This is a genomic window from Cryptosporangium sp. NPDC048952, from assembly GCF_043197895.1.
GTDB lineage: Bacteria > Actinomycetota > Actinomycetes > Mycobacteriales > Cryptosporangiaceae > Cryptosporangium.
Map to the genome: position 1 here is coordinate 900,109 of NZ_JBICTY010000001.1, position 57,671 is coordinate 957,779.

43 protein-coding genes and 1 tRNA gene (1 of these 44 running past the window's edge) are annotated in these 57,671 nt (G+C 71.0%); 25 read left to right on the forward strand and 19 right to left on the reverse strand.

What is annotated here, in order from left to right:
• Window positions 1-169: 169 nt before the first annotated feature.
• Window positions 170-775, reverse strand: a complete 606-nt coding sequence (locus tag ACGFY5_RS04245; RefSeq protein WP_392717150.1) for a TetR/AcrR family transcriptional regulator — start codon at window positions 773-775, stop codon at window positions 170-172.
• Window positions 776-851: 76 nt separating this feature from the next.
• Between ACGFY5_RS04245 and ACGFY5_RS04250 the strand changes: the two genes are divergently transcribed.
• The 10 genes from ACGFY5_RS04250 to ACGFY5_RS04295 all read left to right on the forward strand — a co-directional run bounded on the left by ACGFY5_RS04250 (window position 852) and on the right by ACGFY5_RS04295 (window position 14,729).
• On the forward strand, window positions 852-1,895 hold the full coding sequence (locus tag ACGFY5_RS04250; RefSeq protein WP_392717152.1) for an aldo/keto reductase: 1,044 nt from the start codon (window positions 852-854) through the stop codon (window positions 1,893-1,895).
• 40 nt (window positions 1,896-1,935) lie between these two features.
• Complete coding sequence (locus ACGFY5_RS04255; protein WP_392717154.1) at window positions 1,936-2,115, forward strand: hypothetical protein; 180 nt, start codon at window positions 1,936-1,938, stop codon at window positions 2,113-2,115.
• Window positions 2,115-2,522, forward strand: coding sequence for a type II toxin-antitoxin system VapC family toxin (locus tag ACGFY5_RS04260; protein WP_392717156.1), 408 nt, complete (start codon window positions 2,115-2,117; stop codon window positions 2,520-2,522). Before ACGFY5_RS04255 ends, ACGFY5_RS04260 begins: the two co-directional genes overlap by 1 nt.
• Before the next feature lie 239 nt (window positions 2,523-2,761).
• A complete protein-coding gene (locus ACGFY5_RS04265; protein ID WP_392717158.1) occupies window positions 2,762-3,874 on the forward strand; it encodes a ubiquitin-like domain-containing protein in 1,113 nt (370 codons plus the stop codon).
• A gap of 10 nt (window positions 3,875-3,884) precedes the next feature.
• Window positions 3,885-4,814 carry a 16S rRNA (adenine(1518)-N(6)/adenine(1519)-N(6))-dimethyltransferase RsmA gene (gene rsmA, locus ACGFY5_RS04270; RefSeq protein ID WP_392717160.1) on the forward strand — a complete coding sequence of 310 codons (930 nt, stop codon included), beginning with the start codon at window positions 3,885-3,887 and terminating at the stop codon, window positions 4,812-4,814.
• A gap of 74 nt (window positions 4,815-4,888) precedes the next feature.
• Complete coding sequence (locus ACGFY5_RS04275) at window positions 4,889-7,102, forward strand: hypothetical protein (RefSeq protein WP_392717162.1); 2,214 nt, start codon at window positions 4,889-4,891, stop codon at window positions 7,100-7,102.
• A gap of 225 nt (window positions 7,103-7,327) precedes the next feature.
• On the forward strand, window positions 7,328-10,306 hold the full coding sequence (locus ACGFY5_RS04280) for a hypothetical protein (RefSeq protein ID WP_392717164.1): 2,979 nt from the start codon (window positions 7,328-7,330) through the stop codon (window positions 10,304-10,306).
• A 1,137-nt stretch (window positions 10,307-11,443) separates the two neighbouring features.
• On the forward strand, window positions 11,444-12,355 hold the full coding sequence (locus ACGFY5_RS04285) for a 4-(cytidine 5'-diphospho)-2-C-methyl-D-erythritol kinase (RefSeq protein ID WP_392717166.1): 912 nt from the start codon (window positions 11,444-11,446) through the stop codon (window positions 12,353-12,355).
• On the forward strand, window positions 12,355-14,136 hold the full coding sequence (locus ACGFY5_RS04290; protein WP_392717168.1) for an ABC-F family ATP-binding cassette domain-containing protein: 1,782 nt from the start codon (window positions 12,355-12,357) through the stop codon (window positions 14,134-14,136). Before ACGFY5_RS04285 ends, ACGFY5_RS04290 begins: the two co-directional genes overlap by 1 nt.
• Window positions 14,137-14,246: 110 nt before the next feature.
• Window positions 14,247-14,729, forward strand: coding sequence for a hypothetical protein (locus ACGFY5_RS04295; protein ID WP_392717170.1), 483 nt, complete (start codon window positions 14,247-14,249; stop codon window positions 14,727-14,729).
• Between the two features lie 47 nt (window positions 14,730-14,776).
• Here ACGFY5_RS04295 and ACGFY5_RS04300 read toward each other — a convergent pair whose 3' ends face one another.
• Window positions 14,777-15,376 (reverse strand): TetR family transcriptional regulator, encoded by a 600-nt coding sequence (locus tag ACGFY5_RS04300; RefSeq protein ID WP_392718645.1) that lies wholly within the window; start codon window positions 15,374-15,376, stop codon window positions 14,777-14,779.
• Window positions 15,377-15,518: 142 nt separating this feature from the next.
• A complete protein-coding gene (locus ACGFY5_RS04305) occupies window positions 15,519-16,514 on the reverse strand; it encodes an acyl-CoA desaturase (RefSeq protein WP_392717172.1) in 996 nt (331 codons plus the stop codon).
• 143 nt (window positions 16,515-16,657) lie between these two features.
• Here ACGFY5_RS04305 and ACGFY5_RS04310 point away from each other — a divergent pair.
• The 9 genes from ACGFY5_RS04310 (at window position 16,658) to ACGFY5_RS04350 (ending at window position 23,397) form a co-directional block, all read left to right on the forward strand.
• Window positions 16,658-16,729, forward strand: a tRNA-Gln gene (locus ACGFY5_RS04310).
• Window positions 16,730-16,816: 87 nt separating this feature from the next.
• Window positions 16,817-18,271, forward strand: a complete 1,455-nt coding sequence (gene glmU, locus ACGFY5_RS04315) for a bifunctional UDP-N-acetylglucosamine diphosphorylase/glucosamine-1-phosphate N-acetyltransferase GlmU (RefSeq protein WP_392717174.1) — start codon at window positions 16,817-16,819, stop codon at window positions 18,269-18,271.
• A 78-nt stretch (window positions 18,272-18,349) separates the two neighbouring features.
• A complete protein-coding gene (locus tag ACGFY5_RS04320) occupies window positions 18,350-19,327 on the forward strand; it encodes a ribose-phosphate diphosphokinase (RefSeq protein WP_392717176.1) in 978 nt (325 codons plus the stop codon).
• Window positions 19,328-19,533: 206 nt separating this feature from the next.
• Entirely contained in the window at window positions 19,534-20,157 is a 624-nt protein-coding gene (locus ACGFY5_RS04325; RefSeq protein ID WP_392717178.1) for a 50S ribosomal protein L25/general stress protein Ctc, read from the forward strand.
• 72 nt (window positions 20,158-20,229) lie between these two features.
• Window positions 20,230-20,805 (forward strand): aminoacyl-tRNA hydrolase, encoded by a 576-nt coding sequence (gene pth, locus ACGFY5_RS04330; protein WP_392717180.1) that lies wholly within the window; start codon window positions 20,230-20,232, stop codon window positions 20,803-20,805.
• Window positions 20,806-20,831: 26 nt separating this feature from the next.
• The gene (locus ACGFY5_RS04335) at window positions 20,832-21,212 is read left to right on the forward strand and encodes a hypothetical protein (RefSeq protein ID WP_392717182.1); all 381 of its coding nucleotides are present in this window, start codon (window positions 20,832-20,834) and stop codon (window positions 21,210-21,212) included.
• A complete protein-coding gene (locus ACGFY5_RS04340) occupies window positions 21,209-22,045 on the forward strand; it encodes an RNA polymerase sigma factor (RefSeq protein WP_392717184.1) in 837 nt (278 codons plus the stop codon). The genes ACGFY5_RS04335 and ACGFY5_RS04340 overlap by 4 nt, the downstream gene beginning before the upstream one ends.
• Before the next feature lie 93 nt (window positions 22,046-22,138).
• The gene (locus ACGFY5_RS04345; protein WP_392717186.1) at window positions 22,139-22,540 is read left to right on the forward strand and encodes a hypothetical protein; all 402 of its coding nucleotides are present in this window, start codon (window positions 22,139-22,141) and stop codon (window positions 22,538-22,540) included.
• Between the two features lie 113 nt (window positions 22,541-22,653).
• Window positions 22,654-23,397 (forward strand): 3'(2'),5'-bisphosphate nucleotidase CysQ, encoded by a 744-nt coding sequence (locus ACGFY5_RS04350; protein WP_392718647.1) that lies wholly within the window; start codon window positions 22,654-22,656, stop codon window positions 23,395-23,397.
• Between the two features lie 64 nt (window positions 23,398-23,461).
• Here ACGFY5_RS04350 and ACGFY5_RS04355 read toward each other — a convergent pair whose 3' ends face one another.
• The 5 genes from ACGFY5_RS04355 to ACGFY5_RS04375 are packed head-to-tail and all read right to left on the reverse strand — an operon-like array spanning window position 23,462 to window position 31,670.
• Window positions 23,462-25,225 carry a hypothetical protein gene (locus tag ACGFY5_RS04355; protein ID WP_392717188.1) on the reverse strand — a complete coding sequence of 588 codons (1,764 nt, stop codon included), beginning with the start codon at window positions 25,223-25,225 and terminating at the stop codon, window positions 23,462-23,464.
• A 7-nt stretch (window positions 25,226-25,232) separates the two neighbouring features.
• Window positions 25,233-26,156 (reverse strand): sulfotransferase domain-containing protein, encoded by a 924-nt coding sequence (locus ACGFY5_RS04360; protein ID WP_392717190.1) that lies wholly within the window; start codon window positions 26,154-26,156, stop codon window positions 25,233-25,235.
• On the reverse strand, window positions 26,153-27,868 hold the full coding sequence (locus ACGFY5_RS04365; protein WP_392717192.1) for a polysaccharide biosynthesis C-terminal domain-containing protein: 1,716 nt from the start codon (window positions 27,866-27,868) through the stop codon (window positions 26,153-26,155). Before ACGFY5_RS04365 ends, ACGFY5_RS04360 begins: the two co-directional genes overlap by 4 nt.
• Window positions 27,865-29,283 carry an O-antigen ligase family protein gene (locus tag ACGFY5_RS04370; protein WP_392717194.1) on the reverse strand — a complete coding sequence of 473 codons (1,419 nt, stop codon included), beginning with the start codon at window positions 29,281-29,283 and terminating at the stop codon, window positions 27,865-27,867. Before ACGFY5_RS04370 ends, ACGFY5_RS04365 begins: the two co-directional genes overlap by 4 nt.
• A complete protein-coding gene (locus ACGFY5_RS04375; protein WP_392717196.1) occupies window positions 29,280-31,670 on the reverse strand; it encodes a glycosyltransferase in 2,391 nt (796 codons plus the stop codon). Before ACGFY5_RS04375 ends, ACGFY5_RS04370 begins: the two co-directional genes overlap by 4 nt.
• A gap of 183 nt (window positions 31,671-31,853) precedes the next feature.
• On the opposite strand from ACGFY5_RS04375, the gene ACGFY5_RS04380 reads away from it, so the two are divergent.
• Window positions 31,854-32,981, forward strand: coding sequence for a glycosyltransferase (locus ACGFY5_RS04380; RefSeq protein WP_392717198.1), 1,128 nt, complete (start codon window positions 31,854-31,856; stop codon window positions 32,979-32,981).
• A gap of 5 nt (window positions 32,982-32,986) precedes the next feature.
• On the opposite strand, the gene ACGFY5_RS04385 is transcribed toward ACGFY5_RS04380, so the two are convergent.
• Complete coding sequence (locus tag ACGFY5_RS04385) at window positions 32,987-33,883, reverse strand: phosphotransferase (protein WP_392717200.1); 897 nt, start codon at window positions 33,881-33,883, stop codon at window positions 32,987-32,989.
• Between the two features lie 42 nt (window positions 33,884-33,925).
• Here ACGFY5_RS04385 and ACGFY5_RS04390 point away from each other — a divergent pair, with 42 nt between their 5' ends.
• Entirely contained in the window at window positions 33,926-34,690 is a 765-nt protein-coding gene (locus ACGFY5_RS04390; RefSeq protein ID WP_392717202.1) for a hypothetical protein, read from the forward strand.
• A 3-nt stretch (window positions 34,691-34,693) separates the two neighbouring features.
• Here ACGFY5_RS04390 and ACGFY5_RS04395 read toward each other — a convergent pair whose 3' ends face one another.
• Window positions 34,694-36,205 carry a sugar transferase gene (locus ACGFY5_RS04395; protein WP_392717204.1) on the reverse strand — a complete coding sequence of 504 codons (1,512 nt, stop codon included), beginning with the start codon at window positions 36,203-36,205 and terminating at the stop codon, window positions 34,694-34,696.
• A 203-nt stretch (window positions 36,206-36,408) separates the two neighbouring features.
• On the opposite strand from ACGFY5_RS04395, the gene ACGFY5_RS04400 reads away from it, so the two are divergent.
• Window positions 36,409-37,527, forward strand: a complete 1,119-nt coding sequence (locus ACGFY5_RS04400) for a hypothetical protein (RefSeq protein ID WP_392717206.1) — start codon at window positions 36,409-36,411, stop codon at window positions 37,525-37,527.
• Window positions 37,524-38,096 carry a hypothetical protein gene (locus ACGFY5_RS04405; RefSeq protein WP_392717208.1) on the forward strand — a complete coding sequence of 191 codons (573 nt, stop codon included), beginning with the start codon at window positions 37,524-37,526 and terminating at the stop codon, window positions 38,094-38,096. The genes ACGFY5_RS04400 and ACGFY5_RS04405 overlap by 4 nt, the downstream gene beginning before the upstream one ends.
• Here the strand turns inward: ACGFY5_RS04405 and ACGFY5_RS04410 are convergent.
• Window positions 38,034-38,864 carry an aldo/keto reductase gene (locus ACGFY5_RS04410; RefSeq protein ID WP_392717210.1) on the reverse strand — a complete coding sequence of 277 codons (831 nt, stop codon included), beginning with the start codon at window positions 38,862-38,864 and terminating at the stop codon, window positions 38,034-38,036. The two genes, ACGFY5_RS04405 and ACGFY5_RS04410, sit on opposite strands and share 63 nt — an antisense overlap.
• A gap of 162 nt (window positions 38,865-39,026) precedes the next feature.
• Complete coding sequence (ppc, locus tag ACGFY5_RS04415; RefSeq protein ID WP_392717212.1) at window positions 39,027-41,813, reverse strand: phosphoenolpyruvate carboxylase; 2,787 nt, start codon at window positions 41,811-41,813, stop codon at window positions 39,027-39,029.
• A 246-nt stretch (window positions 41,814-42,059) separates the two neighbouring features.
• Here ppc and mfd point away from each other — a divergent pair, with 246 nt between their 5' ends.
• On the forward strand, window positions 42,060-45,692 hold the full coding sequence (mfd, locus tag ACGFY5_RS04420) for a transcription-repair coupling factor (RefSeq protein ID WP_392717214.1): 3,633 nt from the start codon (window positions 42,060-42,062) through the stop codon (window positions 45,690-45,692).
• 121 nt (window positions 45,693-45,813) lie between these two features.
• On the opposite strand, the gene ACGFY5_RS04425 is transcribed toward mfd, so the two are convergent.
• The 6 genes from ACGFY5_RS04425 to ACGFY5_RS04450 form a co-directional block, all read right to left on the reverse strand.
• Window positions 45,814-47,802: an FHA domain-containing protein gene (locus tag ACGFY5_RS04425; protein WP_392717216.1), complete on the reverse strand. Its 1,989-nt coding sequence runs from the start codon at window positions 47,800-47,802 to the stop codon at window positions 45,814-45,816.
• Complete coding sequence (locus tag ACGFY5_RS04430; protein ID WP_392717217.1) at window positions 47,799-48,203, reverse strand: hypothetical protein; 405 nt, start codon at window positions 48,201-48,203, stop codon at window positions 47,799-47,801. The genes ACGFY5_RS04425 and ACGFY5_RS04430 overlap by 4 nt, the downstream gene beginning before the upstream one ends.
• A gap of 71 nt (window positions 48,204-48,274) precedes the next feature.
• A complete protein-coding gene (locus ACGFY5_RS04435; RefSeq protein ID WP_392717219.1) occupies window positions 48,275-49,978 on the reverse strand; it encodes a hypothetical protein in 1,704 nt (567 codons plus the stop codon).
• A 123-nt stretch (window positions 49,979-50,101) separates the two neighbouring features.
• Window positions 50,102-50,974 carry a hypothetical protein gene (locus ACGFY5_RS04440; RefSeq protein WP_392717221.1) on the reverse strand — a complete coding sequence of 291 codons (873 nt, stop codon included), beginning with the start codon at window positions 50,972-50,974 and terminating at the stop codon, window positions 50,102-50,104.
• Window positions 50,975-51,042: 68 nt separating this feature from the next.
• Window positions 51,043-52,914, reverse strand: coding sequence for a hypothetical protein (locus ACGFY5_RS04445; protein WP_392717223.1), 1,872 nt, complete (start codon window positions 52,912-52,914; stop codon window positions 51,043-51,045).
• 18 nt (window positions 52,915-52,932) lie between these two features.
• Window positions 52,933-54,924 carry a cation:proton antiporter gene (locus ACGFY5_RS04450; RefSeq protein WP_392717225.1) on the reverse strand — a complete coding sequence of 664 codons (1,992 nt, stop codon included), beginning with the start codon at window positions 54,922-54,924 and terminating at the stop codon, window positions 52,933-52,935.
• Window positions 54,925-55,048: 124 nt separating this feature from the next.
• On the opposite strand from ACGFY5_RS04450, the gene ACGFY5_RS04455 reads away from it, so the two are divergent.
• Window positions 55,049-55,849 (forward strand): serine/threonine-protein kinase, encoded by an 801-nt coding sequence (locus ACGFY5_RS04455; RefSeq protein ID WP_392717227.1) that lies wholly within the window; start codon window positions 55,049-55,051, stop codon window positions 55,847-55,849.
• On the opposite strand, the gene ACGFY5_RS04460 is transcribed toward ACGFY5_RS04455, so the two are convergent.
• Window positions 55,835-57,671 carry the 3' portion of a protein kinase gene (locus ACGFY5_RS04460; RefSeq protein ID WP_392717229.1) on the reverse strand. It continues 605 nt past the right edge of the window, so 1,837 of the gene's 2,442 nt are visible here — the last part of the coding sequence; its start codon lies beyond the right edge, outside the window — the gene reads right to left on this strand; the stop codon is at window positions 55,835-55,837. The two genes, ACGFY5_RS04455 and ACGFY5_RS04460, sit on opposite strands and share 15 nt — an antisense overlap.

A 57,671-nucleotide genomic window follows, 5' to 3' on the forward strand; every position in this document is an offset into this window, starting at 1 on the left:
CCCGCGCCCCGCGCGCTGCGCCCCGCGCCCCGCGCGCTGCGCCCCGCGCCCCGCGCCCCGCGCCCCGCGCGCTGCGCCCCGCGCGCTGCGCCCCGCGCGCTGCGCCCCGCGCGCTGCGCCCCGCGCGCTGCGCCCCGCGCGCTGCGCCCCGCGCGCTGCGCGCTGCGCGTCAACGCTGCGGGATTTTAGGGGCGACGGCGTAGGCGCCGGCGCGGGCGGCGGCTATGGCGGCTGCGGCGGCGGTGTCGGCGGTTTCCAAGGTGGGGGGATCGCCGGTGAGGAGGCGGTAGTAGAGGGGGGCTGAGACGGCGCGGATCACCTCATCGGGGGCGGTGTCGGCGGGTAGGTCGCCGCGGGTGATGGCGTCGGCGACGCAGGGGGCCCACTCGGCGACGCGGACCGCGTAGAAGCGGTTCAGGGCCGCTGCCGTCTCGGAATCGGTGAGGGCGGCCGCAAGAAACGCCCGGAACAGCGGCCCCTGGCGCGGGTCGGTCAGCGTGCGCTGGACGAGCCGGGCGTTCGCCCGCAGGTCGTCGGCGAGTGAGCCGGTGTCCGTGCGCGGCAGCGACTGCTCGGCCATGTCCGCCAACAGGTCGGCGACCAACGCCGGCACCGTCTTCCACCGCCGGTACACGGTGGTCTTCCCGACGACCGCGCGCCGCGCGACGTCCGCCAGGTCGAGCCCGGCGAACCCCTTCTCGATCAGCGCGTCCTCCGCCGCGCGCAGCACGTCGGCACGCACCCGAGCCGTGCGTCCTCCCGGCCTCTCAGCCATTAACGGCACCCCAGTCCCATTAGCGTGGTAACTTCCTAACCGCTAACGGAACTCTAGTGCCATTTAGGGGTTGGTCATGGACTATCGACGACTCGGTGCGTCCGGACTCGACGTCCCCGCGCTGAGCTTCGGCGCCGGAACGTTCGGCGGCCGCGGCCCACTGTTCGGCGCGTGGGGCAGCACCGACGTCCAGGAGGCCCGACGCCTGGTCGACATCTGCCTCGACGCGGGCGTCACGATGTTCGACACCGCCGACGTCTACTCCGACGGCGCCTCGGAGGAGGTGCTCGGCGCGGCGATCAAGGGCCGCCGCGACGCGGTACTCCTCTCGACGAAAACCGGCCTGCCGACCGGCGGCGGACCGAACGAGGCCGGCACCTCACGTCGACGGCTGATCGAAGCCTGTGAGGCCGCACTCCGACGCCTCGGCACGGACGTCATCGACGTTTTCCACCTGCACGCTTTCGACGCGCGCACCCCGATCGAGGAGGTGCTCGCGACGCTCGACGAACTGGTCCGTGCGGGCAAGATCCGCTACGTCGGAGTGTCCAACTTCGCCGGTTGGGAGCTGATGAAGTCGCTCGCGGTCGCCGACCGGCACGGCTGGCCGCGGTACGTCGTCCACCAGGTCTATTACTCGCTGGTGGGTCGCGACTACGAGTGGGAACTGATGCCGTTGGCCGCCGATCAGGGAGTCGGCGCGACGGTGTGGAGCCCGCTCGGGTGGGGCCGGCTGACGGGGCGGATCCGGCGGGGCGCACCGGTGCCGTCCGGGAGTCGGTTGCACGACACCGCGTCGTTCGGCCCGCCGGTCGCCGACGAGGACGTCTACCGCGTCGTCGACGTGCTGGACGAGGTCGCGGCCGAGACCGGCCGGAGCGTGCCCCAGATCGCCCTCAACTGGCTGCTGGGCCGCCCGACGGTGTCGTCGGTGATCATCGGGGCGCGCACCGAGGAGCAGCTCCGCGACAACCTCGGCGCGGTGGGGTGGGTCTTGACGCCCGAGCAGGTGGGACGCCTCGATGCGGCCAGCTCTCGGACGGCGCCCTACCCGTACTTCCCCTACCACCGCCAGGAGGGCTTTGCCCGGCTGAACCCACCCTTGGTCGCCTGTGGATAGCCGTTTGCCCACCCAGTAGAACAAGCGTCACCCTTCGCTCATGAAACTTCGCAACTGGTGGCGATGGCACTGGCGTGCTCGCACCAACCGCTATGGCATCCCGGTGTCCCGTAAGCGTCGGCGCGCCGCGTTGGAGCAATTCATCGGCTCGTACCCGGGTTTGTCAGCGGAGACCGATCTGGAAAAGCTGCGCGGCCCGTGGATCGAAGACGGCCGCTGATGCTCCGTTTACTCTTCGACGCCAGCGTGGTTCCCGCCGCGCTCAACTCGACCGACGCGCTGCATCTACCTGCCGTGAGCGCAACGCGGGGCGGAAGGGATGCCGGTCACGAGTTCATCGTGCTGATGAGTGTGCTGGCCGAGGTGCTCGTCCGCCCGGCGCGGCGAAACGTCCGCGAACTCCGGCACGGGCGTGAGCTGACCATCGCGACATTCGGTCCTCCAGAGCCGATCGACGAGAAAATTGCGGTCGCGGCGGCTACTCGCCGTGCTCGGCATTCGGCCTTGCGGTTGCCGGATGCGCTGGTGTTGGCGACCGCGGAAGTGCTCCAGGCCGACCGCGTGCTGACCGGAGACAAGCGATGGTGCGCACTCGACGATCGAGTGCATCTGATCGCTGTGGCCTGATCCGGATGTGAAATCGGCGTGAGGAAGACCACGGAAACGTTGCGGCAGCGAGCTACAAATCGGACGTGAGGAGTCCTGGATGTCGTGAATGCGAGGTGTCCACCGGGTAGCAGCGTGGTGAAACGCCACGTATGTTGGCCCATCGGGTCGCCCGGCGTAGGCCGAGCGCCCCAAACAGCCGGGATGGACCGCACGATCGCACGACCGTCCTGCCCGGGTCCTGAGAGGTCTGGAGTCGGGTGCAGTACGGCTCGCCACGCGCGAAAAAAGTAGCTACAGGAATCAAGATCGCCTCTGTCGCGGCGTTACTGGCCGGAGGAGGTGCCTGGGTAGCCACCGATCGCGCAGTCACCCTCCGTGTTGACGGAGAAGAGCGGACGGTGCACACCCACGCGGACGACGTCCGCGGAGTGCTCGCCTCCGCCGACGTGAAGGTCGGTGAGCGGGACGAAGTCATTCCGGCCGTCGACGCCGAGGTCCGCAAGGGCGACACGATCGAGGTCGACCGGGCGCGGAAGTTGCGCGTCACCGTCGACGGCACCACCCGGGAAGTGTGGGTCACCGCACCGACCGTGGACGACGCCCTCAACGAACTGAGTATGGGGCGCCGGGACGTCAAGCTGTCGGCATCTCGCCATTCGCGCCTTCCCCTCGATGGCGCGAGGCTCGACGTCGATACGAAGAAGCAGGTGTCGGTGAAGGCGGACGGTCGGACGACCACCGCAACCACCTACGCGGGGACCGTTCAAGAACTGCTCGCAGAGCAGGGTGTGGAGGTCGACGCGGACGACCGGGTGACGCCGACGGCGGTGACGCAGTTGGTGGCTGAGCAGCACGTCACCGTGCAGCGGATCGCGACGAAGACGGCGACCGAGAACCTCACGATCAAGGCGCCGGTGCAGACGCGTAAGGACTCGAGCCTGACGGTCGGCACGACGCGGGTGCTCTCGCAGGGGCGCTCCGGGCGGGCGCAGCAGGTCGTTCGGTACACCTACACCGACGGCAAGGTCACCACGAAGCAGGTGTTGTCGAAGACCGTGGTCACCGCCGCGAAGACGACAGTGGTGGCGAAAGGGACGAAGAAGGTCGTGTCCTCGTACGTACCGGGCGGTACCGGGCTGAACTGGGCCGCGCTGGCGAAGTGCGAGTCCGGAGGGCGGCCGGGTGCGGTGTCCCCGAACGGCACCTATCACGGGCTGTACCAGTTCAGCGTGGGCACGTGGCAGCGGATGGGCGGCTCCGGGCTGCCGTCGCAGGCCTCGGCGTCGGAGCAGACGATGCGCGCGCAGATGCTGTACAAGGCTGCGGGTGCGGGGCAGTGGCCGGTCTGCGGGTCGCGGCTCTTCTCCTAGAGTTACCCGTGTGTCTAGTGACGACGGGCTGCTCGGCCCGGCCGAGATCCGTGCGCTGGCTGCGCGCCTAGGGGTTCGTCCCACGAAGACGTTGGGGCAGAACTTCCTGCACGACCCGAACACGATTCGACGCATCGTCCGGACCGCTGAAGTCGGTCCGGACGATGTCGTGTTGGAGGTGGGCCCGGGGCTGGGGTCGCTGACGTTGGGGCTGCTCGGGTCCGCCGGGTCGGTGGTGGCGGTGGAGATCGATCCGGTACTCGCTTCTGCTTTGCCTTCTACGGTGGCTTCTCAGTTGTCCGCGCGGGCGTCCCGGCTTTCCGTGGTGCAGGCCGACGCGATGAGGGTGGATGCGGCGACGCTCGCTGCCGCGTTGCCGGCGGCGGTGCGCGACCCGGCTGCGGGCGGCGTGGCGGCGCTCGGTGGCGGGCCGACCGCGCTCGTGGCGAATTTGCCGTACAACGTGGCGGTGCCGGTCGTGTTGCACCTGCTGGAGACGGTGCCGACGCTGCGGACCGCCCTGGTGATGGTGCAGGCGGAGGTCGCGGATCGACTGGCGGCGCCGCCCGGGTCGCGCACGTACGGGGTCCCGAGCGCCAAGGCCGCCTGGTACTGCGCGGTATCCAGGGCGGGGTCGGTGCCGCGATCGGTGTTCTGGCCGGTTCCCAATGTGGATTCGGGGCTCGTGAAACTGGTGCGGCGGGATCCGCCCGCTGGTTCACGGAAGGACACTTTCGCGGTGATCGACGCGGCGTTCGCGCAGCGGCGCAAGACGCTGCGGGCTGCGCTGGCGGGATGGGCGGGGAGTGCGGTTCTCGCCGAGGAGGCGCTGCGCGCGGCCGGTGTCGATCCGACGGCGCGGGGGGAGACGCTCGACGTGGGCACGTTTGCGCGGGTGGCGAGCTTCCGGGCGGAGTCTCGGGCGGGGTCCTCCGGCTAATAGGGCGAATGGGATTTAGAAAAGCATACAGTGATAATCTCCCCGGCAGTGCTCGACAGCTTTTGGGGGGAAGCATGTACGTACACGGCCGTCTCAGACCGCTCGCGTTCGTCGCCGGAGTCGCCACCGTGGTGGCGCTGGTCGGCGTACCGGCGCCGGCGTTCGCGGCAACGCCCACCATCACCGCCCAGCCCGTCGTCGAAGCGGGGCCGACCGGCAGTGACATCGAGTTGAGCGTGAACGCCACGTCCACGGACAATGGCACGCTCAACTACCAGTGGTTCTACGAGCTGATCAAGGGCACCGGCATCTGGGTCAAGGCCCTGCCGTCCGCCGAGATCCTCAACATCGGCTACACCGGTGGAGATACCAGCACGCTGAAGCTCAAGACCGTCACCCCGGTGCTCAACGCCATCGGGCTGAAAGTCGAGGTGTCCAGCTCGCTCGGGGGCGGCGCGGCGACGTCCGACGAGGTCGGCGTCGCGGTGGGGGATCCGCCGACCATCGTCGGCGTGGGGCAGGTCGAGCCGCGCGTGGTCGCGGGCGGCACCGCCCATCTCACCGGCGGCACGGTGGCCGGCCTGGCGCCGATTTCGTACAGCTGGCAGGTGCTTCGTCCGGCGCTGTTGGGATCGAGGTGGACCTCGCTGACCAACGGCGCGGGTGTGTCCGGCGCGCGTACGGCGACGCTCACGCTGGCGAACTTGACCGCGGACATCGCGAAGAACTCCTACCGGCTGGTCGCGTCGAACGCGGTCGGCGTCGACATCTCCGATGCGATCAAGGTCGACGTCGGGGTGAAGCCGACAGTGACCACGCCGGCGGACCAGAGCGCTGTGAACGGAAGCGCGACGCTGACGTCGAACATTGCCGGAAATCCGGTTCCCACTGTGAAGTGGCAGCGGCGTTCGGGAGTTCTGTGGACCGACGTGATCTCGTCCGCCACGAGCCTGAACAACGGGGTCGCGACCGCCAAGCTGACGGGTCTGACCACGGCCGACACCGGTGCGCAGTACCGGGTCGTGGCGTCGAACAACTTCGGCGAGTCGGCCGAATCGGCGGCGACTACGGTCACGGTGGTCGGTTCCAAGCCGACGATCACCGACCCGCTGGACAAGATTTCGCTGCTCGGTGGCGTCAACCTGTCGGTGAACGTGACCGGCGACCCGGCGCCCGTGGTGACGTGGCAGCGCAAGCTGCCGACCGCTGGGGCGGTGTGGGAGGACCTGACCGGGGTCGGCACGACGGTGTCGAACGGGGTCGGTGGTTTGACCTCCACGCTGCCTGTCTCCGCGCTGACTCCGGCGCTGAGCGGGGCGCGGTTCCGGGCTGTGGCGCGCAACGCGGTCGACACGGTGGTCTCGGATTCTTCGCAGCTGGTGGCCGGCGTGCTGCCGACCGTGACGAATCCGTTGGACGTCACTGTCGCCTCCGGCGCGGGGACGCTCGCCGTGAACGTGACGGGTGACCCGGTGCCGACCGTGACCTGGCAGCGGCGGAGTCCGGCTGCCGGGGCGCAGTGGGAGGACCTGGTGGGTCAGGGCACTGTTTCCGGGGGTGTGGCCACACTGCCGCTTTCCGGTGTGACCTCGGCGCTGAACGGCTCCCGGTACCGGGCGGTCGTGAAGAACGCGGTCGGGCAGGTCGTGTCGGACTCGGCGCAGCTGATCTCCGGCACGGTGGCGGATGTGTCGAACCCTTCGGCGCAGACCGCTCTGCTGGGCGCGGCCACGTTCACCGCGAACGTCTCGGGCGACCCGCTGCCGACCGCTCGGTGGCAGGTGTTGGAGCCCACTTCGGGTGCGCGATGGGCGAACGTGTCCACCGGTTCGGGCGCTCTGGCGGCACAGGTGGGTGGGTTGGCCACCCTGACCCTCACCGGGCTGACCAAGAACCAGAACGGCAACCGGTACCGGGTGGTGGCGACGAACGGGGTCGACACACCGGCGGTGTCCGACTCGGCGACGTTGACGGTGGCCGGAACGCCGCTGTCGATCACGAACCCCGTGTCGGCGGTGACGTCGGCGCTGAACGGGACGGTGACTTTGTCGGTGAACGCGTCGGGGGAGCCGGCGCCGTCGGTGCAGTGGCAGTCGCTGGCGCCGACCGTCGGATCGACGTGGACGAACCTGACGAACGGGTCGGGGGTGTCGGGGGCGACGTCCAACGCGCTGACGTTGTCGGCGCTGACGTCGCTGCGTAACGGGTACCGCTACCGGGCGGTGGCGACGAACGGCAGCGAGTCGGCGACGTCGTCGTCTTCGCTGCTCACGGTGAATCTTCTGTAGTTCACCACTGTGGACTCGGCCGCCAGGCTCGACTTTCGTCGGGCTTGGCGGCCGAAAGCGTTAACGGCGTTGATTTACGCGATATCTGCTCGCTCTATCCAGATCTGTAGACCTATTTGCGTGGCGTGAGAATCCGATAAGTCACATTTGTCCGGATAGTGCTAGCGTGCGGTGAGAACTCCCGATCACCGTCGGGAGGGGGTTACACACATTGGGGGAAACAGCATGGGGGAACACGCACGCCGTGCCACCCGTCGCACGAAGCCGCTCGTAGCGGCCGCGGCGGGCGTGGGCACGGTCGCGGCGATGCTCGGTGGTCCGCTGCCCGCTTCCGCTGCGGCGCCCGCGTTCGTCCTTGACCCGTCCTACGGTGGTCTGAACGGTGCGCCCAAGGGCGTTGCAATGGCCGGCCTGGGCAACGCGGTCGGCGTCGATGCCAAGGTCACCGGTGGCAACCGCTACGTTCTGTCGCAGGTGAAGTCCGGGGTGACGCCGCCGGTGGCGTACGTGACCCGATTCGATTCCGCGGGCCGCCCCGACAACACCTGGGGCAGCAGCGGAAAACTGTCGCTGACGACTCTTCCAAACGGTTCCACGGTGAGCAAGCTCCTCACCGACGGCACCAACCTGTACGTAGTCGCGCAGAAAGACCTGAACGTCTACGTGGCGGCTTACGTCGTCGCCTCTGGCTTGGCGGCGACGTACGGCACCGCCGGGCTCGGCACGCTCGCTACCGGTCTGCCGAGCGGTTCGACGTTCTCGATCGTCGACGCCAAGCTGCAGGGATCGGCCATCGTGATCGGCCTGAACGGGCAGGCCACCGGCGCTTCGTCGACCGGTGCCTGGATCATGCGGGTCACCAGCGGTGGCATCCTCGACGCGACGTTCAACGGCACCAGTGCCGGTGGTGTCTGGCCGGTAGCGCTCTCGGGTGTCAACGCGACCTCAATCGGCGGCATCGGTCTGCGCTCCAGCACGGACACCACTAACGCGAGTCACATCCTGGTGGCGGCGACTCTGCCCCCCGAGGCGAATACCACCAACGACACACAGTCTGCGGTCATCGACATCCCGAACACGGGCGCCGCACTCACGGGCACGTCGGGCGGGTACATCGAGGCGTACGCCGACAACGCAGGTTGGTCGTACGAGCAGATCGGCGACATCCAGCAAGTCGGTAGCACGACGACGCCGACCTACCTGGTCTCCGGCCGGACTGCCACGAGCTACTTCATCGCCCGGCTGAAGAACGACAACTCGGGGCTCGACAACACCACGTTCGGTATCAACGGTGTGTCGTCGCCGGTCACAGCGTCCTGCGTCAGCGGTCTCCCGCAGATCACACAGGACACCAACGGTTTGGTGTACCTGGCCGCCGACCGGACCTGCAACAACAACATGCCGGAGATCGTCCGCCTGACCGCGGGTGGTCAGCCGGACACCGCGTTCAACCAGGGTTCGGCGGTCTGGTCGCCGAACATCCCGGTGAACGCCAAGCCGCTGATGGTCACCGCCGCCTCCACCCAGCTGAACTTCGGTTCGATGTCGACGAACGGCATGGACGCGGCCAGCGCCCAGGCCGTCCCGTCGACGGCGCCGAACGCGGCGACGCCGACCTCGCTGTCCGGCGGTCCGACGTTTACGTCGGGCCAGATGGTCACGCTGTACGCAGCGCCGAGCGGCATCCCGTCGCCGTACCTGCAGTGGCAGTGGGCCGGTGCCGGTCCGAACCCGACCTGGACGAACATCCCGGACGCCACCGGTCCGTACTACACGTTCCGGGCGAGCCTGGCGCAGTCCGGCTACCAGTACCGCGTGGTTGCCAGCAACGAGTACGGCGTGACCGCGGCTCCGACTGCGGCCTACCAGATCACGGTCTTCGCGGGTGCTCCGCAGATCACCAGCCAGCCGCAGAACAAGACGGTCTCCGCAGGGAGCCCGGTCTCGTTCACGGTCGGCTACGCGGCCGAGCCGGATGCCACGATCCAGTGGGAGGCTAGCGCCAACAACGGTGGCTCCTGGCAGCCCATCGCCGGCGCGACCAGCGCGACGCTGACCCTTCAGCACCCGCCGCTGGAATACAACGGCTTCCAGTACCACGCCGTGGTGACCAACCCGAACGGCAAGGTCACGAGCAACCCGGCGACGCTGCTGGTGACCCCGCCGGTCATCAACATCGCGAAGCAGCCGACCGACCAGAGCGCTGACGAGCACGACGACGTCACGTTCTCCGTCACGGCCAGCGGCAACGGTGCCCTGCTCTACCAGTGGCAGTGGAGCAAGACCGGCGCGGACAACTCGTTCACCAACGTCCCCGGAGCGACGACACCGTCGTGGACGTGGAAGGACGTGAAGAAGGCCGACGACGGCACCGTTGTCCAGGTCAAGATTTCGGACTTGGCCAACAACGTCGAGTACTCGCAGAAGGCGAAGCTGACCGTCAAGGGCGGCGTTGCCGAGCCGGGTCACGACGGTTCCGTCTGGGGCGACTACAACGGCGACGGCAAGACCGACATCGCCAGCTACAAGGACGGCCAGTTCTACTGGAACGGTGGCAAGCCGGAGAACTTCGGTAAGCCGGGTGACAAGCTCATCGTCGGCAACTTCGACGACGATGCTGCTGCCGACAAGGCCGTCGTCAGTGGCAACACCTGGAAGACCGACGGGAACCCGGACGTTGGGTTCGGCAAGTCGACCGACATGCCGGTGTCCGGTGACTTCGACGGTGACGGCATGACGGACATCGCCGTGTGGCGTCCGTCGAACGGCACCTGGTACGTCAAGGACGGCGACACCCAGCAGTGGGGCCAGACCGGCGACATCCCGGTTCCGGGTGACTACGACGGCGACGGCTCGGACGAGTTCGCGGTGTTCCGTCCGTCGAACGGCACCTGGTACATCTACGGCGCCGGCAAGGTCGTCTACGGCATGAAGGGCGACCTCCCGGTCCGTGGCGACTGGAACGGTGACGGCAAGACCGACCCCGCCGTGTTCCGTCCGTCGAACTCCACCTGGTACACGCTGGGTGTCGGTACGGCGGTCTGGGGTGCCAAGGGTGACGTTCCGCTGGCCGGCGACTTCGACGGCGACGGCAAGTCGGACCGCGCGGTGTACCGCCCGTCCAACACCACCTGGTACTTCGCCGGCAAGCCGTCGGTGAAGTTCGGTGGCGCGGGCTGGTGGCCGGTGACCGGCGTCAAGTGACGCTGATCTAGCACCACGACAGTAGGCGGGGCCCACTCCTTCGGGGGTGGGCCCCGTCTTGTCGGGAAGCTGCTCAGATCCGGCCCCACGCCCGAGCGTCTTCCTGTCAAAACGCTCGGCGAGAAGGTCGGCGAAAGCCTCGTCGTCGGCCAGGTCAGCGGCGGTCGCGTAGAACACCTTCCACTCCCCGCCCGCGAGCTTGTTCATGCGACGCCGATCGCGCCGAAGTCGCCCACCTTCTGCATGAGACATGCCGTCGTACTCGAGGGCGACCTTGTGTTCCGGCCAGGCGAGGTCGAACCGCGCCACGAACTGCCCACCCCGATACATCTCGTACTGCGTTACCGGCGGGGGAAACCCCTCCAAGATCACCCGGACGCGGAGCCGCGACTCCTGCGGAGACTCCGCACCACCGTCCGCCAGTCGGAGCGCCCTGGCGGGCCGGCTCCTGGGATGCGCCTCCGCAAGCGCAGCGAGATCGTCGGCTCGGACGTGCCGGTGTCGAAGCAGCACGTCGATACCTGCCACCGAGTCGACCATGTCTTGCTCACGGGCGATCTCCCAGGCCGTCCGTAGCGGAACAGTGGTCAGGAAGCGGCCGGGGCGGATCTCCTCCGGCCGGAGAGCCGCCCGTCGGATGCGGATTCCCTTCACGGGGGCACCGCCTCGGGTGCCGGGCGGCGCGATGACCAGCACCGGATCGTGTGGTTCGCCGAGCGGGAGCCCGCGGACACATGCGGCGGAGCGTCCGCTCAACACGCAGCCGTCCGGCAGCAGGAACAGCGCGCCCTCGCAGCGCAGCCGATGGTCGAGCGGGCGCTGGGCATCGGCGTAGATGTTGCGGTAGAGCCGGTGGTAGGCCTTGCCGCGCAGACATCCCACGGTCGTCAGACCGGCTTCGATCGCCTCCGAGCCCCGGAACACCTTCTTCCGCAGCGCGGACGGGACGATATGCACCGCACGAGGATGGCGCTTTCGCCGGCGACACCGCTGGCGTCGTCCACAGGCCCCCGGACTGCCAGGAAGCTGTCGAGCGCAACGCTTTGAACCGAGCAGCTTCCTGGCAAAACGCGCGGCGCCAAGCGCGGAACGGGGCTTGGCGAGGAGACCGGTAGCCTGGGTGCGCACGCTCGTTCGATGGAGGAGTATCCGCTGACCGTTCCGTCCCGTTCCGCGGTTCGCGTACGGGTCCCGGCCAAGATCAATCTGCATCTGGGTGTCGGGCCGCTGCGCGACGACAACTTCCACGATCTGGCGACCGTGTTCCACGCCGTGTCGCTCTACGACGAGCTGACGCTGGAGTGCGGCCCGCCCGGCATCCGCCTGATCCTGGAATCCCCTGACGAAAACGTCCCGACCGACGAGCGCAACCTCGCGGTCAGGGCGCTGAAACTGCTGGCAGAGCACGCCAACATCGAGCCGGCCGTCACCGTGAGACTGCGCAAGGGCATTCCGGTCGCCGGGGGGATGGCCGGTGGGTCCGCCGACGCTGCCGCCGCGTTGATCGCCGGCGACGCCCTGTGGCACCTGGCCACCCCGCCGGAGAAGCTGCACGAACTCGCCGCCCAACTCGGCTCCGACGTGCCGTTCGCCCTGCACGGCGGTGACGCCCTGGGCACCGGCCGCGGCGAGCACCTGACCCCGCTCACCCACCCGTACCAGCGGCACTGGGTGTTCGTGACCGCCCACGAAGGGCTCTCCACCCCGGCGGTTTACGCCCAATCGGACCGGCTACGGAAAACGACCGAGGCGTCCGACCCCGCAGCCGTCATCAAGGCCCTCGACGAACCCGACCCCCAGGCCCTCGCCGACGCCCTCTGCAACGATCTCCAAGAAGCGACGCTGAACCTCCGCCCGGAATTGCACGAAGTGATCAACGCCGGAGAAGCCGCCGGTGCTCTCAAGGGCATCGTGTCCGGCTCGGGCCCCACCTGCGCCTTCCTCGTGCGCGATGCCGAGCACGCCCGACGAGTGGCGGAAAACCTGAAGAACTACCCAACCACTACAGCCTTCGGCTCGGTCGACGGCGCACAGCTGGTGACCAACTAGTGGCAAACCTCGTCAACCTCGAGAACGTCAGCATCAGCCTCGGCACCCGCACCCTGCTCGACCAGGTGTCGCTCGGGGTGGGCGAGGCCGAGCGGATCGGCGTCGTCGGCCTCAACGGAGCGGGCAAGTCCACGCTGCTGCGCATCCTCACGAAGGAGGAGCAACCGGACTCCGGGCGTGTCACCCTCCGCGGGGACCTCCGACTGGGGCATCTGACCCAGTCGGTCTCGTTCCCCGACAACGCGATCGTGCGCGACATCGTCATCGGCGACACGTTCGGCGCCGAACACGAGTGGGCGGGCGACTCGCGCATCCGCACGGTCCTGGACGGCATCGGCCTCAACTCGATCGGCCTCGACTCCCCGGTCGCGAAACTGTCCGGTGGCGAACGCCGCCGCGTGGCGCTGGCGGCGCTCCTCGTGCAGAGCACCGACCTGCTCGTCCTCGACGAGCCCACCAACCACCTCGACGTCGAGGGCGTCGCGTGGCTGGCCGAGCACCTCAAGACGATGCGCGGCGGCCTGCTGGTCGTCACCCACGACCGGTGGTTCCTGGACGCGGTCTGCACGCGGACCTGGGAGGTCACCGAGGGCCGCGTCGAGCAGTACGAGGGCGGGTACGCCGCGTGGGTGCTGGCCAGGGCCGAGCGCTCGCGGCAAGCCCAGGCTGCGGAGGAACGCCGACAGAACCTCATGCGCAAGGAGCTCGCGTGGCTCCGAAGGGGCGCACCGGCCCGCACGAGCAAGCCGAAGTTCCGTATCGAGGCCGCGAACGCCCTGATCGCGGACATTCCGGAGCCGCGCGACACGGTCCAGCTCAAGAGGCTGGCCGGTACCCGCATCGGCAAGCAGGTCTACGACGTCGAAGATGCCTCGCTCCGCTTCGGCGACCGAACGATCCTCAACCGTGTCACCTGGCGTATCGGTCCGGGTGACCGGTTCGCGCTGGTCGGCGTCAACGGCGCCGGTAAGACGACGCTCCTGAGGCTGCTGGCCGAGCAGAACCACCCCGACAGCGGGCACGTGAAGGTCGGCAAGACCGTCAAGGCGGCCTACCTCTCCCAGGAGGTCACCGAGCTGCCGCCGACGCTCCGGGTGCTCCAGGCCGTCGAGGAGGTCGCCCAGCGGTTGACAGTGGGGGACCGCGACCTCACGGCCTCGCAGCTGGCGGAGATGTTCGGGTTCTCGTCCGCCCGGCAGTGGACGCCGGTTGGTGACCTGTCCGGTGGTGAGCGGCGGCGGCTGCAGCTGCTGCGCCTGCTGATGGCCGGACCGAACGTCCTGCTGCTCGACGAGCCGACAAACGACCTCGACATCGACACGCTCCAGGCGCTGGAGGACCTGCTCGACTCGTGGCCGGGCACGCTCGTCGTGGTCAGCCACGACCGCTACCTGGTCGAACGCGTCACCGACCAGGTCTGGGCGCTGCTCGGCGACGGCGCGCTGCGGATGCTCACCGGCGGTATCGACGAGTACCTCGAACGCCGCGCGGCCGCTGGCTCCGGCTCCGGTCGCCCCAGCGCGAGCCCCGCAACGACAACAACCACAACCACCGAGTCGACGACGAACGCGGCCGACCAGCGCGCGGCGAAGAAGGAATTGAGCCGGCTCGAGCGGCAGATCTCCAAGATCGAAGAGCGCGAGAAGAAGCTCCACGACCGCCTCGCCGAGAACGCGACCGACTTCGCCAAGGTGGCGGAACTGGACGCGGAGCTCCGAAGCTTGCAGGCTGAGCGGGAAGCCGCCGAAGAAACGTGGTTGGAACTCTCCGAATCCGTGTGATCCACCGCACGGATTCACCGGATCGACGACACCTGGTCGACGGTCAGCCGATGAGATCGGGCAGAATCTGGCCGACGAACGTGTCCGGCCCTGAGCAGGGAGGCCCTCGAATGTCCCACCTACCGGTCGACCATCCGCTACGTGGCCTGTACCGGGGTCTGACGATCGTCACCGGTGCGGCGTCCATCGCGTTCGGCGCCACGGCGCTGGCCACGACGTCGGGCAACGGCTTCACCGACAACGAGGGTGAGAAGGTCTGGGGCCTGATGGCCGCCAACCCGGCCGCCGGTGTGTTCTGGATCGTCGTCGGCGCGATCGCGGTGCTCGCCGCGCTGGCCGGCCGCAACATCGACGCGAAGGTCAACTCGGTGCTCGGCCCCGCGGTGTGGGTCGTCGGAACCGTCGGCCTGGTCCTGATCCGGAACGGCGACAACTTCCTCGCGTTCTCGGTCACCAACGTCTGCGTGATGTACCTGCTCGGCACGCTCTGGTTCACCGCGGCGCTCTACAGCGGCGTCTCGGGCTCGCAGCCGGTCAGCCGTCCAGAGTCGGCGGGCAGGGTGGCCGAGGAAGCGCTCGGCGCCGCCAAGTAACGCCACCGCCAACGGCCGGCCTCGGAAGAGGCCGGCCGTTGGCGCGTTCAGTCCTCGGCAACCCGCAGGCGGGGCTTCGCTTCCAGGTTCGACAGGCCGTTCCAGGCGAGGTTCACCAGATGGGCGGCCACGACTTCCTTGTTCGGCTTCCGCGCCTCGAGCCACCACTGGCCGGTGAGCGCCACCATGCCGACCAGCGCCTGCGAGTAGATGCCGGCGAGCTTGCTCTCGTAGCCGCGCCGCTTGAACTCCTCGTCCAGGATGTGCTCGGCCTGGCTGGCGATGTCGCTGATCAGACTGGAGAACGTGCCCGCTGACGTGGCCACGGGGGAGTCCCGGACCAGGATGCGGAAGCCGTCGGTCTCGTCCTCGATGTAGGTGAGCAGCGCGAGGGCCACCTGCTCCAGCAGGATGCGGGGGTGCGTGCTGCTCAGCGCGTTGGTGATCGTCTCGAGCAGGTGCCGCATCTCGCGGTCGACGACGACCGCGTAGAGGCCCTCCTTGCCGCCGAAGTGTTCGTAGACCACCGGCTTGCTGACGTGGGCGCGGGTGGCGATCTCCTCGATCGACGTCGCTTCGAAACCGCGGTCGGCGAAGAGCTTGCGGGCGATCGTCAACAGCTGCTCGCGTCGCTCCTTGCCGGTCATCCGGACCCGGGCCCCGCGGCCCGACGGCCGCCGTTCCTGATCGGTCACATGACACATCCTGTCAGCCCGGACGAACGACTAGTACGGACCGCCCCCAGAGCAACAGCCCCCGCACCGAGGTGCGGGGGCTGCGACGAGCGAATCAGGCGGCTTCGGCCACGGGTTCGGTGCGTTTGGCGTCGAAGCGGGCGCGCTTGGGCCAGCGGACGTCCCAGACCCAGCCGGCCTTCTCGAACAGCCAGATCAGGCGGGCCGACGTGTCGATCTGGCCCTTGTCGACGCCGTGCCGAGCGCACGTCGGGTCGGCGTGGTGCGAGTTGTGCCACGACTCGCCGAAGCTCAGGATCGCGAGCGGCCAGAAGTTGTGCGCCTTGTCGTTGGAGCGGTACGGCTGCTCACCCACGACGTGGCAGACCGAGTTCACGGCCCAGGTGACGTGGTGCACCAGCGCGATACGCACCAGACCGGCCCAGAAGTACGCGGTCAGCGCGCCCCACCACGACCAGGTGACAAGACCGCCGATGACGGCGGGGCCGAGCAGCGAAAACAGCATGATCGGCACGAAGTTCTTCTGGATGCGTCGGACGTCGGGGTCCCGGATCAGGTCCGGAGCGAACCGGCGGGCGTTGGAGTTGTCGCGCTCGAACAGCCAGCCGACGTGCGCCCAGACCAGACCCTTGAACAGGCCCTTCGTCGACTCACCGAAACGCCACGGCGAGTGCGGGTCACCCTCCTGGTCGGAGTACTGGTGGTGCCGCCGGTGGTCGGCGACCCAGCGGATCGGCGCACCCTCGACCGACATCGTGCCGGCGACCGTCAGCGCGATCCGCATCCAGCGCTTGGCCTTGAACGCGCCGTGCGTGAGGTAACGGTGGAAGCCGACCGTCACGCCGAAACCGGTGATGACGTAGAACACCGCGAAGATCGCGACGTCGACCCACGTCAGGCCCCAGCCCCACGCCCACGGCACCGCCGCGAGCACCGCGACGAACGGCACCACGACGAAGAACCACAGGAACGCGATCTCGATGTTGCCCTTGCGACCGAAGATCAGCGGACGCTGACCCGAACGCTTGGGGGCTTCGGGGGCCTCCTGGGTAACGGTCGCCTCGGCGGCCGTTGCGGACGTCGGAGTCAAGGTCTCCTCCAGTGGTAGGGACAGCGTCGAAGTAACCGACGCCTACGGAAGCGTAACCTACGCCCCCGTAGGTTTGGCAAGCTTTCCGCGCGAGCGATATCGCGAGCCGCACGGAACGCGACTGTGGAAGAATCAAGAGGCATTCGGCCGTGGTGTAATAGGCAGCACAGCGTCTTTTGGTGTCGCTTGTCCGGGTTCGAATCCTGGCGGCCGAGCCCCTTTTGGCTCTTACATGAGTTCTTCGAGGTACAGCTAGCATGCGGGCGGAGTGATCACTGCCGCCTAATCCCCAGGAGACCCTTGTGACGAGCCCGGCCCGACCGGCTGCCGTCGTGGTCCTCGCCGCCGGCGAAGGCACCCGGATGAAGTCCGACACCCCGAAGGTGCTCCACGAGCTGTGCGGACGCAGCTTGGTAGGGCACGTGCTCGCGGCCGCGGGCCGGCTCGAGCCCGCCCACCTGGCGGTCGTCATCGGCTACCAGCGCGAGCGGGTGGCCGCCCACGTCACCGGCGTCGACGCACGTGTCGTCACCGCCGTGCAGGACCAGCAGAACGGCACGGGGCATGCGGTGCGCTGCGCGCTCGCCGAGCTGCCCGACCTCGACGGGCCGGTCGTGGTACTCAACGGCGACACCCCGCTGCTCACCGCGGAGACGCTGCAGGCTCTGGTCTCGACGCACGTCGAGGCCGGGAACGCGGCCACCGTGCTCACCGCCTCGGTGCCCGACCCCACGGGCCTGGGCCGCATCGTCCGCAACGCCGACGGTCGTGTCCAGCGCATCGTCGAGCACCGCGACGCCACGGCGGAGGAACGGACGATCGCCGAGATCAACTCCGGCATGTTCGCGTTCGACGCCAAGCACCTGCGCTCCATGCTCGACCGGCTCACCACCGACAACGACCAGGGCCAGGAGTACCTCACCGACGTGCTCGGCCTGCTCGTCGAGGACGGGCACCCCGTCGCCGCGATGGTCGCTCCCGACTACCGCGAGACGCTCGGCTGCAACGACCGCGTCGAGCTCTCCGCGCTGCGCGCGCTGCTGCGTGACCGGCTGGTCACTGCTGCGATGCGGGCCGGCGCCACCGTGATCGACCCGGCGAGCGTCTGGTTCGACGTGGACGTCGTCCTCGGCCGGGACGTCGTCGTGCACCCGAACGTGCAGCTGCGCGGCGCCACCGTGATCGAGGACCGCGCCGAGGTCGGCCCCGACTCGACGCTGATCGACACCAAGGTGGGCGCCGGCGCCACCGTCGTCCGGACGCACTCCAACCAGGCCGAGATCGGCCCCGAGGCGACCGTCGGTCCGTTCGCCTACCTGCGCCCCGGGTCGGTACTCGGCCGCAAGGCGAAGGTCGGCACGTACGTCGAGACGAAGAACGCGACGATCGGCGAGGGCTCGAAAGTGCCGCATCTCACTTATGTGGGCGATGCCACGATCGGTGAGCACTCCAACATTGGAGCGGCAAGCGTCTTCGTCAACTACGACGGTGTGAACAAGCACCACACCACGATCGGTGACCACGCCCGCACCGGATCGGACACGATGTTCATCGCGCCCGTGAACGTCGGTGACGGCGCGTACACCGCGGCCGGCTCGGTGATCACCGAAGACGTTCCCCCGGGCGCCATGGCGGTGGCGAGGGCCCGCCAGCGCAACATCGACGGCTGGGTCGAGCGTCGTCGTCCCGGTACGGCGGCTGCCGACGCGGCGGCGGCTGCTCGGCGCGTCGCGTCCGAGGAAGGTACGGTCGAATAGTCGATTCGTCCTGCACAATCCGCGCAGTGACCCCCTGCGATCCCCTCGCCCCGCCGCACTGAAAGCGACGCAGAACCGATGGCTATTCACGCCAAGAGCCGGAAGAGCTTGGTGCTCCTGACCGGTCGAGCCGCTCCGGAGCTCGCCGCGGAGATCGCTGTCGATCTCGAAACCGAGGTGACGCCCACGCGGGCGCTGGAGTTCGCGTCCGGCGAGCTCTTCGTGCGGTTCGAGGAGTCCGTCCGCGGGTCGGACGCCTTCATCATCCAGAGCGTGTGCGCTCCGGTGAACCAGCACCTCATGGAGTTGCTGCTCATGCTGGACGCGGCCAAGCGCGGTTCGGCGAAGCGCGTCACGGTGGTGCTTCCGTGCTACCCCTACGCGCGGCAGGACAAGAAGCACCAGGGGCGGGAGCCGATCTCGGCTCGCCTGGTCGCCGACCTGCTGAAGACGGCGGGCGCCGACCGGATCCTCACCGTCGACCTGCACACCGCCCAGATCCAGGGCTTTTTCGACGGGCCCGTGGACCACCTGTTCGCGCTGGATCTCCTGGCGAGTTACGTCAAGGAGAAGTATGCGGACCGGGAGCTGACCGTGGTGGCCCCGGACTCCGGGCGGGTGCGGGTCGCCGAGCGGTGGACCGACGTGCTGGGCGGGACGCCGCTGGCGTTCATCCACAAGACACGGGACCCGCTGGTGCCGAACCAGGTCGTGATGAACCGGGTCGTGGGTGAGGTCAAGGGCCGCACCTGCATCCTGGTCGACGACATGATCGACACCGGTGGCACGATCGCGAAAGCCGCTGACGCGCTCAAGGAAGAAGGCGCCGCCGACGTGGTGGTCGCGGCCACCCACGGCGTGCTCTCCGACCCGGCCACCGAGCGGTTGAAGAACGGCCCGATCAGCGAGGTGATCCTCACCAACACGCTGCCGATCGGTCCGGAGAAGGAACTGGACAAGCTGACCGTGCTCTCGATCGCCCCGCTGATCGCCCGCGCGATTCGCGAGGTGTTCGACGACGGCTCGGTCACCAGCCTCTTTGGTGGAGCCAGCTAGAAGCGCAGTGGCGGAGCCAGCTGACCCCGGGTTCGTCTTGTACGGCCCGGGCAAGATAGGATAGTCGGGTTGCCCGGCGAGGGGGCTGTGTCGCAGGCTCCGTGATCGACGCGCTGATTGTGGATGCGTCGTCTGCGGTGCCCACGACACGGCCCCTCGCCCAACAAGCCCACCGAAATTCACGCTTGCGTTCGAGGAGTTAAGTCGTGTCCGAGGTCCGAATCGCCGCCGAGCCGCGCACCGAGTTCGGCAAGGGCGGCGCACGTCGCACGCGCCGGGCCGGAAAGATCCCCGCCGTGCTGTACGGCCACGGGCAGGCGCCTCGTCACATCGCGTTGCCCGCCCGTGAGTTCACCAACGCCATCAAGCATGGCGCCAACACCCTGCTGACGATCGAGGTCGAGGGGGGCAAAGAGCTCGCGCTCGCCAAGGCCGTCCAGCGTGACCCGATCAAGCAGACCATCGACCACGTCGACCTCCTGCTCGTCCGCAAGGGCGAGAAGGTCACCGTCGAGCTCGCCGTCGTCCTCACCGGCGAGGTGGAGCGTGGCGGCCGGGTCAACCAGGACCTCTCCTCGCTCACCGTCGAGGCCGAGGCCACCAACATCCCCGACGGCGTCGAGGTCAGCATCGACGGCCTGGAGATCGGCAAGCAGCTGCTCGCCAAGGACGTCGCTCTGCCCAAGGGCGTCACGCTGATCACCGACCCCGAGGCCGCTGTCGTCGGTGTCGTGGCTCAGCAGAGCGCCGCGCAGGCCGACGCCGAGGTGGAGGCCGCCGAGGCCGAGGCCGGCATCGTGCGCGACGAGAAGCAGACCGCCGACGCCTGAGTCACGTAAGAGACCCGAAATCCGGCCGGAGACCCGTCACAGGGCTCCGGCCGGACTCGTGAGGGAGAAACGATGGCCGACGACCCCTGGCTCGTCGTCGGGCTGGGCAACCCCGGCCCCAAGTACGCCGGCAACCGGCACAACGTAGGCCAGATGGTCGTCGACCTGCTCGCGGAGCGCATCGGCGGCCGGTTCACCAAGCACAAGTCCCGGGCCGACATCGTCGAGGGCAGGCTCGCCGGCCACCGCGTGGTGCTCGCCAAGCCGCACTCGTACATGAACGAGTCCGGCGGCCCGGTCGCCGGCCTGCGCAGCTACTACCGGGTACCCCCGGAGCAAACGATCGTCGTCCACGACGAGCTGGACATCCCGTTCGACAGCGTGCGGCTCAAGCTCGGCGGCGGCGACAACGGGCACAACGGACTGCGGTCGATCTCGAACTCGCTGGGTACGAAGGACTACCTCCGCGTGCGGGTCGGCATCGGGCGCCCGCCCGGTCGGCAGGACCCGGCCGACTTCGTCCTGCGTGACTTCAGCGCAGGAGAGCGCAAGGCCCTGCCGCTGATGGTCGACACCGCGGCCGACGCGGTCGAGGCGTTGTTCGGCGCCGACCTGGCAACAGTGCAGAACACCTTCCACGCGAGGTAACACCCTTCCGGCGTATATTGTCCGGTATGTCGGGTGATTCGCGGGCGGTCGATCAGCTGTGGGACGCGTTGGTCGATCAGCACATGGATGCCATCTGGGGCATCGCGACCACGGCGGGCCTCGACGTCACCGAGTCGGCGGTCGTCTCGCAGCTCACCTGGCTCCGCATGGCCGAACGCTGGTCGACCGTACAGGCGCTGGCGCGCGCGAAGGATCCGACGCTGCACCCGGTGGAACAAGCCACTACCCAAGTCGACGAGTGGATCCTGCACACCGCCCGCTCGGAGGTCGACGCCTGGATGCGTGACGAGCGGCGCCGTGGCCGGGAGTCCGCGTTCGCCGACGGTGGTGTCGTGCGGATGGCGCCCGGCTTCCAGGCCGCCGACGCCGGTGGCTCCGCCCGATGACCGACAGCGCCCGCGTGGTGCGCCTCGCGCCGGTGGGGCCCGAGGCCGAACCGCGGCCAGAGCTCGAAGTCGACGAGGTGGCAGGCCTCACCGACCTGATCAGCGCCGACGCCGATGCGATTGCCGCGGCCCCGAGGTCGGCCACGGCCAGCGCACCGGAGGTCGAGGCTGAGCTCACCGACCTCGATGACGTCGGGGTGGCCGACACCGTTCCGGGGCACCGCCCGGCCGGGATCCGGCGGGCGAATCTGAGTCCCGATGAAGCCGCGATGCTGGTCGGGGCCGCCGCCGGTGGTGACCGCAGCGCCTGGGACCTCCTCGTCGACGCCTACGGTGGCCTGATCTGGGCCGTCGCCCGCAACCACCGGCTGAGCCCCGGCGACGCCGGTGACGTCAGCCAGACCACGTGGCTGCGACTGGTCGAGAACATCGACCGGCTGAGCGACCCGAGCCGCGTCGGCGCCTGGCTGGCGACGACGGCCCGCCGCGAATGCCTCCGGCTGCTGGGCCGCTCGAAGCGCACAGTGCTCTCCGGCGAGGAACTCGATCCGGGGACCGACCGGCTCCGGCTGGCCACGCCCGAGGCCGACGCCGCGCTGCTCGCCGCCGAACGCGACGCCGAGATGCGCAGCGCGTTCGGACGCCTCACGCCGCGCTGCCGGGAGCTGCTGCAGATGCTCCTGCTCGATCCGGCGCCCAGCTACGAGGAGATCTCCGCGGCGCTGGACATCCCGATCGGCAGTATCGGCCCCACCCGTGGTCGTTGTCTGGAGAAGCTACGGGGAATCGTCGAAGGCACGGGTATCAATCCGGCGACTGCCGGCTCTTCCTAGGAGGTAGCAGTGTCACCGGAACCGTTGCGCAGGGCCCACTCCGCCGAGGAGGACGCCCGCCCGTGGGATGTCCGGGTGGACGAAGGAGGGCCCGTGAACGTGGTGCCAGAATCGGTGCGCGACGCCGCACGCCGTGCGTTCGACGCGCGCCCGGTCGAAACACTCGTCGCGGACCTGATGTTCGACTCGATCCTGGACCACGACCGGCGGGCGGCCGCGGACCCGACCGTGCGCACGATGCGTTTCGGTCACCGCAGCGGCGGTGCCGACCTGCGCGTCACCGACCGGGGCAACGGGCGCCGGATCAGCCTCGAGGTGCTTCCGGCCCAGCGGGCGTCGGCCGAGGTCCGGTGCGCCGGCAGCACGTTCACGATCACGACCGACGACGACGGTCGCGCCGAGTTCGACGTCCCCGTCGGGCTTTTCAGTCTGGTACTGCGACCGTTGCGGGCGCCGCAAGCCAAACCGCTGCAGACGTCGTGGGTCCGGCTGTGACGAGAGGCCTGTGTTCAGCGGACTCCACACCCACTAGCCTCGAAATCACCAGCACCGGGTTCAGGGGGTAGCTCGTGACTTCGGAAGTGGATACCGAGACCATAGCCGCCCGCATGACCTGCGATTCCGACGTCGAGTTAGCGCGCCTGCTGGCCACCCACGCCGGTGTGATCCTGCTCCGTCTGCGCACGCGCAAGCCCCTCCCGGCGAGCCGGCTCAAGGCCGAGGGCGACAAGCGTTCCCACGATTTTCTCACCGCCGCCCTGGCGAAGCTGCGCCCAGGGGACGCGGTGCTCTCCGAGGAGGGCGCCGACGACCACGCGCGGCTGGAGGCGCGGCGGGTCTGGATCGTCGACCCGCTCGACGGCACTCGCGAGTACTCCGAGGTCGACCGGGACGACTGGGCGATCCACGTGGCGCTCTGGGAGGACGGTGAGCTCGCCGCTGGTGCGGTGGCGCTGCCCGGCCTCGGCCCGACGCTCACCAGCGAACTGTCGCCCCGGCCGCGCCCGGCGGCACCGCAGCCACGCATCCTGGTGAGCCGCAGCCGCCCGCCGGCGTACGCCGAGGCCGTGGCGGAGAAGGTCGGCGCGGAGCTCGTGCCGATGGGGTCCGCGGGTGCCAAGGCGATGGCGGTCGTGCGTGGCCAGGCCGAGGCCTACCTGCACGACGGTGGCCAGTACGAGTGGGACTCGGCAGCCCCGGTGGTGGTGGCCCGGGCCGCGGGATTGCACACGTCCCGCGTAGACGGCAGCCCGCTGAGCTACAACAACCCGAACCCGTACCAGCCCGACCTGCTGATCTGCCGCCCCGAGCTGTCAGAACCCATCCTCGCCGCGATCGCCGCGAGCCGCTGACACGAAGCGGTCCCGTTCGGTCGAGCTCCAGCCCGCCCGAACGGGACCGCTTCACGGCGAACGGCTACCAGCCGCCCCAGGGGCCCCAATCGGACCAGGGCTCACGGTCGTTCTCCCACCCGTCGGACCACGGGTCCGGCTCCTCGGCACTCCGGCCGACCGTCGCGGTCGCCGCCGGGGAGAACGCCCCCGCGGTGCCGCGCCCGTCTACCGCGCGGACCGTGTACCGCACCGATGTACCCGCAGCGAGCCCCCGGTCGGTGAACGAGTAGGTCTTCTTCGTCTCCCAGGGCTTCGCCGACGCCTGCCCCCGGTACACCAGCGTCGAGCCGCGGTAGACCTGATAGGTCACCATCGGGTCGTCGAGGTCCTCGACGCCGCGCCAGGTGACGGTGACCTGGTTCCCGCCGCTGTTCTGCACGGTCGGCGCGGCGGGCGTCGACGGGGCGATCGACTTCGCCGTCAGCGTGAACCGCGTCAGCCCCTGCTGGGGCTTGTTGTTGACGGTCGTGAACTGACCGCCGACCCAGATCGACCGACCGTCGCTGGCCAGCGCCCGTGGCCCCAGCTTCGACACCGAACGCGTCGCCGGGATGTTCGGGTCGCCACCGTTCGTCGACGGGAACCAGTACTGGATCGTCGTGCTCGATCCGCGCGTGGTCTGCGCGAGCAGCCGGTAGTAGCGCGGTTCGGGCAGGTCGGTCGCCTGCTCGGGGAAGCCGCCGTCGGTGTCGTTGCAGTTGTGCGCGTGCGAGCCGCTGTAGAGCAGGTCACCGTGGAGCGCGACCGCCCAGCTCGCCCCGAGGCAGCTGTCGAACCACTTCAGCACGCCGGTGCTCGGGTCGACAGCGGCCCGACCGTCCCACGTGCCCTCGCCGTTGGCCGTCATGTAGACCGCGTTGCCGTCCGCCACCATGTCGGTGATGTACGACGTGCGGGGCACGCCCCGCCAGGCCCAGGCGGTGCTTCTGCCCGTGCTCGGGTTCACGGCGCCCAACGCATGCTGTGCGACGCCATTGAGCGTGTTGAAGTTGCCGCCGACGACGAGCCGGGTCTGGTCCGACGACAGGCTGAGCGCGATGACCTCGGCGTCCGCGCTCGCGTTGAACGAGGTCACGGCGCCGTTCGTGCGGTTGAGTGCGGCCAGGCGGGTGCGGCTCGCGCCACCGGCCTGGGTGAACACACCACCGGCGAAGACCGCCGACCGGCCGACCGCCAGCGCGCGCACCCGCCCGTTGATGCCGGCCGGCACGAAGCGGGCGTCGAGCGGGGAGTTCGCCCGGGAGACCGGGAACGCGGCGATCTTCGTCCGGGACTGGCCGTCCACGTGCGTGAAGTCGCCGGCCACGTAGATCGACGAGCCGTCGGGTGAGGCCTTGATCCGGTAGATCGTGTCGCAGCTGTAGAGCTGCGAGTCCCAGTCGACGTCGCAGCTGACGTCCGGCTTCGAGTCGCTGAACGTGTGCCGCGGCGAGGTGAAGCGGTGCGAGAGCGGCAGCAGGTCGCCGGTGTTCGCGTCGAACGCGGCGAGGTTGTCGCGGGCGACCTCGCGGGTGCCGGGTGCGGCGCCCGGCGGACGGACCGTCGAGAAGTTCCCGCCGATGTAGATCACCCCGCGGACGTAGGTGACCGCCCAGACGGTGCCGTTCGTCTGCCACGTCGGTTGGGCGTCCGCAGTGAAGACCTTGGTCGACGCCGTGGCGGCGCCAGGGGTGCTCGCTGGGTCGGCGGCCGTCGCGGGGGTGGCAGGAACCAGCCCGATCGCGGCGGCCACCAGTGCTAGCGCGGCGAGGACGCGCCGAGCACGGGGGTTGGAGGGAGGACGCACAATTCTCCTATCGGTCCCAGTCGAAGGGCATTCCGAGCAGTTCGGTGAGACGGGCATTGAAGGGGCGGTAGTAGTCCACGAGCCGTGCCCTGGTCGCCGCGGACATCGGCGGCACCGGGAGCTTGTTGTGGTGGGCCAACCGGGGCGGCTCGACCACCGGCAGGCTCAAGAACTCCTGCACGACGCGGTAGGCGCCGTTGGCGTCCGCGCGCAGGTCTTCGAACGGCATCACCAGCAGCTGGTCGCGGCCGAAGCGGTCGAGCCACCCGGTCAACTGCTCGACGTAGCGGCCCCGGGCCAGGTAGCTGTGCCAGTCGTGGTGCACCGAGTGGTAACCGGGCTCGGTCCGGATCCGCTCGGTCTCACCGCGCAGCCGTTCGTCCTCGGCGTCGATCGCGGCCTCGAACGTCGGGAGGCACTCGGCGTTCGAGCCGCGCCGTTCCCAGTAGTTGGAGTAGGCGCGGTCCACCGGATTGCGCAGCAGGACGATCAGCCGCGCCTTGGGCACGGTGTGCTGGACACGTTCCGCCACCAGCGGGTGGAACAGGTAGTACGGGCTCGCTTCGCCGGTCAGCGGCCGGATCCCGCTGCGCTGAGCGGCCCGCTCGAGCGTCGCGCGGCTCGGGAAGTGCGACCGGTACCAGCGCTCGCCGCGGCCGTAGTGGATGTCGAAGTAGTGCGGGCTCTTGATCTGCTGGAGCGACGGGAACATCGGCGCGACGTTCGGGTGGCGCACCAGCCAGTTCCAGACCGACGTGGTGCCACCGCGCTTGGTGCCGATGATCAGGAAGTCCGGGAGCGCGCGCTGGGCGGCGGTGTGCTCGCCGTAGCGCCGCACGGCCCGGCGGACGGCACGCTTCACCGGCCGGGGCACGTGTCGCTTCGCGGCGCGTAGCCGATCCGGAACCTCGACGTGGCGAAGCATGCTCATCGGTTCTCCTTGCTGGGACGGGGGCCCGGTCTCGGGCGGCGCAGTCGCAGACGGTCGAGGGGGAGTGCTGCCGCGAGGTCGGCGAGCGAGAATTCGTCCCGGTGACGCCACAGCAGCGCGAGGTACGCGGCGGTGCCGAGCAGGACGACGAGGACGGCGGCCGGGAAGTCGTGGCCGGCGAACAGTTGGTAGACCACGGCCGGGACGACGAAGCACAGGACGCCGGCGAGCGCCGCGTGTACCAGCGGACGCGACAGCGTGCGGACGCCGACCGACCGGCGGACGACGACGGTGACCGCGATGTTCTCGCCGACGACGGCGGCCCCCTTGGCGATCGCCGCGCCGGCGACGCCGTAGCGGGGGATCAGCACGAGCGCGAGCACGATGCTGAATGTCAGCGAGGCCGCGGTGACGGCGAACGTGAGCGTGGAGCGGCCGCTCATCAGCAGCAGGGTGGAGACCGGGCCGGTGGCGAGGTTGACGAGCGTGGCGGTGGCCAGGATCGCCAGCGCGGTGCCGCCGGCCTGGAAGCCCGGTCCGAAGAGGCGCAGTACCTCGGTGGGCCAGGCCGCGAAGACGAGGTAGAGCGGGAACGAGACGACGGTGATCCAGACCGACGCCGTGCGGTGCAGGTGCTCGACCCCGTCGAGGTCGCCGACGGTGAGGAGCCGGGCGAGCGTGGGGGCGATCGCCAGGCGCAGCGCCTGGAGGGCCAGCGTTCCGGCGAGGGCGAGACGCAGCGCGGCGTTGTAGACGCCCGCGTCGGCGACGCCGGCCAGCGCGCTGACCAGGATGATCCCCGAGTGCATCCCGGCGATCTCACACGCCGACGCCGCCGCCCGAGGCGCAGCAAACCCCCACAACTCCCGCCACGTGGCCGCGGCGCCGCTCGCGGGTGCAGCGCCGCTCGCGGGTGCAGCGCCGCTCGTGGTTGTGGCGCCGCTCGCGGGCGCGCCGAGTCCGAGCGCGGTGGCCGGAGCGGCACCCGCCACGCTGTCGACGGAGGAGCCCGCGTGCCGCGCGGCCGCGAGGGCGCGGTGGGCGAGGGCGGCGGCCCAGAGGCCGCCGATCAGCTGGGGGATCGCCCAGGCCACTGTCGTCCAGAGGACGGGGCCGGCGGTGAGGTCGGCGTGGGGCCAGGCGCGGTGGGCCGCGGCCATCGCGATGCCGACGAACGCGCAGCGCAGGGCCGGTTTGGCAATGCTCTCGACGACGGTCAGCGGCACCACGCTGCCCAACCCGCGGGTGACAGCGAGCGCGACGTACCCGGTCGCGCCCAGCGGCACGGTGGCCACCGCGACGCGGATCAGCCAGACCGCCCCGGGCGGCGCCGGGTGCTCGAACACGACGCCGACCAGGTGCGGTGCCGCCCACCACGCAAGCACGGCGAGCAGTGTGGTTCCCGCGAACACCGGAACGAGCGCGGCGACGGCCGCGGCGTCGATGTCCCGGGTGCGGCCGAGGGCCCGCAGCCGTGGAGCCATCCGCACGAGCGCGGTGTCGGTGCCGAACCGACCGGCGACCGCGAGCGTCATCGCCACCGCGACGACGACCGAGAACGCTCCCGCACCGGCCGTGCCGAGCCCCCGGCTCACCTGGACGACCAGCGCGAACCCCAGGACGGCGGAGGCCGCCGACCCGATCAGGCTGATCGTGCCCGCCCGCGCGATGCCCCGGAGCTCGGCGCTGCGCTGGTCCTCGACCGCCGTCATACGAGGACCCGGTCGTTCGCCGGTACCCGCCCGGCGGCGAGCAGCAGCCCCGCCACCGACCATGCGGTGATCATCAGCACCGGATTCCGAATCGGATAATCCACCATCAGGTGCACACACATCGCCGTGAGCGCCCCGGTAGTCCCCGCAACCAGCCCGAGCGCCTGCCGAGCCGCCTCGACTCCCGCCGATGCGGCACCAGCCGTGCCGGCCAGACCGCGGCCGGCCGCCGTCGGGGCGGCCGATCCTGCGGCGCGGCGGAGGTGGCGGGCTGCTGCGAGGGCGGCCAGGCCGCAGGTTCCGGCGAAGCCGACGCCGAAGAACAGGCCCACGACGCCGGTCTCGGCGCCGACCTGCAACAGCGCGTTGTGCGCGTGGAGCCGGGGCGCGAACTGGATCACCGACGGCGACTCGGCCGCGAGCGTGCTGAACGACCCGGGTCCGTTGCCGAGCACCGGGTGCAGCGTGAACTGCCGCACGGCTTCCCGCCACGTGATCGGCCGGACGTCGTGCGGGTTCGCGGCCCGGTCGTCGATCACCGCGATCCGGTCGACGACGACCTCGACCAGCCCGGCGGCGGGTCCACCCCGCACCTCCGCGGGCGCGGTGAGACTCACCAGCACACCGGCCGCGACCAGCGTCGCCCCGATCGCGCCGGCAGCCACCAGCGTCCGACGCACCGCCGGGTGCATCAGCGCGACGACGGTCAGCCCGGCGGCGGTGCCCAGCCACGCACCCCGGCTCAGCGACAGCACGAGAGCCGCCGCAGCACCGGCCCCGCCCAGCGCGGCGAGCACACGCTCCCAGCGGTGCGGCGCGGCGAGGAACCACCCCACCGCGAGTAGCACGATCAGCGCCGCGTAACAGCCGAACTGGTTGGGGTCGGCGAAGATCGACTGGGCCCGGTTGCGCACCACCGCGCCGCCGTAGACCGGTTTGAGCTGCTCGGCCTGGCTCAGGATCGGCAGCGTCACGGTCAGCGAACCCACCACCGCGGTGCCGACGAGCGTCCGCAGGCGGCCGGGTGACGTCGCCACGAGCAGTACCGCGATCAGCAGCAGCAGACCGGCGGCGTAGGTAGCCGTCACTTTTGCCCCGCGCAGCGGGTTCGCGGCGAACAGCGTGGACACCGCCGCAGCAGCCACCAGCCCCGCCCCGAACCACAACGGCGCCCCCACCGCCCGGCCACCGGATGCCCGGTCGCCCGGCGACCGGCGGCCCGTCACGGCGCCCAGCGGTAGCCGGCCGGCGAGAACCCAGGCGGCGGTGACGGCGATCGCCGACACGCAGACCAGGTGGATGACCTGCAGCGCGCCACCGGTGCCGGGCAGCGGCCGGTCACCGACCGCGGGTCCGGCGAACACCAGCGCCACCGCGGCGAGCGGCAGCGCGGCGCGGACCGGTGGTCTGCTCACGGTTCCGCCTCGATGACCTGTCCCGCTCCGGCCGGCTCGAGGGGGACGGCCGCGAGCTCACGCGCTACCAGCGGCCGGGGGATCACGGTCCAGGCATCACCGTCCCAGCCGTACGCCCAGTTCTCCTGCGCCCCACGCCCACGAGCCCCGCCGTCCGCAGGCAGAGCAGCTCCGTCGAAGCGCCCGGCAGCGCTCCCCAGCAGCGCCTCGGCGGTGCCGACCAGCTTCGCGCCGTCCTTGAGCAACGCAGCCAAAGGCACCAGCGGAATCACCAGCGGCGACTGACGTCGACGCACAACACGCGCGATCGGTAGCGAGAAGTACCCGGCGGCACCGGCCAGCGCCAGGACCCGCCCGGTCCGCCCACCCCAGGTGAGAGCAGCGGCGGCACCGAGGTACCCACCGAAGCGGATCGCGTCGCGGCGCAGCAGCCACGCCGAGCGCCCGGTGCCACCGCCCCGGCCGTAGCCCCGGAACTGCGCGAACGTCGCGGCGACGTCGGAACGCTGGTACCACGTCACGGCGGCGTCCAGCGTCAGCGTCGTGCGGGCGCCGAGCTCTCGGACCGCACGCCCGAACGCCTCGTCCTCCGCCGTTCGCAGGTTCTCCGGGAAACCCCCGGCGGCGCGCCAGACGTCGCGGGTGAACCCGACCGAACGGCCGTCGACGCGGGCCGCGGAGAACGCGCGTCCGAACAACTTCCCGTACACCGCCCGCGGGGCGGTACGGCGCCGCAGCTCCACCGGGTCCGGCCAGTTCATCGCCGCCATCGCCGGCTCGAACCAGCGGTCGGGGCGAACGGCGGCCGAGTACACGCCCACGTACAGCTCGACGGGCCGCTCGAACGGGTGCTCCCCGCCACCGACCGGCAGGCGTCGGGTCGCAGCGGCGGTCTCGGCGGCTGCCGCGCGGAAGCCGTCGAGCCAGCTCGCCGACGGTGTGCACCCGGCGTCCGTGCAGGCGATGAACTCGTTGCCGGCCGCGGCGATGCCCCGGTTGCGGCTGTAGCCGATGCTGCCGCCACCGTGCCGGACCAGCCGGATGCGGGGATCCTCGGCGTGCCAGGCGGCGATTCGTTCCGCTGTGCCGTCGGTGGAACCGCCGTCCACCAGCACGTACTCGTCACGTGGGCCGAGCTGGGCGGCGAGCGTCCCGATCAGGGCGTCGATCACCGGCGCCTCGTCGAGGACCGGGCTGACGACGCTGATCGGCGGGGCGTCCGTCTGGCGCAGCCCGGCGCCAGGCCGGTGAGCCACCTCGGCCAGCACCGTGGCGAAGCGCGCGGCCTGGGTCATCGCGTCGGGGTGGTGGGCCGAGCGGCGGCGACCCTCGGCGCCCAGCGCGGCACGCACCTCGGCGTCGGTCAGCGCACCGAGCGCTCCGCCGACGGCTGTCGGGTCCGCCGGCGGCACCAGCAACCCGGCAGAGCGGCTCACGGCGCCGAACGGCTGGGGGCCCACGCGGCGCGCTACCGGCCCGCCGTCGTCGACGGCGATCACGGGGACGCCGGCCAGCTGGGCCTCCAAGGCGGTCAGCCCGAACCCCTCCCGCCCCGGCGTGCGTGGGCCGTCGGGGCGCGTGAGCACCGCGACGGCGTCGACACCGGCCAGCAGACGGCCGACGGCGGGGACGGCCTGACGCAGGTGCACGCGACCGGCGACGCCCCAGTCGGCGGCCAGCGACGCGAGGCGCTCGCGCTCGTCCGGCCGGGTCGGGTCGTCCGGGCCGACGGCCAGCAGGTCCCAGGCGGCGGACTGCGGCTCGGCGAGCGACCGGATCGCGGTGTCGATGCCCTTGTAGGGCACGAACCGGACCGGCATCGCCAACAGCAGCCGGTCCCCGGCGGGGACGTTCAGGCCGCGCAGGATCCGCACGGCCTCGTCCCGGTCCACCGGCGGCGCGGAGCGGGGCGGGGTGATCGTCAGCGTGTCCGGACGCCGGGCGGCGACCGCGACGTCGTCAGCGGTGGCCACCACCCGGTCGGAAGCCTTCGCGAGCCAGCGCGCCAGACGTCGATCGAAGCTGTGGTCGTGTTTGACCCAGACGGACGGGACACCGACCGCCCGTGCGGCGGGAGCCACGACGCACTGGGCCTTCACGCCGTTGCCGACGACGACGTCGGGGTCGAGGTTTCGCAGGGTCGTGACCAGCCGGGCCGCGCTACCGGCGATCGCCGCACCCGAGCGACCGGTCGGCCGGACGATCACCGGGACGCCACGCGCGGTCAGTTCGTCGCGCAGCGGACCGTCGGACAGCATCACCACCCACGGGTGGAGGCGTTCGGTGTGGTCGAGCATCGAGAGCAGCCAGGACTCCGCACCGCCCAGAACGCCGCTGGGCGTGACGATCAGGGCACGGAGCGGCGGAGTGATCGGGGAGTGCGCCATCGGTGCTCTACCTCCCGGAGCGCTTCGGAACCTTGGGCGTGGCGTGGCTCGCGTCGGTGGGTCCGGCTGTGGCACGCTCACTGGTCGCCTGGGTCGTTTTAGTCTCTTTACGCCGATAAAAGCAAGAATGAGCCTCTTTCCGCTTCTGGAGGGTTATTAGTGTCGTCCGTCCAGGTTCTTCACGTGTCCCACGCGGTCAACACCGGTCTGGCGCACTGCGTCGCGGACTACGTCGAGTACCAGGCCAAGCGCGGCGCCCAGGTGACCGTGGCCTGTCCCGGCGGGCGGTTGGCCACGTTGGCCGGCGCTCGCGGCGCGGACGTGGTCACGTGGCGGGCGGCGCGCGGACCGGGGCCGGGAATGCTCGCCGAGGCGCAGCACTTCCGCCGCATCTTCGACGACGTCCGACCGGACGTCGTGCACCTGCACTGCGCCAAAGCCGGGCTGATCGGGCGATTCGTGCTGCGGGGAAGGGTGCCGACGGTGTTCAGCCCGCACGCCTGGTCGTTCCTGGCCGTGGACGGGGCGATGCGTCGGGCGGTGCTCGGCTGGGAACGGTTCGCGATGCGCTGGACCGACGTCGTGACGTGCGTCAGCGCCGCAGAGCGGGACACCGGTGTCGCGCACGGGCTCAGCGGGCGAATGGAGGTGCTGCCCAACGCGGTGCTGCCGACCGCGATCGACCCGATCCGGGCCCGTCCGCGGGCGGCGGTGCGCGAAGCGTTCGGGCTTCCGGCCGGCGTGCCGGTCGCGGTCTGTACGGCGCGGCTGGCCCGACAGAAAGGCCAGGACGTACTGATCGACGCCTGGCCGACGGTGCGTGCGGCGGTGCCCGGTGCCCGGTTGGTGCTCGTCGGTGACGGGCCGTCCCGCACGGCCCTGGAGGAAGCGGTTGCTTCGGTCGGCGCCGCGGGGGTGACGTTCACCGGTCCGGTGGACCGGGAAACGGCGCTGAGCTGGCTCCACGCGTCCGACGTCGTGGTCTGTCCGTCCCGGTGGGAGGGCATGTCGCTGGTGCCGCTGGAGGCGATGGCGCTCGGACGGCCGGTGGTGGCCACGGCGGTCGACGGGATGGCCGAGTCGGTGCCGCCGGGGACCGGGTGGATCGTGCCGCCGGAGGATCCCGAAGCGCTCGCGGGTGCGATCGGCACGGTGTTCAGCGACCACGAGGCGGCCCGGTCGGCTGCCGACGCCGGGCGTCGGCGTGCGGTGGCGGCGGCGAGCAGCAGCGACGACTCGGCGGCGCGGCTGCTCGACCTGTACGGCGAGCTGCTCCGCGGCCGACGCCCACCGGCCGAAGTAGGCACCTGACGGCGTCACGTGGGCCAGGCTCCGAGGGCGCGGGCCAGGTCGCGGGCCTCGGGTTGGATCGAGCGGGCGTGCTCGAGGTCGGCGCGGTGCCGGTCGGCCCGGGCGCCCTTGACGTTCTCGCCGAGCAGTCGCAGCGCGAGGTAGAGCGTCAGCACCCCGATCTCGCGGTGCTCCGACGGCGGGCTCAGAGCCAGGATCCGGTCCCGGAGTGCGTCCCGGTCCGCGCGGTGCGGGAGCAGCGTCCAGAGGCGCGCCAGGTCGCCGTGGCGGGGCCCGGGGCCCAGGTACTCCCAGTCGACGACGTGGACGCCCCCACGATCGGGGCACCAGAGCGCGTTGCGGTGGTAGAAGTCGCCGTGCGTCACCGGCACCCGCGCCAGTCCGGCGGCCGCGCGGCGGGCGGCCAGCCAGAGCCGGGTCGGCACGCCACCCAGCACCCCTCGCGCCAGCCGTAGCGGCGCCGCCCGCCGGGGTGACGTCCACTGCGCGGGCGGGGGCCCGGGCGGCGGCGGGGGCGATCCGGCGATGCGCAGGGCGGTCGCGACGGCGTCGTCGAGGAACTCCGGGCCGACGGGAGCGGTGGGACGCCACCACTCCGCGACGACCCAGGCGCCGTCGGGGTCGGCGCTCAGCACCGGGATCGTGGGAATCCCGACCTGACGCGCCCATTCTCGTCCCCAGAGCTCTCGCCGGAGGCGCAGGCGGCCGGGATCGGTCTCGGCGATCTCGACCACGACGCCGCCGCCGAGGAACCGGCGGATCGGGCGGCGTGGGCCGGCGAACGGCGGAGACTCCAGGGCCCGGAGGTCCACGCCCAGATCGCGCAGGACGGCGCCGACCTGCTCGGGAAGGTCTCGGTGCGGGAGTGACGGACTGGCCTCGGCCCGGACGAAGGGTGTCACGGGTCGGCAGCCTAAGCGAGAAAAATAAGACAAACTAGAGAAATGCCCACAAAACTAACTGCGCGTCCCCCTGTTCTCCTTCGCGGTTGGCTGTTCTTCCTGGTGGCAGCGCTCGCGGTACTGGCCGGATCGGCCGCTCACGTCGTCACCAGGCCGATCACCTGGTCGGCGCAGGCGGTCATCGCGTTCGTCCCGGTGGGGGAGCGACCGGTCAGCGCAACCTCGCTGACGTTGATGGTGCCCCGGTACGTGGCCTACGCCGCGTCGCCGTACGTGGTGCGGCAGGCGGCCGTGGCGGTCGGGATCCCGCCCTCCGAGCTGCAGGGCGGCCTCAACGTGACGATGCCGGCCACGACCGCGAACGTGGCGATCGCGGTGTCGGGCCGGTCGCCGGGCATCGCGTCGGAGGCGGCGAACCGCATCGCCGCGCTGGTCGTCGAGCGGGCCTCGGGCGACCCCGTGCTGGCCGCACGCATGCTCGCCGAGGCACCGCTGCCGACGGCGGCCGACGGGCCGAGCGAGGCCACGCTGCTCGGCGGAGCGGCGGTGGGAGCGCTGGTGGTCGGCACGCTTGCGGCCCTCGGTGTGCGGTGGTACGTGCGGCGGCGGTATCCGCCGGTCACCGTGCCCGTGGTGCCGGCGGCGCTGCGTCGGCCGGGGCCCGACACCGTCCTCGCGACGGCGTCGATGCCCCGGCCGGAGCCGCTGGAGGACACGGTGGCGATGTCGGCGCTGGACGACGAGGACACCGTCGACTTCGACCCCGCAACGGTGATCGTCCGGTCGATCACGCCCAGCAGCCGGTAGGGCTCAGTAAGCCCCGTCGCGGGACAGAACGGCGGGCAGCGTCCGGCAGACGATGTCGACGTCCATGCTCAGCGACCGGTTCTCCACGTAGCGGAGGTCGAGGCGGACGGCTTCCTCCCAGGGCAGGTTCGACCGTCCGCTGACCTGCCAGAGCCCGGTCATCCCCGGTTTCACCAGCGTGCGCCGCCGGTAGTCGGGCCGCATCTGCTCCGGCGGCGTCGCGGTGGGACGTGGCCCGACCAGCGCCATGTCGCCGCGCAGCACGTTCACGAGCTGGGGGAGTTCGTCCAGCGAGAGTGCGCGCAGCACCGCGCCGACCGGCGTCACCCGCGGGTCGTGCCGCACCTTGAACAGCGTGCCTGCCGTGTACTGGTTCGCGGTGACCAGCGCGGCCTTCAACGTCTCGGCGTCGGCCACCATCGTGCGGAACTTCAGCAGCCGGAACCGGCGGCCGCCCTGGCCGGTGCGCAGCTGGGTGAAGAACACCGGCCCCGGGCTGGTCAGCTTCACGACGGCAGCGACACCGAGGAACGCCGGCGAGAGGATCAGCAGCGCCAGCGCGGCGATCGCCCGGTCGACGAGATGGCGCAGGGTTAGCCGGGCACCGTCGTACCGCGGCGGGGTCACCTCGACCAGCGTGGCGTCGCCGTAGCAGCGAACGGACACCCGATCGGCGCTGACCGGCCACAACGGCGTGACGGCGACGCCCACCGCGTGCTCCTCCAGGCGCCAGGACAGCGCGCGCAGCGCGTCCGGATCGCACTCCCCGGCCACCACGACGGTGTCCGCGCCGGTGCGACGCACGGTGTCGACGACGGTGTCCAGCGCTGCTGCGGGGTCGTCGCCGGGGCACGCTGTCGCGTCGACCACGGTCAGGCCCCGCCCGCCGGGGCCGCCGGTCGCGGCGAGGGCTGCCAGGTCGGCGGCCCACGGGGCCCGGCCCAGGTCGGTGACACAGGCTGCCGCGATCGTCGGGCCGGTGCGGTCGCGTCCGGCCGCCGCGCAGAAGCGCCGGACGGCCTCCTGTGGCCCGTAGAGCACGAGCGGGGCGGCGGCGAGCGACTCGCCGACCCGCGTGAACCGGCGCAGCGCGACGCGGCTGAGCGCGGCGGACACGGCTGTCGCCGGCACTGCGACCAGGATCAGCGGCCGGGCCCCGGACAGCGACAGCAGCGTCGCGACGACGCTGGTCACCGCCAGGAGCGTCACTGTCGTCAACGCGAGTCCCCGTACGTCACCGAGCCGGATCTTCAGCCGACGCCGGTGGTAGGAGCCGACCGCCCAGGCGGTGAGCGTCCACCCGGCCGGAACGGCCAGCGACTGCTGCAGCGGCAGCGAGTCGAGTGCCCAGCCGAGCGCGACGGCCGTCGCGACCGCCGCAGCGGCGTCGCAGGCGGCGACGGCAGCGCGTCGCCGGAGGTCCTGCCGGTCGATCGGCGCCTCCAGGGGCGCCACTTCGACCGTATCGGCGAAGCTCGGTAGTAGGAGGGTGTCGGTGACCTGCTCCGCGGTCATCTGTTGACACCCAGTTCCACGGCACAGCTCGTACTCCGGACGCCCCGGTCGATCATCCGTCCCCCCGAAAGTTCGCAAAACACGCGAACGAGTACTTCCTGGACAGTCAAACGCATAACCTATCTTTTAGGTACGGGGCAACACTAAACGGCGCAAGACGATAACCTCGGTGCGCACTGGAGTTCACGAGCACGGAGGCGTGAATGGGGCGTCGGGCTGCGCTGGTGAGCGCGATGCTCGCCATCGGGTTGAGCGGGACGGGCATCGCGTACGCGGATGCCGGGGCACGGACGACGTACGGCGCGCCGAGCACCCGCTGCACCGTGACGGATCCGCGGCTCGACCAGATCAGCGGCATGGCGGCCACGCGTGGGGCGCTCTACGTCGTCAACGACACCGCGCCGGTGACGGTCTGGCAGCTCGACGCGCGCTGCCGGGCGATCCGGCAGACGATCCTGACGCTGCCGACGGCCCACGACCCGCGGGCCACGCTGCGTTCCAGCGGCGAGAAGGCGGTCGACCTCGAAGACGTCGGCGTCGCCGCGGACGGGGCGCTCTGGCTGGCCGACACCGGGGGGAACACCAGTTCGCGCACGGCGGCGTCGCTGTACCGGTGGGTACCGGGGCGGACGCTCGATTCGGCCCGCGCCGGGGTTCCGGTGACGCGTGACAACCCGATTCCGCAGGTCAACGCGGTCAGCCGCTACGACCTGCGCTACCCGGACGGGCCGCAGGACATCGAGGCGGTCCTACCGACGCTGACCGGCCGGATCGTGCTGGTCAGCAAAGTGCTCAACGGTGTCGCGGCCGTCTACGAGACCAGCGTGCCGCTGCGGTCGGTGAGCACGCCGAGGCGCGTCGGCACGCTCGATCTGCGTCCGTGGCTACCAGGGCGGGCGTTGTCGGTGACCGGCGGCGCGGTCTCGCCGGACGGCGTCCGCTTCGTCCTGCGGACGCCCGGCGCCGCCCTCGAGTGGGACGCTCCCGACGGCGACGTGGCCGGCGCGCTGAGCAGCGGCGTCCCGCGGCGCGTGGAGCTGCCGAAGGCGCCGCAGGGCGAGGCGATCACCTACACCGACGACGGGTCCGCGCTGCTGACCGGCGGCGAGCAGCTGCCGGCCACGATCGGGCAGGTGTCGATCACGCGGACGCCCGCCCCGGCGGTGGCGTTCGGACCGGTCTTCCCGCCGGCCGTGCTGGCAGGTGCCGGCGCGAGCGCGCTGCTGGTCGTCGGCCTCGGCGTGCTGGCGTGGCGTCGCCGCCGGACCCCGGAGCCGGAACCGGAGATCACCGAGGAGCGGGAATTGGCGATGGCCCGATGAACCGCGGCTCACCGCTGGCCCTCGTCGTCGCGCTCGTGCTCTGCCTCGGCGTCACGACGGTCGGGTACGTGCACTCGCAGCCCGACGCCTACACCAGCACCGCCGTACTCAGCCTGTCGCCGCGGGACCCCGGCGAGGTCGGGTCGGACGACCTCACGCTCGCCACCAGCCGGTACGTGGCCTACCTGTCGGCTCCGGCGACGCTCGAGGCGCTCTCCCGGTCGCTCGGCATCCGTCCGGGGACGACCGCGAAGAGCGCAAAGGTCGTCCAGCAGCCGGGGACCGTCAGCCTGCGGATCAGCGTCACCGGGCCGGACGCCCAGGACGGCGCCGAGATCGCGAACGCGCTGGCGCGCGCCGGGGTACGGCAGAGCGTCGACGATTCGCAGGTCGTCGTCGACCTGATCGTTCCGGCGGTCGTACCGTCCGCGCCCAGCGGGCCGCCCCGCAAGCTGCTCTACCTGGTCAGCGGTGCCGGTGTGCTCTGCCTGGCCATCCTGGCGGTGCTAGCCCTCGGCTACGCGCGCCAGCGTGGTCCCCGCGAGGTCGGCGAGGTCGGAGTCGGTTAGCCCGATTCGGGCCGCGGCGACGTTGTCCGCCAGGTACCGCCGCTTGGTCGTACCCGGGATCGGGATGACGTGTTCGCCCTGGGCCAGCAACCAGGCGAGGGCGGCCTGCACCGGGGTCGCCCGGTGCCGCTCCGCCACCTCGCGCAGCGGCCGCAGGGAGTTCACGGATCCTCGTCCCAGTGGGGCGAACGGGACGAACGCCGCACCGTTGGCGCGGCACCACTCGATGACGCCGGTCTCCAGCGGCGCGCGGTGCCAGAGCGAGAACTCGGACTGGACGGCCGTCACCGGGTGGATCGCATGGGCTTCGGCGGCCTGCTCCGGCGTCACCTCCGACAACCCGATGCGCCGCACCTTGCCCTTCTCGACCAGCGACGCCAGTGCGCCCCAGCTCTCGGCGAGCGGTACCGCCGGGTCGACGCGATGCAGGTAGTAGAGATCGACGACGTCGTCGCCGAGCCGGTAGAGGCTCGCGTCGATCGCGGTCTCGATGTGGTCCGGGGAGCCGTCGACGCCGTCGGCTACCAACCCCACCTTGCTCGCGAGCGTCACCTCGCCGCGGTGCCCGCGTAACGCCCGGCCGACGAGTTCCTCGTTGTGCCCGGCGCCGTAGACGTCAGCCGTGTCGAAGAACGTGACGCCGTGGTCGAGCGCGGAGTGGATCACCGCGCGCGAGACGTCGTCATCCTGGGACCAGGCCAACGCCATGCAGCCGAGCCCGATCGTGCTGACGCGCGGTCCGTCGGCACCGAGTTGTCGTGTCCTCATGGCAAGTCTTCCGTCGAGCAGGACGGGGGCCGCACATCGGCGCTGATGAACGCGGTTTCCCCGATCCTAGGCACGCTTCCCGCTGCATTGCCGGAGTGTTAACCCAGAATTGACAGAGAGCCCATGGCGCCGGGTGGGGGAGCGCAGCGGGCTGGATGACAATCAGCCGGTGTTGCGCATCCCCGCCGCAACGCCGTTGATCGTGAGCAGGAGCGCGCGCTGGAGTTGCGTGTCGCTCTCGTTGGCCCGGTAGCGCGACAGCAGCTCGATCTGCAGGTGGTGCAGCGGCTGCAGGTACGTGTCACGCACCGCCAGCGTCCGCTGCAGCACCGGCTGGGCGTCCAGCAGCGCCAGCTCGCCGGTGATCTCCAGGATCTGTGCGACAGTGCGCTCGTGCTCGGCGACGATCTCGTCGAAGATGTGCCGCAGACCGGGGTCGACCAGCCGTTCCACGTACCGCCGCGCGATCGACAGGTCGGTCTTGACCAGCGTCATCTCGACGTTCGACACGAACGTGCGGAAGAAGTGCCAGCGTGTGTACGCGTCGGAGAGCAAGTCACCCAGCCCCGCCTCGCGCGCCGCTGCGAGCCCGGTGCCCACGCCGTACCAGCCCGGCACGATTTGCCGGGACTGCGTCCAGCCGAACACCCACGGGATCGCCCGGAGGCCGGCCAGCCCGGACCCCGTGTCGGGCCGCTTCGAGGGCCGCGACCCGATGTTCAGTGCGCCGAGCAGCTCGGCCGGCGTCGACGCCCAGAAGTACCGCGGCAGATCGGGGTCGTGGATCAGCTCGCGGTACGCCTGCTGCGCGGGCGCCGCCACCTTGTCCATCAGGTCCGACCAGCGGTCGAGATCTTCCTGGGGCTGACGCGGCTGGGTGTGCAGCAGCGTCGCCTGCAGCACCGCGGCGACCGTCAGCTCGAGGTTCTCGCGGGCCAGCGACGGCACCGCGTACTTGTCGGAGATGACCTCGCCCTGCTCGGTGACCTTGATCGCGCCGTCGAGCGTGCCGTACGGCTGGGCCAGGATCGCCTCGTGCGTCGGGCCACCACCGCGCCCGACCGTGCCGCCCCGGCCGTGGAACAGCCGCAGCCGGACGCCGTGCCGCTGAGCGACGTCACGCAGCGCGCGCTGCGCACGGTGGATCTGCCACTGCGAGGACGTGATGCCGGCGTCCTTGTTCGAGTCGGAGTACCCGAGCATGACTTCCTGGACATCGCCCCGGGCCGTCACGATCGACCGGTAGGCCGGGATCGAGAGCAGCCGGTCGAGGATCTCGCCGGCGACGTTCAGCTCGGCGACCTGCTCGAGCAGCGGGACGAAGCCGACCCGGGCCAGCCCGGCGTTGACGTCGACCAGACCGGCCTCGCGCGCCAGCACGGCGGCGGCCAGCACGTCGTCGACACCCTCGGTCATCGAGATGATGTAGGACTCGATCACCTCGGGACCGAACTGGTCGAGGATGTCGCGGATCGCGCCGAACACCCCGAACGTCTTCGCGCCCGCCTCGTCCAGCTGCACGTCCGGGCCGCCCAGCGGGCGACGACCGGCCAGCTCGCGGGCCAGGTACTCGGTGCGGGCCTCGCGGCTGAGCGCCGCGTAGGGCTCGTAGAGCTCGCCGACCCGATCGACGAACTGCGCGAGCGCCTGGTGGTGGGCCTCGGAGTGCTCGCGGATGTCGAGCGTCGCCAGGTGCAGGCCGAACGCCGACACCGTGCGGATCAGCTCGGTGAGCTTGCCGTCGGCGATCAGCGCGCCGCGGTTCTCCGCCAGCGACCGGCGCATCACCTCGAGATCGGCGACCAGGTCCGTGGAGCCCAGGTAGTCACGCCCCGGCTGGTGGCCCGCGTTGCGGGCGAGCCGGGTGCGGGTGTTGGCGAGCTTGGCGCGCATGCAGCGGATCTTCAGCCGGTACGGCTCGGCCGCGTTGACCCGGCGGTAACGCGCCTCCAGCTCCGGCAGGTTCGCCAGATCGGCCGCGACGCTCTCCTCGAGCTCCGACGACACCCCGACGACCCGGTCGGACACCGACAGCTCCTCGACGAGCGCGGCCAGATCGGCCTCGGTGTCGCGAATGCCGTACTCGTACTGCAGCTTCAGCACGTCACGGGTGACCTGCGCGTTCACGAACGGGTTGCCGTCGCGGTCGCCGCCGATCCAGCTGCCGAACGTCAGCGGTTTGGCGGTGGCCGGCACCTCGACGCCCAGATCGGCCAGGATGTCGGCCAGCTCGGTGAGCACCGCCGGAGCGGCGTCGGCGAACAGGTCGTTGAGGTAGTAGATCGCGTTGCGGGCCTCGTCGGTGGGCTCCGGCTTCTCCAGCCGCAGCTCGTCGGTCTGCCACAGCAGGTCGACGACCTCGGCGAGCTCACGGTTCGTGCGGCGGCTGACGTACGCGGCGGGGGTGCCGGACACGGCGGCCTCGGTAGCTTCGGCCTCGAGCAGATCGGCCACCCGGCGCAGCTTCGCGAGCGTGGAGCGGCGGGCCGCCTCGGTGGGGTGTGCGGTGAAGACGGGCCTTACGGCGAGTTGCTCGGCACCCTGGGCGATCTCTTCCGACGTCAGCCCGCGGGCCTTGATGCGCTGCGCGGCCCCTTCGAGCCAGCCGCCCTGGTTGGCGCGGCGGCGGCGCAGATCCCGACCACGGTGTGCCTGCTCGGTGATGTTCGCCAGGTGGAAGTACGTGGCGAACGCACGGACGAGGCGGATCGCGGTCGGGATGTCGGTGCCGGAGAGCGCGTCGGCGGCCGCTGCGGCGTCGGTGCGAGCGGCGGCCCGGACCTTCTCGACCAGCTCCAGCAGCTCCGGGCCCTCCTGGCGGACCAGCGTCTCGCCGAGCAGGTTGCCCATGCGCCGGATGTCGGCGCGCAACTCACGGTCGGCCTGGTTCGCGTCGTCGGACGCGACGTTCCCCAGACCCCACAGATCAGAAGGCACGGCCTCGGGCATGGCGACTCCCCAGACGCTCAGATACGGAATCCAGGGACCTCGGTGTCCCGCGTTCACCAGCCTAAAGGCTGCCACCGACAGGATCGGCGGCGCGGCCCGCATCGATCAAGTAGTGGGACGTTCCCGGAATTTTGTGTCGGCGCCCCGGCGTAGTCTCTGTATGGCGTGGCCACTGGCTCCCTCCCGCATACGCGCGGATGGGGCCTCTTCGACGTGCGCGCGCCGAAATTCGTAGGAAGGCATCTGATGAGCCTCAGCGGTCTGCTCGACGCCGCTCGCACCGACCCCGCTCTCGCCGAAGCTGCGCGCCGCGCCGGTGGTGACGCGGCCGGCGAGCTCGACCTCACCGCTCCTGAATCACTGCGCCCGTTCATCGTGGCGGCGCTGGCCGCGGCCCGTACGGAAGCCGGTCGCTCGGCCCCGGTACTAGCGGTCACCGCCACTGGCCGCGAGGCCGACGATCTCGCGGCGGCACTGACGTGTCTGCTGCCGCCCGACCGCATCGCGGTCTACCCCGCCTGGGAGACGCTGCCGCACGAGAAGCTCTCGCCGCGCGCCGACACGATCGGTCGTCGGCTGGCCGTGCTGCGCCGCCTGGCCCACCCGTCGGCCGACGACCCCACCACCGGTCCGCTCGACGTCGTCATCGCACCGGTGCGCAGCGTGCTGCAACCGCAGCTGGCCGGTCTCGGCGAGCTGGAGCCGGTCGGGCTGCAGGCGGGCGACGCCGCTCCGCTGGACGACGTCGTCGAGCGCCTGGTCGAGATCGCGTACGCCCGGGTCGACCTGGTCGAGAAGCGCGGCGAGTTCGCCGTCCGCGGCGGCATCCTCGACGTGTTCCCGCCCACCGAGGAGCACCCGGTCCGCGTCGAGTTCTGGGGCGACGAGGTCGAGGAGGTCCGCTACTTCGCGGTCGCCGACCAGCGGTCGCTCGAGATCGCCGCCCACGGCCTGTGGGCGCCGCCGTGCCGCGAGCTGCTGCTCACCCCCGAGGTGCGGGAGCGCGCGACGCAGCTGGCCAAGGACCACCCGGCGCTGGCCGAGATGCTCGACAAGGTCGCCGACGGCATCCCCGTGGAGGGCATGGAGTCGCTCACCCCGGCGCTGCTGGAAGGCTCCGGCAAGCTGGAACTGCTGGTCGAGGCCATGCCGACCGACACCCACGTGCTGCTGTGCGACCCGGAGCGCATCCGGGCGCGCGCCCGTGACCTGGTCGCCACCAGTGCCGAGTTCCTGGCGGCGTCCTGGGCCGCGGCCGCGGGTGGCGGTGCGGCGCCGATCGATCTGGGCGCCGCCGCGTTCCGCAGCCTCGCGGACGTGCGTTCCGCCGGTACGGGGCGGGGTCTGCCCTGGTGGACGGTGGCGCCGTTCGGTGTCTCAGCGGCGGCTTCCGCGTCGGATCCAGATTTCGAGGACGACGCGCTCGACGTGCCGATCCCGGCGGTCGCCGATCCGGGTGGAGCCCGGGACTCACTGACCATCGACGCGAAGTCGGTCGACGGCTACCGCGGCGACACCGCCCGAGCGGTCGAGGAGCTCCGCACACGCGTAGCCGAAGGCTGGCGTGCCGTCCTCGTGTTCGAAGGGCCCGGCTCCGCGCAGCGAGCCACCGAGACGCTCCGCGAGGCCGATCTCGGCGCGCAGCTGGTCGGCGACGTGCCTTCCGCGCCCGACGCCCGCTCGGTGCTGGTCACGACCGGGCAGCTCGCCGGCGGGTTCCTGCTGGAGAGTGCGCAGCTGGTCGTGTTCACCGAGTCCGACCTCACCGGTGCACGCGCGGGTTCCGGCCGGGAGCGCGGACGCATGCCGTCGCGGCGGCGCAACGCGGTCGACCCGCTGCAGCTCCAGCCGGGTGACTTCGTGGTGCACGAGCAGCACGGCGTCGGCAAGTACATCGAGATGATCAAGCGGACGATCAACGGCGGTGAGCGCGAGTACCTCGTCCTGGAGTACGCGCCGAGCAAGCGCGGCCAGCCGGGTGACCGGTTGTTCGTGCCCACCGACTCGCTGGAGCAGCTCACCCGGTACGTCGGTGGGGAGTCGCCGGCGTTGCACAAGATGGGCGGCGCCGACTGGCAGAAGGCCAAGGGCCGCGCCCGCAAGGCCGTGAAGGAGATCGCCGGCGAGCTGATCCGGCTCTACGCGGCCCGCACCAGCACCAAGGGCTTCACGTTCTCGAACGACACCCCGTGGCAGCGCGAACTCGAGGACGCGTTCCCCTACGTGGAGACGCCCGACCAGTTGGTCGCGATCAACGAGGTCAAGGCCGACATGGAGAAGCCGTACCCGATGGACCGGGTGGTCTGCGGCGACGTCGGCTACGGCAAGACCGAGATCGCGGTGCGCGCCGCGTTCAAGGCGGTGCAGGACGGTAAGCAGGTCGCCGTGCTGGTGCCGACGACGATCCTCGCGAAGCAGCACTTCACGACGTTCTCCGAGCGAATGGCGCAGTTCCCGGTCAAGATCGCCCAGCTGTCGCGGTTCCAGACCGACGCGGAGGCGTCCGAGACCGTCGCGAAGCTGGCCACCGGTGAGGTCGACATCGTGGTCGGTACGCACCGGCTGCTGCAGCCCTCCACCCGGTTCAAGGACCTCGGGCTGGTCATCGTCGACGAGGAGCAGCGCTTCGGCGTCGAGCACAAGGAACAGCTCAAGCAGATGCGGACGGCGGTCGACGTGCTGACGATGTCGGCGACGCCGATCCCGCGGACGCTGGAGATGTCGCTGACCGGCATCCGCGAGATGTCGACGATCCTCACGCCGCCGGAGGAGCGGCACCCGGTGCTGACGTTCGTCGGCCCGTACGAGGAGAAGCAGATCGGCGCGGCGATCCGTCGCGAGCTGCTCCGCGAGGGCCAGGTGTTCTACCTGCACAACCGAGTCGAGTCGATCGAGCGGGCCGCGGCCCGGCTGCGCTCGATGGTGCCCGAGGCGCGGGTCGCGGTCGCGCACGGTCAGATGAACGAGGACGCCCTCGAGCGGGTCATGCTCGGATTCGACGAGAAGGAGTACGACGTTCTGGTCTCGACGACGATCGTCGAGTCCGGCCTGGACATCCCGAACGCGAACACGCTGATCGTCGAGCGGGCCGACGTGCTGGGCCTCTCGCAGCTGCACCAGATCCGCGGCCGGGTCGGGCGTGGACGCGAACGCGCGTACGCGTACTTCCTGTACCCGCCGGAGCGGCCGCTGACCGAGACCGCGCACGACCGGCTGGCGACGATCGCGCAGAACTCCGACCTGGGCGCCGGTATGGCGGTCGCGATGAAGGACCTGGAGATCCGCGGATCGGGCAACCTGCTCGGCGGCGAACAGTCCGGGCACATCGCGAACGTCGGGTTCGACCTGTACGTGCGGCTGGTCGGCGAGGCCGTGGCCGAGTACAAGGGCGAGAGGACCGAGATCGAGTCCGAGGTGAAGGTCGATCTGCCGGTCGACGCCCACCTGCCGCACGACTACATCCCGGGGGAGCGGCTGCGGCTGGAGGCGTACCGCAAGCTGGCGGGCGTCACCACCGCGGAGGAGCTCGCGGCGGTTCGCGAGGAAATCCGCGACCGGTACGGCAACCCGCCGGAGCCGGTGGAGAACCTGTTCGCCGTTGCGGCGTTCCGGGTGAAGGCCCGTATGTCCGGGATCACCGAGGTGTCGCTGCAGGGGCGTCACGTGCGGTTCGCGCCGATGCGCCTGCCGGAGTCCAAAGTGATGCGCCTCCAGCGCCTCTACCCCGGCGCGATGTACAAGCAGGCGGTAGACGTAGTGCTCGTCCCGAGGCCCGCTACTGCCCGAGTAGGCGGCCAGCCCCTACGCGATACCGCATTGCTGGACTGGGCCGCCGACTACCTGGACGCCATGGTCCCGGAGCCCGCCAGGGCTCCGTAGTTCGGCTTGAACCTGGAGCCCGCCCAGGGCGACGCTGCCGATCGGGCGGAAGGACGCCGCGTATAAGTGATACTCAAGTCCTTCCGCCCGCTCGGCAGCGTTGTTCTGGGCGGGCCGCCCACTAGGGGTTTCGGTGGGATTCGTAGCGGAAACCGCGGCGGCCGAAGACCACGCGGGTGCCGGGGGTGAGCGTCACCTTGCGGTGGGCCTCCAGGCGCGTCCACGACTCGCTGTTCGGCGGGGCGATGTGCGTGCCGTTCGCCGACGCGAGGTCGACCACGTTCACGTCCCAGCCGTCGAGTTCGATCCGGGCGTGGATGCGTGACACGACGCCCTTCGGGTCGTCGATGCGCAGCGCCCGGGCCCGGCCCTGCAGCACGGCGTCGTCGCGCTCCGGCTCGCGGCCGACCACGTAGTCGGTGTCGAGCCGGAACGTGGCACCGTCGTCGAGCACGAGCAGACCCAGCGGAGGCCGGGGGCCGGTGCGCGACACGTGCGTGAGCTGCGCCATCGAGATGCCGCAGACCGCGCAGTACGGCACGCGCGGGTCGTTGAAGTGGTCGTTCTTGCAGTAGATGCCGAGCACGATCGGGCGTGCGTCGGCTTCCTCGGCACCGTCCGCGGGCACCGGGCCCGGCGGGGGCTGCACGTCGGCGGGCGGCAGGGGCCCGGACGTCTGCGACCGGTCCTCCACTTCGGCCTGATCGCCGATGAGCAGCACGGCCTCGAACGGTGCGGCCGGGTCGTAGCCGCCCCGGGCGTCCGGCTGGGCCGGGGCCGGGGGAGCGGACGACGGCTGTACCGCCTGGTCGGCCAGGGGCTGGTCGGGCAGCACCGGCGAGGGACCCGTCGGGGTGTGCACCGGCCCGTCGTACCCGCCGGGAGGCGGCGGGGGCAGCGGTGACGGCTCGCCGAACGGCGGGGGAGGCGGCGCGTCGCCGAATGGCGGGGCCGGTGGCGCGGAATCGCCGAACGGGGGCGGCGGGGGTGCCGAGTCGCCGAACGGGGACGGCGGCGCCGGAGGTGCCGGGGTGCCGTAGGCCGGGTCGTCGAACGTCGGGACCGGGGGTGCCTGGTGCACCGGGTCGTCGTACGCCGGTGCCGGGGGTGGCGTCGGGGCCGAGAACGCCGCCGGGGGTTCGTATCCGCCGCGCTGCACGGACGCCGCCCCGCGGGACGGGCCGGACTCGTCGTCGGCTGCCTCCGGCGCGGACGGCAGCGGGCGCACGGCCGAGTCGTCGGTGAACGGGTTGTAGGCCTCGGTGCTCTGCGGGACGTCGTCGTCCTCGATCTCCGACGGCACGGAGGTGATCGACGGCGAGGTCGGAACCCGCCGTACCACCTCGGTGGGCGGCGGCACCGCCCGAGGCCTCTCCGCCTCCACCGACCCGCCCTGCGGGTCGTCAGCCGGCTCGCTCCGGAAGCCCTCGGCGGGCTCACTGCGGAACGCATCGAGCCGCGAAGACTCGGGCTGGGACGGCTCGGCCGGAGGCGCGGCGGGCTGGGACGCTTCCGGCGGGGAGGGAACGGCGCTGAGCGGTCGGACCGGGGCCGCGGCGAGAGGTGCGCTCGGTGCGCCCGCCGGGGAGGGCGCGGCAGCGATCGCCGACGGCACGCCGAACACGAACCCACCCGCACGCACCACACCGGCATCGAGCCGCGACCACGGGTCGTGCGACCCACCGCCGAGCGTGTCGAGCGCACCGCGGATCACCCGCGCCGGCGCCGGAATCATCCGGTCGACCCACGTCAGCGCATCCCGGCCGTCCAGCACGATCTCACCGTCGTCAGTGACGACCGAAACCTGCGCCGCACCGTGCACGATCACCGCGACACCGTCGCCGACCGGCCCGAACGCCGCCAGCGGCGGGAAGTCCAGGTCCTGGTTGCCGGCGGTCAGCAGCAGGCTGGCCAGGCGCCGCCCGAGCCGCCTCCCGTCGCCCCCCGCGGCCGATGCGATCGCGTCCAGCACCTCGGCCGTCCGCTCGTCGTCGCCCTCGGGCGCCGCGTACAGCAGCACGAGATCGCCGTACCGGGCGAGCAGGCCCGAACCGGAGACCGGCGCGAGCGCGCGGTCGTCCGGCTTCTCTTCGGTGCTACCTGTCGTCACACGAACCTCCCACCCCGGAACCGCCAGTGGATCGAGAACACCCGCATCGGGCCGTTCGCGAAGATCCAGACTGCCACCCAGACGAAGAGGAACAGAATCCAGTACGAAAGTGACTGCAATCCGGTGAGTCCGTCGATACCCGGCACGACCCCGGCCAGCAACAGACCCCAGACCAGCAGGCCCTCGTTGATCAGCGTGAGCAGCCCGACGAGCGTGGGCCAGTCCTTCTCCCACCGCCACTGCATGATCAGGTGGTACAGCAGCTCCCAGAGGACACCGATCACCGTCACCGTGACGACCACGGTGTAGGCGATGCGGTACTTGCTGCCGATCCCGACCTGCAGCGGCAGCAGCGGCGTCAGAAACAGCGCCACCAAGCCGCCTATGACCAGCGTAAACACGATCCGACTCTGGATCCGTCCCCACAACGTGGGCAGCATCATTACTCCTGTCTTCGTACGTGGGGATCAGATCAGATTTGTTGGTTGCGTGCCCACTTGAGCCACTGACTTATCGACCGGCCTGGGCCGATGCGCTTGGCGAAGCCCCGCCGGGCCAGGTCGTCGGCGATCTCCTGCGCGGCCACCTGGAGGCCGAGGAACGTGTCGACGCCGGGGAAGTACCCACCGAGCGTCGGTGAGCCGGACGCGTAGACCCGGCCCTCCCCGTTGGCGGTGCCCTTCAGCTCGAACGTGCGCTCGACGTCGAGGCGGCCGAGCGGGTTACGTCCGACGTTGCTGTGGTCCATCAGGTCGGCCAGCAGGCGGTGCTCGCGGACGTCTGCCTCGAGGCCGGTGCAGTCGATGATGAAGTCAGCCGCGATCTCGTTGACCTGACCGTTGGCGAACTTCACCCGGCTCACCGTGCGGCCGTCGGCGCCGATCGTCACGTCCTCGGCGGTGCCCTCCAGCGTGTGGTACCAGTTCGCCTCGCGCCCGGCGTTCATCTGCGCCTGCCAGCGGCGGCGCCACGGCGTGTTCGTGCCGCCCATGTCCTTGTAGGCCTGCGCCCGCTCGGCGCCTTCCAGCTTGCGGATCTTCGCCTTGAGCTGACCGCCCCAGACCGACTTGGGGTAGTTGAAGCCCTGGTAGGCGAAACCGTTGCTGCCCGGGCGGCGGAGCCAGGCGTTCTTGCCGTGAGGGCCGCTCACGTACGTCCGGAACAGGTGCACGATCTGCGTCTGCAGGCCGAACTTCTCCCGGTCGTCCATCAGGCGCTGCAGGACACGGGACGCCACGATGCCGCCACCGCGGATGAGCACCGTGCCCGGCCGCGACTTGAGGAACGTGTAGACGTGCTCGTGGTCCTCGTAGGCGTTGACGACGTGGTGGAAGTCCTGGTGCCTGGTGCGGAACTCCTGCAGTTCGGGGAGGAACTTCAGGCCCGGGTAGCCGATCCCCACGTGGACGTACTGCGAGCGGTACGCGATCCGCTTGGTCTGGGACGCGCCGTCGGGTGGCGTCAGGATCGTGAAGTAACCGCCACCGTGGCGGCGGCGCACCATCCGCACCTGACCCTTGACGAGCATCTCCCACCAGCGGATGCGCTTGGCCTCGCGCTCCAGGTTCTCGAACACCATGCCGGCGCGCGGGGTGTAGAAGTCGGCGAACATCGGCTCGACGAGCACCTGCCACGCCGCTTTGAGGGACTTGTCCTTGATCGTCTCTTCCATCGCGTACGACGGGAAGCCCCAGATGTTGTCGGGGCGCGACGCCGAGTCGGACCGGATGCGCTCCGACCGCGGGATCTGCGAGACCCGGGTGAGGTACTCGTAGGTCTGCCACGGCTTGTCGATGTTGGACAGAATTCGGATGTTCTGCGTCGGGACTCCCGCGATCCGCAGGTAGTCCACGGTGACGAACGAGCCGATACCGCCGCCGATCGTGACGAACGGGATGTCGACGATCGGAATGCCGGCCGCGGCCACCATCTGGTCGGACCAGACGCTGGTGTTGAGCAACTCGGGAGTCAGGTCGCCGGCGCCGGTGAGGTGACCGTGCTGCTGGGGGACGGCGGGCGGCGCCGTCTGGGGCCCGGGTGCCGGGTAGGCCGGGGCGGTGGGGATGACCGACGTCGGAGGGAGCCCGTGCTGTCCACCGACGTGTTGGGCGGCCGCATACCCGGGGCCGACACCACCGGCATGATTCGGCGTCTGACCGGAGTACGGACTGCTCATGTCCCTCACCATCTCTCGCAGTGGCATACGCACGACGGAGCCCGTCCGCCGCGCAGAGGAGAGGCTATGGGGCCGGGGAGCGCCGTCAGCGAACTTTGACGCGAATGCGACTCACGGCCCGCGTCACAGTGCTTCGTCGCGGCTTCTCCGCATCGCTCCGCGGAGGTAATCGCAGAATCTCGCAAAGCACTCGGGGTCGTCGAGGTCCTCGACTCCGGCGGAGAACACGGTCCAGCGCGCGAAGCCCAGGGCATTGCGACGGTAGACGTCGCCGTAGAAGTGTTCGCTGTCACGGTAGTAGTTGGCGCCGACGCGCAGCGCCGGCCAGCCGAGGTCGACGCGGACGTCGCCGTCGCGGGCGCGGATCTCGAACTGCGGTACCGGCGCCGGGAAGCCCGCCTGGACGAGCTTGACGCGGAGACGGCTCTCCGGTGGCGATCCCGCTCGGGCGTCTGCCAGCCGGATGGCGGTGGCGGCCCGGCTGTGCGGACGTTCGGCCGCTCGCGCCGCGAGTTCGGCGGCGGTGACGTGGTCGTACGAGAGCATCAGGTCCAGCCCGGCGACCGCGTCGAGGAGGTCGCGCTCACGGGCGAGTTCCCACGCGGTGCGGAGGGGCGTGGTGGTGGGGAGTGCGCCCCGCACCACCTCCTCGGGGTGGAGCGGCGCGTGCCGTACCTGCAGGCCGCGGACGCGCAGGCGGCTCGGCGGCGGAACGACCACGACCACCTCGTCGCGTGGTTCGCCGATCGGTAGGCCGGCCAGGCAGGCGGCCGAGTAGCTGGTGATTGCTGCTTCGGCGGGCAGTATCAGGCCGGCCGCCTCGCAGCGGAGGGCATGGGTGGGCGGCAGGTCGGCGTCGACGTAGACGTTCCGGAAGAGCCTGCGCCAGGCCGGGCCGCGGAGCTGGGATCCGGTCAGCAGGCCCTGCTGCAGGGCATCGGAGCCTCGGAAGATCCGCCCGACGAGTTCGGCCGGGCGGTGCGGTGTGCGTGCCATGCCAGCACCCTGCCGCCGCGCCCGGCCCTACCCACCCTTGTCCACAGGCCGAAAAGTTGTCCCCAGCCTCAACGCTGTTGCGGCCGGGGTAGCGCAGCCGGAGCCTGGGTGGTCGGGAGCGGATCGACGCTCACACGGGGCAGCGACACGATGTCGGGATTGCACTCCACGGCCGTCACCGTGGGCCCCTGCTGCCCCGCGGTCACCAGCAACATCGCGTAATCGGGCAGCCCCTGCAGCGTCCGCGGCTCCACCGTGTACTCGGCGGCGCGCTGGTACGTCTCGCTGTTGTTCCAGTTCGTGCCCTCGGCGTGCCCGGCCGTACTGCGCCACGACCGCGAGCTGCTCCCCACCATGCCCGAGATCGACTGCCACGGGCGTCGCAGCGACAGGTTCCGCACGCTGCTCGTCGACTTGCTCTCCGACTCCGCAGTGCTGTGCGTCTCCGCCCCACCGAGCTGGTGGGTGAGCTGCGTGAGCACGAACCGGTGCTGCCGCCCGATGAACTCGGCGGCCTCTCCTGCCTCCTGGTGGTTGCCCAGCCGCATCACGCCGACCGCGCCCGCCCCCAGCACCTGCAGCGACGTCCCCCGCAGGTGCCGGAACAGATACACCAGCCGGACGCCACGCCGCTCGCACACGTCCGAGAGGCGTTCGAGGTGCCGCCGCGCGATCTCGTCGGCACCGACGACCACGATCGTCCGCGGGCCGGCGGATTCGACGCCGGTCGCCACACCCCGGGTGAGCCGCTGCACGATCAGGTCCCCGAGCACCTCGTCCCGCGCCGTACTCCCGGTACTCAGCGTCGCGATACAGCTGAGCTGCGCGTCCGGACGCGGCTGCGCATCACTCCCCAGCGGCGCCAACGGGTGCAGCAGCGACTCGAGCTGCCGCAGCCGCGGCCCGATCTCCCGGCGGTAGTCCGCCGAGAACAACTCGTCGGTGACCGTCCGGCGCTCGTCGTCGGAGAGACCGTCGTCGGCGCCGGTCGGCTCGCCCAGCAGCACCCGCAGCGCCGTCAAGACCCGGGCGACGCTCAGCCCGCCCGGTGCCAGCGCGGAACAGACCGCGCCGAGCACCCGGTCGTCGGCGGCCCGTCCGTAGCGGTCGCTGCCGTAGCGGTCGGTGCCGCCACCCTCGCCGTCGCCGCCGTGCACCGCCTCGACCAGCACGTCGACGAACTGCCGCTGGTCCAGTCCGGACAGGATGTCGGCGGCGGCCAGGTCGTCGGGGAAGAGTTGGACGTCGGTCGTCAGGTCGGCCTCGGCGGCGACCTCGGCGAGCTCCCGGCAGACGCCCTCACCGGTCAGGTCGAGCACCGTGAGTTGCCCGCCGCTCGCCAGCGTCGACGATCCGAAGACGGTGAGCAGTCCTTCCCAGCCCCAGAGCGTGCCGCCGACGACGTCGATCCGGCGGGTGTGCGGCGGCGGAACCGCCGGTGACCACTCCGGGAGCTGCTCGCTGCGCTGGTGCTCGGCCAGCTCGAACTGCGTCTTGCGGGTGTGCCAGTCGGCCAGCTCGCGGTCGTAGCGGGCGCGCTGCTCGGCGGCCATCGCGTTCGGCCGGGTCGCGGTCGTGCGCGCGTTGTACGCGCCCCACCAGACCAGCGCGCCCGCGGCGCCGAACACCGCCAGGACCAGGGCGATCATCACCAGGAAACCCCAGCCGCCGCCTTCGCCGCGGAACACCACCACGCTCAAGCCACAGACCAAGACGAAGCTGACGATCAGCGCCGCCGGTACCGCGATCGCAATGTTGCGGACGAGGTGCGGGTTGGCGGCGCGGGCGGATGCCAGCACGTCGGCCGGCACCTCGACCATCGTCGGCGGCGGCTGCCCGAACGGACGACGGAACAGGTGCCGGTCACGGAACACCCAGCCGAGGCGTTCACCGGGCCTCAGTAGAGCGCTCAGCGGCGCTCGTCCGCTCGTTTCCGCCATGCCTCGAACGATAGATCCCTACGCCATCGCGGGAGACGGCGCCGGAAGGTCCGCCACCCAGTCGCTCACCTCTGCGGCGTCGGCCTCGTGCGCCGCGCGCACCGCGACGTGCGCCCCGTCGGGCAGCGCCGAGCCGCCGACGACCACCAGAGCGTCCGCCGGTGCCGGGTCGGCCGAGACGATCAGCCCCTGCCGGGCCAGGTCCGAGGCCGCGGCGGTGGCGCGGCGTCCGGAGCGCCCGCCGTCGTCGATCACCAGCGGCAGCCCCCGGGAGGCCGCGAGCAGAGCGGCGGCACGCAGCGCGGCGCTGCCGTTCGCGTCGACGCTCCACCGCACGGCCACCGCCGACGGGCTCGCCGGCAGTGTCCCGACCGTGACCAGCTGGCCGGTCACCTGGTCGGCGAGCGTGTGCGCGCCGGCCCGCACCACGACGACGTCCGGCTCGGACGTCGCGATCTGCAGCCCCAGCTCGCGCTCGACGTCGTGCGAGAAGCGGGTGAGCACGGGAGCGGGTAGGTCGTCGCGCCGGACGCGCGCGGCCAGACCCTCGAGCTCCTCGAGCGAGCGCGTCATCTCCAGCAGCTCTCCGGAGAGGCCGGTGCCGACCTCCAGCGCCGGCGCCCGGTAGGGCAGCATCCGCGACAGCACGACCTCGGCCGGACGTCGTGCGCCGACCAGCGCACCGGCCAGCTCGACGTCGGCTCCCTGCTCGGCCGGCGAATCGACGACAACGAACGCCCTGGTCGCGGGCGCCTCACCCAGCGCCACCCGCTCGGCCTCGGCGATGTCCCGCTCGATCCGGCGCTTGGAGTAGAACGCCGAGAGCAGCGGCCCCGCCATCACCGTGGTGACGATCGCCATGACCACCATCAGCGAGAACAGCGACTGGTCCAGGATGCCCAGCTGCAGACCGACGGTCAGGATGACGATCTCCGTCAGGCCGCGGGTGTTCATCAACGTGGCCAGCGCGAACGACTGCCGGGTCGGTACCCGCTGCAGCTTGGCGCCGATGTACGCACCGACGAACTTGCCGACGATCGCGACCAGCAGGATCAGCGCGAGCTCGCCCAGCCCGGCCAGCCCGATGTTGCGCAGGTCGACCTTGATGCCGGACGTGAAGAAGAAGACCGGGAGCAGCAGCAGGACGCTGACCTGTTCGAGCTTCTCCAGGATGTCCTGGCGCAGCCCTTCACCGCCCTCCCGCGGCATCACCGCGCCGAACAGGAACGCACCGAAGATCACATGGACGCCGAGCCACTCGGCGGCGAACGCGGAGACCATCAGTCCGACCAGGACGACCGCCAGCAGCGCCGGTGTCAACCGTCCCGCGGCGGCGTGCAGGGGCAGCAGCCGCCGCAGCAGCGGACGGACCACGAAGAACATCAGGGCGACGTAGGGCAGCGTGAGCAGTACGTGCCACTGCGCTTCGGCCGACGCACCGGCCACCGTCACCACGACTGCGAGCAGTGACCACGCGATGACGTCGTCCACGGCGGCGCTCGCCAGCGCGAGACCGCCGAGGCGGGTGCGGTGCATGCCACGGTCGGTGAGGATGCGCGCGAGTACGGGGAACGCGGTGATCGACATCGCCGCGCCGAGGAACAGCACGAACGGCAACCGATCGCCGTCGGCCACCCCGTGCCGCGAGGCCAGCCAGAACGCCAGCGTGACGCCGAGCGCGCACGGCAGCAGGATCGACCCCACCGAGACGCTCACCGCCACCCGCTCACGGCCGCGGATCAGCTTGTGGTCGAGCTCGTAACCCACGATGAACATGAACAGCACGAGGCCCACGTTGGCCAGAGCCGACAGTGGGATCCGGATGTCGGTGGGGACGAGTACGGTCGACAGATGCGAGCCGAGGATCGTCGGTCCGAGCGCGATTCCGGCGATGATCTCGCCGACCACCGGGGGTTGGCCGACCTTCTGGGCTAACCAGCCACCGATCCGTGCGAGCACGAGAATCAGTGCCAGAACAAGCATCAGCAAGCCGACATCGTGCGCAGTCACAGCGGGAAGCTCCTTATTCCGTGTCCGGTAGCCGACCTTGTGACCGGGCTCCGGCCGGTAGTTTCACATCGCCGACGGGCGGTGTTGAGAGTTCGTCGGGAAGCAGACTTTGAAGGAGAGGCACGTGGAGGGCATCGCCGACTACGAGTTCGTCCGGTCCCTGGGCGACGGCAACCACGGTGAGTTCTTCCTCGCCAAGACGCCGGCCCGGCTGCCGGTCGAGGCGGAGCTGGTGGCGGTGAAGGTGCTGTCGGGATCCACCACCCAGGAGGTGTTCCGGCGGGCCACCCGTGAGCTGTCGGCGTTCGCCGCGGTCCGGTCGGACCACCTCGTCACCCTGTACGACGCCGGTCAGCAGGGTGGCGTTTTCTACTACTCGATGGAGTACCTGCCCGACGGTTCGCTCGCCGAGCCGGCGTACCTCCTCGACGAGTCGGCCACGCTGCGTGCGGTCGCCCACGCCGCGCGTGCCGCCCACGCGCTGCACGAAGCGGGCATCGTCCACCGCGACATCAAGCCCGGCAACGTGCTGCTCCACCCCGAGGGCGGCAAGCTCTCCGACCTCGGCCTGTCGCAGGTCCTGGCCCCGGGCATGACGCTGACGGGCATGGGCTCGCTCGGCTCGATCGAGTTCGTCGACCCCGACGTCCTGCACGGCGAGCCGCCGTCGCGCGCCAGCGACGTGTACTCACTCGGCGTGACGCTGCACTACGCGCTGACGCAGCAGGGTCTGCACGGCGAGCTGCCCGACCACGACCCGGTGCTCGCGCTGCGCAAGGTGCTCTCGTCGCCGCCGTCGATCGATCCGAGCCTCGACGACTCGCTCGCCGAGATCGTCTCGTGGACGATCGCGCCCGACCGCACCGCCCGCCCCGCCACGGCCCTCGCCGTAGCGGAGCGTCTCGAGGCCCTAGTTACCGCCTAGCAGGTCGGCCACCTCGAGGGCGTACTGGGCGCTGACGCCGTCCGGGACGCCCTTCTGGGCGCCGTTGCGACCGGCCACCCAGACGGTGAGCGTCTGTCCACTGGGGTCCAGGTCGATGCAGAGCCGGCAGCTCGCCGGGGGCCGTGCCTCCGGCGGCAGCAGACGCACGACGTGCACGCCCAGGTTCCCGCCCGCCGCGGTGACGAATTCGGTGTCCACGCCGCCCAGCCGGTCGTCCAGCACGGCCAGCACCCGCGGCAGCGAGAGCAGTTGCCGCGCCCGTGGGTCGGCGGCGGCGGACCGGCGCACCTCCACCAGCTGACGCAACCGGCTGGTCAGGTCCAGCGCGCCGTCCCGGGACGTCGCCACCTGCGTCCCGGTCAGTGGCGGTGTCGCCGGCCGCGCGTGTGGCAACGACTGCACCCACGTCCACCGCTCGTCGTCGGTGACCCCGGCGGCGACCGCGATGCACAGGTCGCGGGCGTCGTGCAGCACCGCGGCCTGCGTGATCAGCCACCGCGCCAGGGGCACGGCAGCCGGCAGCGGCCCACGGATCGCGATGCCACCCGCGTTGCCCACCGGCACCGCGATCGGCACCGGAGGACGCCGGGCCAGCCAGCCGATCCGCGTCACCAGCGCCTGCGGGTGCTGCGGACCGCGGACGGCTCCGGCGAGCCGGTCGCGCGCGACCCGGTCGAGTGTCACCGGGTCGGGTGGCGGGGAGTTCGGCGCCAGCCGGGCCAGGTGGCGGGCGGACCGGACTTCCAGCAAGGCCGTGCCCGCCGTGAGCAGGTCGCCCGGCGTCAGCTGCCGGACGCCGTGCAGCGGCTCGCCGTTGACCTGCGAATCGGTGTCGCCGACGACCTGTACGGTCCACCCGCTGACCGTGAAGCCGAGCGTGACGCGCCCGATCGGCACCTTGCGCTCGCCGTCCGGGAGCGGCACCAGCCGTCCGGCGTCCGGACCGCCGATCACGGCTAGGTACAGCCTGCTGTCCGGCGCGCGCCCGACGGGCTGCGGTTCGCTCAGCAGCGGCGCTCCCGCCGGGTACGAGCGGTACCCGCTGCCGGACACCGGTGCGGGACCGGACAGGGGCACGCCGGACGACGGCGCCGACTGGCGGCCCACGATCCCCGACGGGGGTGCTCCCGGCCGCGTGTACGGGTTGCCCACACCCCGCTCCGGCGGCAGGTCGTGCTTCGGTGGCATGCCGAACGGGGTGTCGTCGGGCAGCGTGAATCCGGGCGGTGCGGCCGGGTCCGAGCTCACCGGGCTCACGGGCGCGACCGGCTCAGCGTCGACCAAAGATTCTTCCGCGGACGACGGCGGGTCAGCCGGCTCGGGAACCGCAACCGGACTCGACGGCGGTGGCGGCGGAGTGCGATCCACCGGACGCCGCGCCGCGATCCGCAGCGGCGCCTGGTCGCCAAGGGAGTCCGCGACGACCGCTTGGCCCTGGTTCGCTGGATTCGCCCAGGCCTGTTCCTGCCGAGCTTCGGCGCCGCTCGGGGTGCGCCGGTCGAGCCGCAGCGGCGGCTTCTGCACCACAGTGGTCTCACCGGTCTCGACCGCCGAGCGCAGTGCGTCGACGAACTCCTTGCAGGTGGCGAACCGCTCGTCCGGCGACTTCGCCATCGCCCTGGCCACGACCCGGTCGACGGCCTTGGGCAGGTCGGGCTGGAGCGCGGTGACCGGCGGCGGAGGCGTGGTGAGGTGCGCGGTGATCGTCGCGACCTGGTTGTCGCGCGCGAACGGCAGCTGGCCGGTGAGGATCTCGAACGTCATGCAGCCGAGCGAGTACTGGTCGGTGCGGCCGTCGGTG

Bases quoted from the DNA above. Each gene is read 5' to 3' on its own strand.
- ppc (WP_392717212.1), bottom strand. From the start codon at position 41,813: ATGCCCGAGGCCGTGCCTTCTGATCTGTGGGGTCTGGGGAACGTCGCG.
- ACGFY5_RS04395 (WP_392717204.1), bottom strand. From the start codon at position 36,205: ATGACCGCGGAGCAGGTCACCGACACCCTCCTACTACCGAGCTTCGCC.
- ACGFY5_RS04335 (WP_392717182.1), top strand. From the start codon at position 20,832: ATGTCGGGTGATTCGCGGGCGGTCGATCAGCTGTGGGACGCGTTGGTC.
- ACGFY5_RS04435 (WP_392717219.1), bottom strand. From the start codon at position 49,978: ATGAGCAGTCCGTACTCCGGTCAGACGCCGAATCATGCCGGTGGTGTC.
- ACGFY5_RS04405 (WP_392717208.1), top strand. From the start codon at position 37,524: ATGAACCGCGGCTCACCGCTGGCCCTCGTCGTCGCGCTCGTGCTCTGC.
- ACGFY5_RS04275 (WP_392717162.1), top strand. From the start codon at position 4,889: ATGTACGTACACGGCCGTCTCAGACCGCTCGCGTTCGTCGCCGGAGTC.
- ACGFY5_RS04340 (WP_392717184.1), top strand. From the start codon at position 21,209: ATGACCGACAGCGCCCGCGTGGTGCGCCTCGCGCCGGTGGGGCCCGAG.
- ACGFY5_RS04320 (WP_392717176.1), top strand. From the start codon at position 18,350: ATGGCTATTCACGCCAAGAGCCGGAAGAGCTTGGTGCTCCTGACCGGT.
- pth (WP_392717180.1), top strand. From the start codon at position 20,230: ATGGCCGACGACCCCTGGCTCGTCGTCGGGCTGGGCAACCCCGGCCCC.
- ACGFY5_RS04410 (WP_392717210.1), bottom strand. From the start codon at position 38,864: ATGAGGACACGACAACTCGGTGCCGACGGACCGCGCGTCAGCACGATC.
- ACGFY5_RS04285 (WP_392717166.1), top strand. From the start codon at position 11,444: ATGGAGGAGTATCCGCTGACCGTTCCGTCCCGTTCCGCGGTTCGCGTA.
- ACGFY5_RS04245 (WP_392717150.1), bottom strand. From the start codon at position 775: ATGGCTGAGAGGCCGGGAGGACGCACGGCTCGGGTGCGTGCCGACGTG.
- ACGFY5_RS04350 (WP_392718647.1), top strand. From the start codon at position 22,654: ATGACCTGCGATTCCGACGTCGAGTTAGCGCGCCTGCTGGCCACCCAC.
- ACGFY5_RS04445 (WP_392717223.1), bottom strand. From the start codon at position 52,914: ATGGCGGAAACGAGCGGACGAGCGCCGCTGAGCGCTCTACTGAGGCCC.
- ACGFY5_RS04295 (WP_392717170.1), top strand. From the start codon at position 14,247: ATGTCCCACCTACCGGTCGACCATCCGCTACGTGGCCTGTACCGGGGT.
- ACGFY5_RS04390 (WP_392717202.1), top strand. From the start codon at position 33,926: ATGCCCACAAAACTAACTGCGCGTCCCCCTGTTCTCCTTCGCGGTTGG.
- ACGFY5_RS04250 (WP_392717152.1), top strand. From the start codon at position 852: ATGGACTATCGACGACTCGGTGCGTCCGGACTCGACGTCCCCGCGCTG.
- ACGFY5_RS04260 (WP_392717156.1), top strand. From the start codon at position 2,115: ATGCTCCGTTTACTCTTCGACGCCAGCGTGGTTCCCGCCGCGCTCAAC.
- ACGFY5_RS04375 (WP_392717196.1), bottom strand. From the start codon at position 31,670: ATGGCGCACTCCCCGATCACTCCGCCGCTCCGTGCCCTGATCGTCACG.
- ACGFY5_RS04365 (WP_392717192.1), bottom strand. From the start codon at position 27,868: ATGACGGCGGTCGAGGACCAGCGCAGCGCCGAGCTCCGGGGCATCGCG.
- mfd (WP_392717214.1), top strand. From the start codon at position 42,060: ATGAGCCTCAGCGGTCTGCTCGACGCCGCTCGCACCGACCCCGCTCTC.
- ACGFY5_RS04360 (WP_392717190.1), bottom strand. From the start codon at position 26,156: ATGAGCATGCTTCGCCACGTCGAGGTTCCGGATCGGCTACGCGCCGCG.
- ACGFY5_RS04255 (WP_392717154.1), top strand. From the start codon at position 1,936: ATGAAACTTCGCAACTGGTGGCGATGGCACTGGCGTGCTCGCACCAAC.
- ACGFY5_RS04400 (WP_392717206.1), top strand. From the start codon at position 36,409: ATGGGGCGTCGGGCTGCGCTGGTGAGCGCGATGCTCGCCATCGGGTTG.
- ACGFY5_RS04440 (WP_392717221.1), bottom strand. From the start codon at position 50,974: ATGGCACGCACACCGCACCGCCCGGCCGAACTCGTCGGGCGGATCTTC.
- ACGFY5_RS04300 (WP_392718645.1), bottom strand. From the start codon at position 15,376: ATGACCGGCAAGGAGCGACGCGAGCAGCTGTTGACGATCGCCCGCAAG.
- ACGFY5_RS04280 (WP_392717164.1), top strand. From the start codon at position 7,328: ATGGGGGAACACGCACGCCGTGCCACCCGTCGCACGAAGCCGCTCGTA.